The following is a 57671-nucleotide window of genomic DNA, read 5'->3' on the forward strand; positions in this document are numbered from 1 at the left end:
ACATTTTTGCTTAATCCATGATAAATCGCCAGCTTTGCCTGAATCTTCGGGATCTCAATACTTCCCATCAGGCCATCGCCATTCGGATCAAGAACTTCATCGTAAGGATGCGTCGGTTCGTAATCTTCCTCTTCATTAAACGCATCTACAATACTGTTCACGGGATGTTCCGCATTATATTCTTCTGCTTCTTTCCAGAGCTTTTCATAGTTGTCATCAGAAAGATCTGTAACCGCCTGATCGTAAGTACTGATCAGCTGTGCATTTCTGTACTGATTCCACATATCACTGACCGTCGGATAAAGAAAAATTCCCGCTCCCACCAGAAAAGCCGCTGCGATAAAGATATTAAGGACAATACTGCCCTTTTTCTTCTTTTTCTTTTTAGCCATACATCATTATTTCCTGCGTCGTTTTTTGTTCTGAACAAAATTGACAGCTGCTACGAGCACAGCTGCGATCACAATACCGATCACAACACAAAGTATCAGCATCGGAAGTGTCGGATTGGAAATTCCAGTCGCCTTCTTCTCTGACTTCTGAACCGTCTTTGCAGCCTTAACAGTCGTTCTGTGCCCTCTGACCAGAATCCTGTGTGTGTTTACTGCATACGGTGTACAGGTAACAAGTGTCACATAATCCTTACCTTCTGTGATTGCCAGCGAATCGGTCTCCTCCGGAAGAACCGTCTGGATCTGATCCACTTCATAGGCAAGTGTCTTCCCCAGAATATGCAGGTAAAAAACATCTCCCTTTTCCACAAGGTTCAGATCTGTAAAAAGCTTGGCACTTGGAAGTCCTCTGTGTGCGGAAAGGATTGCATGTGTACTCTCACCACCAACCGGAAGACTGCTGCCAAACAGATGTCCTGCACCTTTCTCCAGTGACTCATCTGTGGTGTAATGATAGATTGGAATCTGTACATCGATCACCGGGATCTCCACATATCCCATCATTCCATCACCGTTCAGATTCAGAAGGGACTCATATGTACTGTCCGTTTCCCCATCCCTTACGGAAAAAGCATCCGGTACACTTTCCTGTTTGATCTGTTCGTTATATTCCTCTGCTGCCTTCCACATGCTGTCGATCTTCTCCGAATTATCCTCCGAAGAAACACTGCTGCTATATTTGCTGATCAGTAAATTGTCCCTGTGCTTATTCCAGGCATCACTGATCATCGGATACAGCAGTATGGACAATCCTATCAGAAACAGCAACCCAAGTCCAATATAATTTTTCTTCTTATTCTTACTCATAGGTTTCTCCATACTGTTGTATTACCACTCCCGGCCTCCGAAGAGGCCGGGCGGTAACTGATTTACTTAATTATTACTTTGGTTCTGTTGTTTATAAATATTTAGAAAAATCTGACCAAATGATCTGTCTGGATTACTCCTCAGATCCTTTTCTGCGGCTCATGAAGAATGCGCCAGCAGCACCAGCCATAACTACAACACCGATGATAGTGAAGAGATATGTTCCCATTCCACCTGTGGATGGAAGCTCACCAAGTTTGGTATCTTTTACTGGTAATGTTACATTACGAGTTTCTGCTGAATCTTTTGTAAGTGTTACAGTAGGAATATTTGGATTAATCTGATATCCCTGAGGTGCTTTAGTCTCTACGATTGTGTATGTTCCTGCACCAAGACCTTTTACTTTAACGCTTCCATCTGTTGCCTCTACGTCTGTTGTAGCAGCTGTTTTCTGCGCTTCTGTCATATCATCTGTAAGCAGTGTATAAACGCCATCACTTTCTTTTACGAACTTAAGAACGTTGTCATCCTTATCTTTAATCTGGAAGATTGCACCCTTCAGTGCATTACCATCAAGATCTGTTTTGTTAATTGTGATTGATCCAGACCAACCTTCTACTTTAGGTTTGTCACTAGAATTATTAGTGGATGCCTCATTAGTGTATTTTTCATCATTTGTAATAGTAGCTGTTACTTCTACTCTTACACTCTGTCCAGCATGAATATTTTTATCTCCAATATATTCATCAGTAAATTTTACAGTTAAAGCATCACTTGTTGGTAACTCTTTATCCAATGTATACGCTTCATTAAGAGTTACTTCTGTTCCATTTACCAGTACTTTTATACCTGTAATTTTCATTCCTGTTGATTTATCTGTAATCGTAAATGTTTTGTTTTCTGTTCCCTTCTCATAACTTGGGAATGTAGTATCAATATTGAATTTTACTTCCTCACCATTTTTTACAAATGACTGATTTTCATCATTTAATGTTTTTGTAATCTTATAATTAGATGCTTTTGCATTAATTTCTTTGTTAGCCGGAATAATTAAATGATTGACTCCATCATATCCGTAAGTACCCTCACCCATAACATTGTATGTTGTTGTTTTTCCAGCTGCAATGATCATATATGCACCAATTTCAAGGTTCTTGAAAGTATATGATGCTGTATCAACAGTAACTTCTTCTACTAATGCACTATCAGGAACTATTGTAGCTAATGTTTCCCAATCAATTGTAGCTACATTATCAACAACTGACGCATGATCTTTGGCCCACTCTTCGATAGTCCAATTACTCTGCTCCTCACTAAATCCAACTACTTTGTACAGTTTTAAAACTGTTTTATCATTCTCAGTTAAACCATTTACTGTAATACTTCCTGTTGCTGCCGGTGTAGCTGATGCATCAGCTGCAAATACTGTTGCGCACATAGACAGAACCATGATCGCTGCCATTAATAATGCGCTGACTTTCTTAAATAAATTCTTCATAAATTAAGCTCCTTTCTTTCTCTGCTTTTTTTCTTTTTCATTTCCCCTCGTATTGCCATATTTACAATTAATGATTGTTACGCCTTCTTTGCTTCTTCCTCCCTTCGTTTATTATTTATAAACAACAGGAGTGCAGTTGCAAGAATCGCTACACCACTGATTGTAAATCCATAGATTCCGGGGCCACCGGCACTTGGTAAGGAATAAAGTTTCGCATTTTTAATTGTTAAAACTTTATTTTCCAATGTCCACATCTCACCATCCTGTGCCGGATTACCATTTTCTTCGTTAACAAGTGTTACATTTCCTAATTCAACTTTGAAGTAAATACTGCTGCCTAATATCGAATATCCTTTTGGAGAAGTAATCTCTGTCAGTTTATAAATACCTGACTCCAGATTATTGAGTTCAATCTCTGAAGAATCATTCTTTACTTCTACTTCATTCTCAATCTGTATCCAGCTGTCACCCTCTTTCCGTTCTAATCTGAATTTAGAACCAGTTAAGAAATGACCTTCCGTATCTGTTTTCTGCAGATCCAGATTGGTTCGTGCCTCGTTCGTGTAGGAAGCAACCCCCTTTACACCACCAGCTGTATACGTGTACTCTCCTGTAATAACATTCTTTTTGTTTACGTCATTACCAAGTACAAAAGTAAGTGATTTACTTTCATTTGAAACATCGGATTTAGAATTTTCACAATCTGTTTCCGTACCAACCTCGAATGCACTAATTGTATAACCCGGCGTATTTGCTTCTGTTACAGTATAGCTTCCTCTTGAAAGGTCTGCCAATGTAACATTTCCGCTTGTTTCACCAGCCTTAACTGTCACAATTACCGGACTATTGGAAACATCATTACCATCCTTATCTTTTACATTAAATGCAAAGGTTCTGTTTTCACTAGATGCTTCTGTTACATTCTTTATGATCTGAAGCTGGCCCTTAATAACATGAATTTTATAAGTGCCATAAAGATTTCTGTTATTCGGATTGTAAGCTTTCTCATCTCCTACGAAATGCTGCATTCCATCACTTGTGGTGGTATTCTTCTTACTATCATCGGTTGATGTCGTATTCGGCTTATATGTTACCTCCAGATAATACTCTGTATCACCATCAGGTGTGGTTGCCATATCCTCTTCCTGGATATTGATTCTGTTTCCCTTCTCATCTTTCTTGAACCATTGCTTAATAATATGTCCGTTCGCATCTGCAGCACCTATTGTACCCTTTAAATACGATGTCTCTGATTCGCTAAACAGCTGATTCAAAATTGTATCATTTGTTGGTACTGTATCACCTTTGTAGATCCAAACTTCTTTGTCCTTGACTACTAAATTCACTTTAACATTAATTGTCGGCTGTGGCAACTCAACATCGCCATATCCTGTAGAAATCTTGGAGCCCGGTGATACGTTGGTTGTAACATTGGTTCCACCAACGAAGCTGTCTTTGGCTTTTACTTTGACTGTTTTATTCCATTCGCCATTTTTCTTCTTGTTTGGTATCGTCTGATCTGTCCACTCGATCTTATAACATCCATCGACCAGAGATACCGTACCACCATTTACTTTAACACCATTATTCAAGTCATCCTGTGTATATAACGTTCCATCATCTTTCAGAAGATCAAACCTCGAATCAATTATATCCGTAACTGTTGCTCCGGTAATTGCAATGTCCTGTGTGATCGTATTCTGAATGTCTCTGAAAATCTCGCCCAGTTTTGTTGCGTCATTCGCAGTAAATGCACAATTTGGAGAAGCTATTCCCGGATAATTCGTGCTTCCATCACCTGCTAGGAATTTTGCTTCATTGCTGTTATCATCGAATCCATAACCAATAGTATAGACCGTGTATCTAGCCTCTTTCAATGCATTGGCTGCTGTCTCTGCATTTGTCTTCGCATCAGAATCCCACTCATCATCCGTTCTGTTTCCTGTTGGAGCTCCATCTGTAAACAGAATCACATATTTCGGATTCCCATCATTAGCTACTGCATCTAATAACTCTTTGGCCTTGTTTAGTCCAATCGCTGGTGTTGTACCACCATAAGCCTTTAAGTTATTTGCAAATGATATTAATATATCCTTATTCTTCTCCTCTCCTGTATTCTTTCCTGCTGGAAGCAACCCCTGCGTTGCACCATTACTGCTATGATCTTGGTCGTAATCGCTGCTGAATGCTGTAATTCCAATCTTGCTTTCCGGTGACTTCGATGCAGTATCTGTTATAAACTGGTCTACGGAATCCTGTAATGCCTGAAGTCTTGTTTTAGTTTCTCTTGTATAAATTTTATAATCAGTGTAGTAATTCGAAGCTTCATACCTGCCAATATACCACTCACTATACCGCTTACTATACTTCATTTCTTTATAAGAACCATCTTTTTCTACATAATAAGTAGTCTTTTTATCAAGCTTCTCTCTTCCTTCCGGCGTATTATCAGCAATATAAGTATAATTGTTTATTTTTTTATCCATCGAACCGGACACATCCAATACCAGCATAATATCCGCAACCGCTTTTGTTGTAGTCGTCACGGAACTGGTACTGGTCGATGCTGCCTTGATATTAATATCGTAGGTTCTGTCATTCCAGCTATCAACTTTTGCGGTCTTACTATACTCCATACTGGATTTAATGATTTCTTCCGGTGTCTCATTCACGATCTCGTTGTCTGTTACCTCATTACCTGAACTGTCTTTGAGTGTTGTAGTAACCAGTGTATCGCTCGTCTTTGTTACTTCGACCGTCCATACCGCATCAGATTTCACATAACCAGCCGGTGCCTGGAGTTCCTTCAGGTAATAGATACCTGCACGAAGCCTGTCAAATGTTACGGTTCCGTCTTTTCCGGATGTCACTGTTTCAAGCTGTGTAGTACAATCCTCATCTGTATAAAGAGCAAAACTTGCTCCGCTCAGTCCGGTACCGTCTTTATTCACCTTGTTAAATGTCAGTGTTCCAAGCGCGTCTGTTGTGACCTGTGAAATTCTGGCATTTGGAATGGTGAAGTTCATATAACAGTTGGAAGCACCTGCACCTCGCTCCATATAAAGGATCGTTAAGGTATGCTCTGCCTTTTTCTGTTCATCTGTCAGCTGGGTTTTGTCCTGATTTGTATTTAACAAATACTTCCACAGATCTACAGTAGAAGTAGCTGCGTTATGGATTCCGCCAAGATCAATAACTACTTGTTTTCCATCCAGAACGACCCACATATCATCATCACCGGTAAAACTATAACTTAATGGTCCTATATAATCACCAAGTTTGAATTTAATATCATAGCGCATACCAAAATAGTAATTGTGGATTTTATTATCCTCTGTAAGTTGACTATCTACCTTTCTGGTATAAGCTTTTTCATAACTTGATCGAACAGAATCCAACGGGAAGAAATCCGCTCCGGATTTACCATTTTTATCTAAATTATACTGTTCCGTTACATTTTTACCATTTCCGTCTGTTACGCCGGTTAATGTATAAGTATCTCCGCTTCTGTCAAAATTCAGCGTATAATCCCTGTAGACTTTTCTCAAATAATTATCCGTTGAATTTCCGGCCAATAGATCGGAATTTGTGAAAAAGCCCGGATCCGGATAATTAAATTCAACATTTCCGTCTGCATCCAGACCTTTCAGCAGTCCTTTAATGACAGCGTCACTTCCTGTCCATGTGTTAACGCTAAGACCGTCTTTCGTCCAATTATATCCGTAATTCTGGTAGTTTTGTTTTGCCTCACCCATGGTCAGCTTATTCTTGCTGTCTTTGTTCTTACCGTAATTACTTTGTTGGTTGATGGAATAGTCCGATCCGGCTTTTACCGTATAATCATAAAATGTCGGCGCACCGGCGAAATTTACAGTTACAGGTGTATAATATACTTTAACAGTAGCATCCTGTGCCACATTAAACTCACCCGGCTGAACTGTAGATGTTCCGTTAACAGTAACTACTTCTACCTTTGAAATATCCCAGTTCTCCGCTTTCTTACAATCTACCTTCTGACCAATCGTAAGTTCCCGGACATCATCCGCATAAATCTTGCTTGCCGGATTCGTCGTTCCGTCATAATGCTCTATTGTAACATTAATCTTACCATTACGCTTGTTATCTACGATTACATAAGTAGAAAAATGTGTAGTCTCAAACTCAACATTTCCATTCTTATCAACGTTTCCATCCATGTTTTCAATATTGTTCTCATCGTCTACATGGTATACGTCTGCGTCGTTGATCTTTTTCTCATTGTTGAGTGTTACCGCTACCTTCACCGTATTACCTGGCTGAACTTCTTCTCCATCTACCAGGAATTTGATATCGTACGAATAAAGCTTTTCAATGGCTTTCTGTTCTTTGATGGCTTTTTCTGTGATCTGGGCTTCCGCTTCCTGTGTAAGTTCTACCGGTGTTACGGAAAGCTCTGCATTATCCGGAAGATCTGCCGGATCCGTAAGTGTGACTTTAACATTCACTTCGTCACTCTTGTAATCGTATCTGGTAATCTCAGGCTGAGGCTCCTCTTCCTGAATGTCCTCCGCAGGCTCCTGCTCACTGTCATCAACCACCTGCGCCATGTCACTTCTTATGTAGCCTTCCACATCTTCATAGGAAACCTTGTACCAGGTTGTTCCATCTTCTGCGGTAACCGTTTCCAGAACGGTAAGTCTTGTTCCTGCCGGTATGGTTGTTGCTACATCTGCTTCTGTGGATGGGCTTACCCGAAGATTAACATCTTCTCCAATCACTTCCACGATCACCGGCTGTGCTGCCGGTTCCGGTGTGATCGTCGCATCTGTATTTCCGTCATCCGGATCTGTAAGGTCATCTGCCGGTGCTTCCGTAACAGTAGGATCTGCTGCCGGAGTCTCGGTCGGTGTTACTTCCGGATCAGAAGTTCCATCACCATCTGTGAAATCTCCATCCGCTGCAGGCTCCTCAGCCTCAACAGAAATCTCATCCTCAGCATCCTGCACTTCCGGAGCATCCCACATCACTGCAAAAACTGCTGCATTGGAAGTCTGCACCTGAAGAGTCTGAAGCTGTTTGCTCTCATTCACATTCAGAACCTTTAATTCTTCATTTGGCTGTAAGGTAGTAACCTCTGTTTCACCTGTGTTGCTGTTATAATGAAGCTTCTCTGCCGTTACGCTGGTGCTGGCTGCATCGGTAAGTTCCGGTGCTGCCGGTGTCTTGTACTCAATCGTAACATTAACTCTGCCATTCGGCTCAACTCTGTTTCCGTCAGCATCTGCAAAATACACATCATACGCAACAAAACCCTTCAGGCTGCTGCCCTTATCTTCTGCTGCTTTCGCAAGTTTCTGAGATACCGTATCATAAGAAACGGAAGAATTCTCATTCACACTTTCAGCTCTTAATGTTGTATTCTGTGGAAGAGCTCCCTCTTCCTGCGCTTCTGCTGTTACTTTCACAGAATCGTTTTCATATGTAAGCGTAGATTGTTGCTGCGCCTGTTCTCCCTGGTCTGCGCTGCTTACATCCGGTGTCGCTTCTTCGGCCGCTGATCCGGAGACAGATTCACCATCTGTAAAATCCTCCGTTCCATCTCCAAATGTCTCACTTGCGGAGATCGTGTACGCACTTGGCACACAAGATACCATCAACGCCAAAGCCACCATAAATGCCAGGATTTTTTTGATCTTATCTTTCTTCAATCTTTTCATACCTTTCCCGCTTTCCTATGTGTGCATTAACGTGTACTATAATTTTTATTATCTTATTTTTGTTTATATTCCTCTTTTAAAAAGCTTCAAGTTTTTTAACTGGTAATGAAAGCAGTTTAGCCTTACCAACATTTTATATATATGCGTTTCAAGTGTCAATATGAAAACCATTTTTGGCACTCATATGTACATTTTTAGTATCCAAACGTACATTTTAGGCACTCAGAAAAAAAACTTCTTTGCTTCTTCCCCTTTCTTATATAGTTATTTTTGTCTTTTGTTGATAATTTTCAATCAATATATATGTATTTGTGTTATTTATTATACAGCATAGACAGTTACCATGTAAGGCCCATTCCAACGCAAAAAAGTGCCCCATAATACTATTTCAGCATATAATTCTTCAGTTCATCCCGCTTCTTTACATTCAATTTACTGAAAATATCCGTAAGATAATGCTTTACTGTATTTACAGAAATTCCAAGATGTGCAGAAATCTCTTTATTCGTCCATCCCTCACCTGCAAGCATGGCAATGGAAAATTCCATCGTCGAAAGTTCATTCGTTACTTTCTTTTTCGTTTCATTATTATGTATCACCATCCAGCCTCTGCTGAAAAAAAGGACTCCATCTGTAATCTTCCGGTATCCATCCGGATCATTCTTCCGGATACACGCCTCAACCAGCCCGCGCAAAAGACCATGGTGTTCAATAAAAGGCTCAATGAAATTATCCATTTTGGCAAGATTCCATCCCTTCATAAATTCAGACTGCGATTCCTGCATATCCTTCCTGTTGATCCGACACATCGCCATCATACACCGGATGTAGATCATACTGATCGGATAAACGTCATTCGTCATAAGCAATGCAGCCTTACACATTCCATAAGCACTCCAGTACTCCCCGTTCAGATACATCTGATGCGCCATCACATAAACCGCAAACAACCGCAACCCCTCCGGAAGCATCCCGCAATACCCCTCCAGAGACGGAATCCTCTCTGTAGGAAGATGCAAAAGAACAACACCAGCATACCCGGCCAAAACACAAACCGCCTGAACCTCCTTCGAAGCCCCTTCACGTTTCACCAGCTTCATACACTTCTGAATCCCCTCCAGACCACGCCGCGCCGCAGCCGAATTACCAAGAGAAAGATTCGAATAGCCATAAAGTATACACGCAGAAAGCCGCAGCTCTATCGCCTCATCCTCAAGATAAGACTCCGCAATCTCACAACATTCCTTCGCCCTGCCCGAAAAATAAAAAAGCTCAGCCCTGGCAATATTCCTGAAATCGCTATCTTCAAACCGCTCCACAACCTCCACAGCCGTCCCAGGTTTAAAAGCAGAATTCAAAAGTGGCAACACCGTATATTCACTCATACCTCAATCATCTCCTGTGATCAAATCATTACACCCTTGCAAACTCAGAATCCATATCCTCAAGTCCAGTTCAAAGCCCCAAATTCATCCTGTATTTACATAAATTATAATCCAAAACCCCACAAAAATAAATTCAAACTTTTCGCAAAAAATCCCCAGCCCATGCCGACAACATCCACAACTCAGTACCACCCTAAACCCTCAAAACACCAATACCCACACAAACTCCAAGCCGACAGCGCAGCGCCTCGGCCCACCACCCTACCGTCAGACACCAACAAACTCAGCCCTTGCGGCCATCCAGCGCAGCGCTGATGGCTCACCACCTACCATCCAGCCACTCTACCGCCATGAACAACCAGGACGGCAGGCGAAGCGACCGCCCCCGGCACGTACATGCAGCTGCCCCGTCAGCCGTCCGTCCCTCCCACCACCCACAAAAAAAAGAGCCCCCAGGCACACACCCGGGGAACTCTCTCAATCATTCAAATTCAATCATCCAACACGCAGCCGAAACTTCTGAATCTCCTTCTCACTGGAAACCCTCTCGATCTCCGCTCCAAGACTCCTCAGCTTCTCTTCAAAGTTCTCATATCCACGCTGAATATAAACAATATCATCGACAACCGTAACACCCTCTGCAGCAAGCCCCGCAATAACAAGCGCAGCACCCGCACGAAGATCCGGCGCACTCACACGCGCACCCGTAAGCTTCTTCACACCATCAATAATAGCAGAGTTCCCCTCCACCTTAATGTTGGCACCCATACGGGAAAGCTCATCCGCATACTTAAACCGGTTCTCAAAAATACTCTCCGTAACAATACTCGTACCCTCAGCCAAAGCCAGAGTAACCGCGATCTGCGGCTGCATATCCGTCGGATAACCAGGATAAGGCAAAGTCTTTACATGAGTACGATGAAGTTTATGCGGCGCACGAACACGAACCGCATCATCAAACTCCTCAACCTCACAGCCGATCTCCTCAAGCTTGGCAGTAGTAGCTTCCAGATGCTTCGGAATAACATTACGGACAGTAACATCACCACCCGTAGCCGCAGCAGCAAACATAAAAGTACCTGCCTCAATCTGATCCGGAATAATAGAATACTCTGTACGGTGAAGCTTCTCAACACCACGGATACGGATCACATCCGTACCAGCACCCTTGATATTCGCACCCATGCTGTTCAGGAAGTTCGCCACATCAACAACATGCGGCTCCCTTGCAGCATTCTCAATGATCGTACGACCAGCCGCCATAGAAGCAGCCATCATAATATTAATCGTAGCACCAACAGAAACCACATCCAGGAAAATGTGGCTGCCATGAAGATTCTCAGCCTTGGCAACAATAGCACCATGACGGATATCAACCTCCGCACCAAGAGCACGGAATCCCTTCAGATGCTGATCGATCGGTCTGCTGCCGATATTGCATCCGCCAGGAAGCGGAACTTCCGCATGCTTGTACTTGCCAAGCAAAGCACCAAGAAGATAATAAGAAGCACGGATCTTCTTGATATATTCATAATCAACACTGAGATTGCCGATGGTAGAACCGTTGATCTTTACAGTAGATTTATCGACACGCTCAACCTGAGCACCTATCTCTGAAATAGCCTCAAGCAGAACATTGATGTCCCTTACATCTGGCAGATTCTCGATTAATATTGTTTCATCAGTCATAATGGCTGCTGATAATATTGCAAGAGCAGCATTCTTCGCACCTGCAATATCCACTTCTCCAACCAGAGGATTGCCGCCTTTAATCACATACTGTTCCATAACACACCTCTATTATTTTACTCCTCTATGAGCAAGAAACTTTCTCTGAATTTACGACGGAAACATACGTTCCGCAACACCGTTTTTTAGGTCAGTTGTATATTATAACACATATTTCGGATTTGTAAACTATTTCTCTCCCCGTTTCAGTGCATCAAGCACGATCTGAAGGCTTCCCTCCAGATCTTTGTCTTCTTCGTCTACAATAATATCCGCATATTTCTCATACAGCACTGTCCGTTCCTCATAAAGACTCTCCAGTGTCTGCCCTTCTTTCAGAACAACTCCACGGTCTTTCAGATTGCCAAGACGCTTGGACAGCAGCTTCAGAGAAATCTTCAGATATACCACAACTCCTTCTGATTTCAGATGCTGCATTGCCTCATCACAATACACGACACTGCCACCTGTGGCAATGACCGTATTCTCAACCTGGATAGACGCATTCACACGATTCTCCACCGCCTTGAATCCGTCAATTCCATCCTGCTCAATGATCTCACTTAAAGTTCTCTTTTCTTCCTTCTGGATCAGCAGGTCTGAGTCAATAAACTGGTAACCAAGCACTTTCGCAAGTACAACACCGATGCTGCTTTTTCCCGCACCAGGCATCCCTATCAGTGTAATATTATTCATACTGTGTCCTTTCATTTTAACATAGCTGTAACAAAATCTCAACAATCGTTCCTGTGCCGTGTTATTCTCAGCGTTTCTTCTTACCGTTTTTCTTCTTCACGCTGTAGCCAAAAGTTCCCACCTTCCGGCCACCAGCCAGATATTCCCCATGGGAATAAACCAGAAGTCCCGCATCATTGAGATGGAACTTGTTGTTTTTGTCCATATATGCTTCATCCGCATGAACCGCAAGTACATCTGCAAGAAACATATCATGCGATCCCAGTTCCTTCACCTCTCGTACTCTGCACTCGATGGAAACCGGTGCTTCCCCGATCATCGGAGCAGAAACATACTGTGCTTTCTCTTTTGTAAGATTCAGTTTTTCGAATTTGTCAACATCCCGGCCGGACCGGACTCCGCAGAAATCCGTCGCAAAAGCCAGTTTTTCTGTTGTAAGGTTAATAACAAACTCTCCCGTTTTTTTCAGCATTCCATAAGAATAACGGGATGGTCGGACTGAAATATAAGCCATCGCCGGATTCGTACAGACCGTTCCTGTCCACGCAACGGTAATAATATTGTCGTTGCCCTCTCCGTCCGTGACACTGACCATCACTGCCGGCAGCGGATAGATCATATTTCCCGGTTTCCAAATCTGTTTTGCCATTGATCCGGCCTCCTTATGCGTAATCGCTGTTCATCAGCTGAGCAGCCTCCATCATCGCCGGAATCAGCTGTTTCTTTCTGGAAACCACACCTGGCAGACAGAACGCATCTCCGTCCGGCTTCTTCTCAAAAGCGATCTCAGCCATCTGCTGGCTGCCCTCACCATAAAACAGAAGCTCTGTAGATTCCTCCAGAATATTCGTCAGCATAAAGTAAACTCTCGTGATATCGTGACGTCCACACTCGCTGACCATAAACGGCATCAGCTTCTCCTTGATTTCTTTCAGCTCTTCGCTGTCCATGGAACTGATCTGGCCCACACCAAAGGAAACATTGCCCTCGCCAATAAACTTCTTGTAATCCTGGTAAAAAATCTCCTCCGGGGATTTATCTTTCAGATTACTTCCTGCTGAGAACATCTCTCTGGCAAAATCCTCTATCTTAATTCCCGCGATCAGGGCAAGGGCGCTGGCAGCGATCTTATCCGTCTGTGTACAGGTCGGTGAACGGAACATCAGCGTATCTGAAATAATGGCCGCGCAGAGAAGTCCCGCAATTTTTTCCGGAATCTCCAGACGCTGCTCTCCGTAAATCTCATAAAGGATTGTACCCGTACATCCCACAGGCTCATTACGGAACGCTACTGGTGTCATGGTCTGCAATGTTCCAAGCTTATGATGGTCAATAATCTCAAGAATCTCCGCCTTCTCAATATTATCAACAGCCTGATCCACCTCATTGTGATCTACAAGAACAACTTTTTTCTTGTGCATGTCCAGGAAATTACGTCTGGAAATCGTTCCGATACACTTTCCATGAGGATTGATAACCGGGAACGCTCTGTGGCGGTTTTTGACCATAACATCCTGGATATCATCTGTAAAATCCTCGGTATTAAACGTAACCATGTTATCCCGTTTCATAACATAGCTGACCGGAATACTCTGATTGATCAGACGGGCGATGTTAAAGGTATCATAAGGTGACCGGATGATCACGATATTTTTTTCGTGGGCCAGCTTCACAACCTTCTCGGAAACCACAATGTTCAGCCCTACAATAATACAGCTTACATTCTGGCTGATGGCCTGAAGATGATCCTCCTCACGGTCTCCCATGATGATCATATCATTCTCCTCAATATAGCTTTCCATCATCTTCGGGTTGGCTGTTCCAACCAGAACACGTCCCTTGACAAAATATCCGTGGCCATTTCCTTCCACCACTTCTCCGCCAACCGTCTCCGCAATCCTCTGATACTGTGTCCGCGCATTGGAAAGCAGATAACTGTCTGTGGTATCCATATAAGTCTTGGCAATATCTCCGATGGTCACAAGACCTTCCAGGCATCCCTCCTTATCACGGATCGGAAGGGATACGATTCCGTTCTCCTGCATCAGATCCCAGGTATTTTTCAGTGACATGTTTTTGTCTGCCTGGGGACTGAGACGGATATCCATATCCTTGACCTGTGTTCCGATATTTCCCAGATAAGCCGGCGGCTGTACACCAAAACGGTTCAGCACATATCTGGTCTCCTCATTGATCTGACCAGCTCTCTTCGGAATATATCTCTTACTCTGTGTAGTCCTGTTTTTAATATCCGCATAAGCGATCGCCGAACAGATGGAATCCGTATCCGGATTCTTATGTCCGATTACAAATATTCTCTCCTGTTTCTTCATTCACATCCATCCTTTTTCATCCAAAAATATAACAATTAATCAAGTTTGATGTTCGCAAAAAGTGAACCAAGAGATGTGGTTGCCTCTTCTCCTGACTCCGGCAGTTCAAAAGTCTCTTCCTCAACTTCCTTCGCCATCAGATCCGATGCCTCTTTGATGCTCAGGCTCAGCTTGCCATCCTTGATCGCAATTACTTTCACCTTAACCTTGTCTCCCACACTTATCGCCTCTGATGGCTTCTTAATTCTTTTTTCGCAGATCTGGGAAATATGAACCAGACCGGAAATTCCGTTTCCAAGATCAACAAACGCACCATAAGGCTGCAGGCTCTCAACCGTTCCCTCTGTCACGAAACCAACCTCAATATTGGAAATCTTGTTTCTGCGCTCCTTCTCTGCTTTCTCACGGAGAAGTTCCTTTGCAGAAAGTACCAGTCTCTTTTTCTCTTTATCTACATCAATTACCTGAACCTGAAGCGGCTTGTTCAGGTACTCTTCTGTATCCTCTACATAATTCAGCGCAAGTTTGGATGCCGGGATAAAACCTCGAACACCTTCCACATAAGCAATGGCTCCGCCGTTTACGATTCCCTTTACAACAACATCCAGTGCTTCCCCGGATTCCTGAAGCTCCTTCAGTTTATCCCATGCAAGTACATCTGCTGCCTCTGCTCTGGAAAGAAGAATATTTCCCTGTCCGTCATCTTTCCTAAGAACGGTTGCCTGGATCTCTTCTCCCGGCTGAACTGCCTCTTTAATATTAAATCCCGGCTCTCTGGAAAATTCCTCTGCCGGAATAAATCCCTCAGCATAATATTTAAGATCAAGAACAACTCCTGTCTCATCCACACTGACCACTGTCCCGGCGATGATATCACCTTCCTCAATTTTCTTAAAAGAAGCCTCCAGCTCCTGCTCAAAATCTTTCATAGACTCCGCCATTTCCTGACCTCCGTTCACGCTTCATCTTTTCATCATTTACTTCCGGCCTTTTTCTTATTCTTTCTGCCGGATTTTCATTTTAATCTTAATTATTATAGCATGGGCAAACCACCGACGCTATTATTTTTTGAATGCAAAACAGCCTCTTTATACAAAAAAAACTCCGCACATTGGCAGAGGCTACATTTTCTGATATTTTTCCCCATAAAACGAGGAGTGCCCCGGTAGTGGCTTACCGGGGCGATTATTATGAAAAAAATTGTATGTGTAATGATACAGATACACACCATTACAGCGTCTTTCGTAGTGTTCTTTCGAACTGTTATTATAGTATCAGATAAATATGAACAATTTATGAACAGCTCGTGAACTTTTAGCGTATTTGCACAATTTCTTTTCTGTTTTTCCTCTTTTTTTATAAAAACGCCACATTTGCTTTATTGACAAGCGTTCTAAATATTGTACATTTTGTACATTTCCAGTAAACTTAAGAATAATAATCCCAATAAAAGTGCCATTCTGAACACCTTCCTCCTACTGACGGGAAAGCATACCCTTAATAAACTCGATCGCTTTCTCAAAAATATTCTTTACATCAGACTTTGTAACACCCATATCTTTCAGAGTACTGTATGCATCGCTTACATAACCTTTAATCTGGTCATCACTGATGTCGATTCCTCTGAATTTGCTGATAATATTCACGAGAGAATTCTTATCATCCTCAGAAAGTGTCACACCATAATGATCTGCTGCCTCATCAATTCCCTGTGAAATCTCATCATCAGAAATCTGATTGGAATCAAAAAGCCCTTTTACATAAACAATAATATCGCCAACTTTATCCGGGTCAGACGCAAGAGACTCAATCTCGTTATCTTTAAGAATCTCCTCTGCCTGGCTCATAACAGAGCTGGAATCTGATGCCATAACCATCATTGGTGAAGTACATGAGATAATTCCCGCAACGACCAGTGCTGTGATCCTGTTCATTTTTTTCATAATAAATCCCTCCAAAAGAGCCTTGGCTCATTATACGTAATCTGCAACTGTTTCCAGTTCCATAATTTTCAGTTCCCTTTTAACGCCACTCAGTATAACACACCACCCTCCCCTTCTGTAAACTGGAATTTTCCCTTTTTTCAATATTTCTGGTCAGACTTTATGTATATCCCGGAAAATATATTCACAATCTTTTCATATTTTCAACAAACTTTCCTAACATCTCCTTTATAGAATAAATATTGTAAATTTTTCATTACTTACTTATGTCTGACACCTCAGACATAACCTCCTTTCTATGACAAGTTATATAGATCCGGGTGGGATACCTCTCCAATTGTCCCGTCCGGAAACGCAAAAAGAACCCGGAACAGCTGCCCGGGTTCTTTTTGTGTAATGTTTTATTTATTATTCTTTTCTTCAGAGATACAGTTGGCAAGCATTGCAAACTGCTCCAGTGTCAGCGCCTCTCCTCTGATATTCAGCGGAAGCCCGCACTTCTCGAATATATTCTCGATCTCTTCTTTTCCAAGGGAAAAATCTCCGGAATTTTTGATGCCGTTTACAAGGGTCTTTCTTCTCTGGTTAAATGACGCACGGATCAGCCTGAACATGAGGCGTTCATCCTGCACCTCAACCGGCGGTTTCTCATAACGTGTCAGTTTGATCACCGCACTTCCTACCTTCGGCCGTGGCATGAAACAGTTCGGCGGCACGTTTGCAACAATCTCCGGCTTCGCATAATACTGGACAGCCAGGGAAAGTGCGCCGTAATCCTTGGTTCCAGGTCCTACCTGCATACGGTCTGCAACCTCTTTCTGTACCATAACCGTAATGGAATCCACAGGAACATTCTTCTCAAAAAGTCCCATAATGATCGGTGTCGTAATATAATACGGCAGGTTCGCAACCACCTTTACAGGCTTTCCGCCATTTTTTTCATTGGCGATCTTTTTGATATCTGTTTTCAGGATATCGTTATTGATCACCGTTACATTATCCCATTCTTTCAGAGTATCCTTAAGAATCGGGATCAGGGAACTGTCGATCTCCACAGCAGCCACTTCTCTGGCCGCTTCCGCAAGATACTGTGTCATGGTTCCGATTCCGGGACCAATCTCCAGTATAAAATCATCCTTCGTAATTCCGGAAGAATCAATGATCTTTTCCAGAACATGTTCATCGATCAGAAAATTCTGACCAAACCTTTTCTGGAAAACAAAATGATACTTTTGAAGGACTTCAATGGTATATTTCGGGTTACCAAGATAAGGTCTGGCCATATTTTTTACCTCTGCTTTTCTGTTTATTTTCAGCTGAAATCCTTTTCAAGAAGTACGGTGAATCCATCACGGTCCACACGCTTCTTGGAGCGTTTGAATAATCCGCCCTGTGCTTTTGCCATGGCATTATCCAGCATGGTCTTCACAGTTCCGATGCACATCGGCTGATCTTCCTTCTGGTTGATTCCGATCAGATTATACAATGCAAGCATGCCCATCTGATCAATGCGGAATCCATTTTCCATGGTATAAACCTTGGCAAAATTAACAAGTTCATCATTTGTAAATACAGGAATATTGATCATGGATGTAAATTTCTTCGCAAGTTTCGGATATCTTGCGATCAGCTTACGCATGCCGATCTTTTCATCCTCAAGGATCACGATCATACTCTTTGTATTTCCATTCATTACTTCATCAAGCTCATCTGCTGTTTCCTGGGAAAGCTGGTTTGCGTTCTCAATAACGAGGAAACCTCCTGCAAGCTTGGATGCAATCTCTGCAATATTTTTTCCGTTAAGGTCTTCCGCAAATATGTAGGCAACCTTGGATGCCTCAATATTCAGCTCTCTGCAGATTGCCGGGATAAGGCTTGAGATCAGTCTTGTCTTTCCTGTTTCTCTGCCGCCCATAACGATCACATTTCCAGTCTGGGAAGTTTTGTCAGCCGCACCTTTCTGTACATCGCAGAGTACATCCACCAGCTGCTCTTTCATTCCCGGAACTGCTACAAAATATGTGAACAGCTGCTTCTCTTCATCTGTAAGCTGTCTCTTTCTGGAAATAATAGTGTTCGAATCGATCTCCGGCTGCATATCCTCGATAAAGCGCTCCAGCTGTTCTTCCTCGCTGAGTTCTTCTTCCTCATCGTCTTCTTCCATATCTTCTGTAAGACTTGAGATAAAATCATCCTCTTCATCGTCTTCCGGCTCATCTTTGAATCCGAAATCATCGTCACTGAATTCTTCTTCCTCATCAAGAGGTGTCTCATCTTCGACAGGTATCACAACATCGTCTGTCAGTTTATCCGCTCTGCGATCGTCACTTTCATCCTCAAGGGAAAGATCCTCCGGCATTTCCTTAAGTTGTTCCTCTTCTTCCAGATCATCAAAACCGTCGAATTCGTCCTTGGTATCAGGCTTCTGCACGCCTGTGGGACCATTCAGGAATTCTGCTTCCGCAGCCTGCATATCTTCTTCTGTAACCGGCTCTTCATCTTCATCCAGAACCAGATCCGGAATTCTCCTGTGCGCCGACTCACTTACATCTTCTGCCTGCTGTGCGGAAATCTGTGCCATGATATCCTCAATATCCGCTGCATCCGGCTCCTCCGGAACAAATTCATCTGCCGCGATATCCAGATCTTCTTCGTCTTCTGTTTCCTCGGTTACTTCTGACTGCTGTACATCCGGAGATTTCTCTTCCTCCGGAATATTGATTCCCTGCTCGCTTGCAGCTGCAAGAATGGTATCTTCCAGATTGAATTCCTGCTCTTTCTCAGGTTCCTCGTCTGCTTTTTTATCCTTGGCAACTTCCGCCGCGATCTCATCAATGCTTCCAAAAATTCCGGATGCGTCCGGAATACCGGCAGCGCTGCTTGCATTTTCCGGATCTACATTGATCATAGACTTCGGGATCTTAAGCTCCGGCATACGGATCGTTGCTGAAAAATCAGGCTTGCCGTCTTCATTAAGGGGAACTCCTGAAGTTTCCTTCGGTTCCTCCACGGAATCTTCCTCAACGGTCTCAGAAACACTTTCAGCTAATTCCTTTTCCGTCGCCTTCTCTGCTTCCGCCTCTTCCGCTTCCTGATAAGCTTCTTCCTCTTCGTCCTGCGGTTCCTGTGTCCGGGCATTTAACTGTACGGTTCCGGCAGACAGATTATCAATACCGGATGCCAGAAGTTCCTCACCATCTCCAGCCTCAGCAGTTTCTGCCGCCTCTTCTTCAGAAGCGTCTTCTTCGGACTTTTCTTCTGTGGCAGCAGTCTCAGCTTCCGGAGTTTCCTCCTCACCAGACTCCTGATCTGCAGAATCCTTGGCAGCTTCAACAGCTTCTGTCTCAGAAGTTTCTTCTGTGTCATCCTGCTGTTCTTCTTCCACGTCCTCAGTTTCTTCCGCAGCCTTCTTATGACCACCGAAGATATCACGGATTCCCTTGGAAATCTTCTCCTGGAAAGTCTCTGCACTGTTCAGATCACGCTCGTCATCTACCTGGATCGTATCTGTAACCGGTCTGGACTCCTCATATTCAGTTTCTGTAACAGCTTCTGTTTCCTTGCTCTCCCTGATCTCCTGAGCCTTTTCCGGCGGAATCAGTTTCGGGATAAAACGCTGTTCGTATTTCTCTTTTTCTTCTCCTGTGAGAACTCCCATACGCTGTTTCAGGTCAAGGGCTTTCATCACATAAGTTCCGTCATTGAACCAGAGAATCATCTCATTGCAGAGATCCAGGCACTTCTGCTTGTCTCCTGCCTTATAGTAGAGTTTAGCCAGTTCATAGGACCAGCGCTCTGTAAACTCTTTCTCCTTATATTCCTCAAGGATACGGATCTGTTCATTCAGAGATGCATTCTTCGCTCTGGCAATTTTATATCGCAGTATATACTGGCTGTTATCACTACCTGCCACCTCTCTGTACTCGTCAAAGAATTCTGTGGCTTCACTGATCTGTCCCATTTTCAGGGAAACTTCGATCAGACGGTAAAGTATGTTCTTGCCGATCGTCGCTCTGTGATAAGCAAGAAGAAAAATTTCCTTGCTCTCTTCATAGCGCTTGTTAGCTGCGTAGATCTCGCCCACAACACAAAGCGTACGGACATTCTTTACGCGACGCCAGTCAATGCTGTCTACGATCTGCATGGCGCCTTTGTAATCCTGGGCTTCAACCAGCTTGTTGATTTGTCCCAATTTGACGCGAAACTCCTCTTTATCCAAAATATTCACCAACTTTCCATAATCAGAATCAGTTTACCATATGCATACGGGCTTGTCAAAACCCTTTAGGCATATAAACATACCCCTTTATCACCTGAAAAACCCTGTTTATCTCAAACTGATGACTGACAAAATCATCCAGTCCTGTACAGGTGATCAAAGTCTGAATATCATGTATACTTTCCAGAAGATAAGTCTGCCGGTTACTGTCCAGTTCCGAAAGTACATCATCCAGAAGAAGCACCGGAGTATCCTTGATCTTCTTTTTTACAAGATAGATCTCAGAAAGTTTCAGAGAAAGAGCTGCTGTCCTCTGCTGCCCCTGGGAACCGTATTTCCGGATATCGATCCCGTTTACCTTTACACAGAAATCATCTCTGTGCGGTCCCACAGATGTCAGCTTCATCCGAAGATCCCTGTCCCGGTTCTGCGCCAGTTTCTGTTCAAACTCTGCTGCAGTTACACTTGGTTCATACAGGATCTCCAGTTCTTCCAGCCCACCGGTCAGACCTTTATGGAGGCCTTTTGCAAGTTCATTCAGTTCTTCCACAAACTCTTCTCTTTTTTCAATGATCTTTTTTCCGTAATCTGCCATCTGCATATCCCAGATATCCAACGTACTTTTTAATCCCGGGTTCATATAACAGTCTTTGAGAAGACGGTTTCTCTGGTTCACAATGTGATTATAGCTTGCCAGCTCCGTGATATAAACTCCATCCAGCTGACAAAGCTCTGAATCCAGAAAACGTCTTCTCTCGCCCGGTCCATTCTTGATAATATTAAGATCCTCCGGAGAAAAAAACACAAGATTTACCACACCGAGCAGCTCTCTTGCCTTGCGGATCGGCAGCCCGTTAATGGCAACTCCTTTTGCTTTGTTTTTCCGGAGGTGCATGTCTATTTTGTATGAAAGATCGCCCTTTTTTACCATCATTCGGATATGGGATTCCTCATTCTCGAAGCGGATCATTTCCCGGTCCTTGCTTCCTTTGTGGGATTTACTGGTTCCGGCCAGATAAACCGCCTCCAGAATATTGGTTTTTCCCTGGGCGTTGTCACCGTAGAGAATATTGGTTCCCTGATCAAAATTCATCTCCAGCAACTCATAATTTCTGAAATTATTCAATCTGATGGATTCAATGTACATTCCTTCACCCAATTACATAAATATCTTTTCCATCGTAGGAAATCGTATCTCCCGGATGGATCTTACGGCCACGGCGGTTCTCAACCTCACCGTTTACCAGAACAAGTCCGTCATTGATCGCATATTTTGCCTCAACGCCGTCCTCCACAACTCCTGCCAGCTTCAGAGCTTGGCCAAGTTTGATAAATTCGTCTTTAATTCTGATCTCCAATTTTTTTCCCTCTTAAATTTTCTTTCCTGGATTTGGTTAACACTTTCCAATATATTGCTCAGTGGTGGTAATTAAATACCCCCATTCCCGGCGTTTTCCAAAAGGTGGTATTTTAAATTACCTCCTTCTGGCAGTTTCCGGAGTTTATCCTTTAGTTATCTTGTTTTTGTAATGTGCGCGACCAGCGGACACGCGCCGCCGGCCACATGGTTTTTCAGCATATGGAGAAAAATCTCCTGCTGTCTTTTTGTCCATTATATTGTACAAACTATTATCTTGCCTGATTCTGGTTGATATTTACCGGAAGAATCAGATACGTGTAATTTTCTTCATCATCACGGATAAAGCAGGGAGCTTTCGGGTTCACAAGATAAATTGTTACCGTTTCATCATCAATAACACGAAGGGCATCGATCAGGAATTTCGGGTTAAAACCGATCATAATATCTTTACCCTCTTTTTCAATATCGATCTCTTCATTCATGGAACCCATTGCAGAATCGATCCGAAGTTCCATATCATCATCTGTGATATTAATGATAATTGGTTTCTTGTCAACTTCACGAACCAGCAGCGTTGCACGGTCGATACAATCCAGGAATTCTTTTTTGTTGATTTTGAGTTTCGTCTCGTAATCACTGGAAAGCATCTGATCAATTCTGAAATATTCTCCTTCAATCAGTCGAGAAACTACCATAGTCTGGTCAAATTCAAACAAAATATGGTTTTTTGTGAAGTAAATACTTACCTGATCGTCAACTTCACCGGAAAGAATCTTGCTTACCTCACTTAAAGTTTTTCCCGGAACTACCACCTTACGGTCAGAATATTCTCTCTTAAGGGGCATTTTTCGGATCGCAATTCGATGTCCATCCAGAGAAACTACCTTCAGACAGTTATTTTTAATCTCAAAAAGTTCACCTGTCATCAGTTTATTATTCTCATTAACAGCGATAGAAAAAATGGTTTGTCTGATCATTTCTTTCAGCGTGTACTGAGAAATTGTCAGCGGTTCATCTTTTTCGATCATTGGTAAATATGCAAAATCTTCTCCGGATTTGCCAGGAATATTGAATTTTGCTTTTTCACAGGTAATCGTTGCTGTATATTTTTCGTCTGTTTTGATGGTAATGTCGTTATCAGGAAGTCGTCGGATGATTTCATAGAATATTTTTGCATCAAGAGCAACCATTCCTTTTTCTTCAATAGTACCTTCAACAATTGTTTCAATTCCCAGTTCCATATCGTTGGTGGTAAATTTGATCTGGTTTGTTGTTGCATCCATGAGGATACATTCCAGTATTGGCATGGTGGTTTTTGATGGAACTGCTTTGAGTGCGATACTTACACTTTTTAACAGACTTGATTTGGAGCAGATAATTTTCATAATGTGTATAACTCCCTTTCTGGATAAATTGTGGTTTTTATAAATATATTTATAGAAAAAATCCGCCGTAACCGCCGTAGGGGGCCAGATTTTGTGAAAAACTCCCGCGAGGCCGGTGTTTTCAGGGTTTTTCGGGTGGGATAACTTTGTGTAAAAGTGGTAGTTTTGGATGTGAATAACCCGGGGATAAAATTACCGCCGTTTTTTCGCAAAAAAGTTGTACACATCTCTCCACATACAATCAACACGTTATACACCAGTAATGTGGAAAACTTCCCTAACCTTGTGGATTAATCTTCTTTTTCAATATATCAATGGTATTTTTTAAGTTATCGTCGGTCTGCAATTCGTTTTCAATCTTCTCGATACCGTGCATAACAGTAGTATGGTCACGGTTTCCAAGAGCTTTTCCGATATTTTTCAAAGGTGTGGAGATGATTTCGCGGCAGAGATACATAGAAACCTGGCGTGGCATGACGATTTTTGAGTTTCGTTTGTTTCCGCTTAGGTCCGCAGGTGTTACTCCATAATGTTCGGCAACAACGGAGATGATGTATTCTGGTGTGATCACCTTTTTTTCATCCGGAGAAATAATATCTTTCAGTGCCTGTTCTGCAAGTTCAAGTGTAACTTCTTTTTTCTCAAGCTTGGCTCCGGCCATGACCTTGTTGAAAGCACCTTCCAGCTCACGGATGTTGGATTTAATATTGGTAGCGATGTATTTGATAACATCTTCACTGATGCTGTAACCGTTCATTTCTTCATTTTTATGAAGGATCGCCATTCGAGTTTCATAATCTGGCAGCGTAATATCTGCGATCAGACCCCATTCGAACCGGGAACGGAAACGTTCTTCCAGGATTTCCATATCTTTCGGAGGTTTATCGGAAGATATGATGATCTGTTTTTTGGCACTGTGGAGACTGTTAAATGTATGGAAAAATTCTTCCTGTGTGGATTCTTTTCCTATAATAAACTGAATATCATCGACGAGAAGAACGTCAATATTCCTGTATTTTTCACGGAATTTGCTCATTGCCGTATTATTTCCGTTTCGGATGGTTTCGATCAGTTCATTTGTGAATTCCTCACTGGTTACATAGAGAACCCGGCTGTTTTTGTCGTGTTCCAGTATAAAATGAGCGATGGAATGCATAAGATGCGTTTTTCCGAGACCGGCTCCGCCGTAAATAAACAGAGGATTATAGGTATCTCCTGGTGATTCGGCAACTGCGAGTGCTGCTGCCTGGGCGAATTTGTTGTTGCTTCCTACTACGAAAGTATCGAAAGTATATTTTGGGTTTAAATGAGCTTCTTCGTAACGTGTATCATGATTCTGTTTATCATAGGAAGGTTTTTTTTCTTCTTCTTTCTCGAGGAGATCTTTTTTCAGAACAAATCGCACTTCACATTCTTCCATGCCTGTCAGTACACAGATTGTAACCTGAAGAGGTATTTTGTAGCGTTTACTGATGTAATTGACACCAATTGCCGCCTGTTCTGAAGGAACTGCCACTGTTATCAGACTTCCGTCAACCTCATAAACTTCCAGTGGCTTAAGCCAGGTATTAAAAGGGACATCATTCACCTCATATTCAGATTTGACAGTTTGCAGGATCTCCTCCCATTTTTCAATAACAGCGTTCATTTTTTCCTCCCATGAGTAATATAATAACCCCAGTCTGCGACTGGAGACAGATATCCTTTTATATATTACAATGAAAATGGGGTTTTAGCAATGGAAAACGTTGAGATTTTGGGGAAAACAATGTGGATAATTTGGGGAAATTACTGTGGATTAGGGTGGAAAATAGTGTATAACTGGGAAATCGGTTTCCATAAGTTAACGAGGTGTGGAAAATACGGAGAATTTATGTGTATAAAATTGTCCACTGTCAAAATACCGCAAATAAAGGGATTTTTTGAAGATGCTATAAAAAATCATCCTGAAAAAGTGGATAGTTTTACTGGTAATCCACTAGTTATCCACAAGTTATCCACATTTTGTGGATAATGTTACGTAAACCATAAGCGTAATCCATATAATGATAAAAAATAAAAACCACGAAGCAGGCGGTATTTTTCAAACCCCTGATTTTATCGGGTTTTTTGCAATTTTCCCTTGACGAAAAGGAGGTTTATTTATATAATTGAAACGATGTTCTGAATGATAAGTTATTTCATAACAATTATTAAAATAGATAAAGGAGGTGCTTTACCTATGAAGATGACATTTCAGCCAAAAAAGAGATCCAGAGCTAAAGTTCACGGCTTCAGAGCTCGCATGAGCACAAAGGGCGGACGTAAAGTATTAGCTGCAAGAAGATTAAAAGGAAGAAAACAGTTATCAGCATAAGCTGTAAGACCGCATTTATGTGGTCTTTTCTTCTATCCGGAGAAATATCCGCGCAGGCGGTATGATTAAGGAGGATCCGTTTGATCAGATCAGAGTCCTTAAAAAAGAATCAAGATTTTAAAGTTGTATATCAGAACGGAACATCATACGCGAATCGGCTTCTGGTGATGTACGTGCTGAAGAATCAGCACATGAAGAATCGTCTGGGAATATCAGTAAGCAAAAAAGTAGGGAATAGTGTGGTTCGCCACAGACTCACCAGACTGATCAGAGAAAGTTATCGTCTCAACGAAACAGATTTTGACAGTAACCTTGATATTGTAGTAGTAGCGAGAGCTTCAGCCAAGGGCAAAGGCTTTCACGAGATCGAGAGTGCTTTTATGCATCTTGCAAAAAAGCATCATATAACAGGGAATGAACATGATAAAGAAATTTCTGATTAAGATGATAAGACTCTATCAAAAATATATATCGCCGATGAAGAGAACGAAATGTCCTTATATTCCCACATGTTCTCAATATGGTTTGGAAGCAATCGAAAAATATGGCGCATTCAAGGGCAGTCTTCTTGCGGCATGGAGGATACTGCGATGCAATCCTTTTTCCCATGGAGGCTATGACCCTGTGCCATGAATTATTTTGTGACTGTTTGGCCTCTTTTTCCCGGGGCGAAATAGTTACCGGACTTTTACAATTGAATAAGAAGTCTAGGAGGAAATGAATTTGGAACTGTTTTTAGCAACAAAAACCGGAACTCCTATTATCGGACAGATCGCGTCTGTGATGGGATGGATCATGGATGGCATATATAAGATGCTTGACGGCCTGTTCGGAATCCAGAACATTGGTCTTTGTATCATTATCTTCAGTATTCTTATCTTTGCCTTTATGACACCGCTGCAGATCAAGCAGCAGAAATTCTCCAAGTTAAGTGCGATCATGCAGCCCGAGATCCAGAAGATCCAGAAGAAATATCAGGGTAAAAAGGATCAGGACTCCATGATGAAAATGAACGAAGAAACCCAGGCTGTTTATCAGAAATATGGTGTTTCTCCAACCGGTAGCTGTGTACAGTTAGCCATTCAGATGCCTATTCTGTTTGCTCTGTATCAGGTTATCTACCGGATTCCTGCTTACGTTGGAAGTGTAAAGAACATTTTTACTGGTGTAGTTGACAACCTGTTAGCTGTAAACGGATACACAGATATCCTGCAGCAGTTTATCACAGACCATTCCATGACACGAGTACGTCTCGTTATGGACAGTGCCGGAAATGCTACAAGTAACTCTATTGTTGATTTTCTGTATGCACTTTCTCCTTCCCAGTGGAAAGAGTTGGCACAGATGGATCAGTTTTCAGGATTTTCTGATGCGATCACAAAAGCATCCGGAAATATTTCCAAGATGCAGGGCTTCTGTGGCCTGAATATCGCAGATCAGCCGCTGTACTATATCATGGAGTTCTTCAAAAATCATGGTTCTCTGTTACTTGCGATCGTAGCACTTCTGATCCCGGTTCTTGCATGGGCAACTCAGATGCTGAACCTGAAGCTTATGCCACAGGCTGCAACACAGCCGGCAGACGGAAATGATCAGGCCAGCGCAATGGCAAACTCCATGAAAACCATGAACATGGTCATGCCTCTGATGTCTGCATTCTTCTGTTTCACATTCCCGGTTGGTCTTGGTATCTACTGGATCGCCAGTGCTGTCGTGCGAAGTGCCCAGCAGTTTGCCATCAACCGTCATCTTGATAAGATGAACATTGATGATCTGGTTAATGAGAATATGAAGAAGATCGAAGCAAAGCGTGCGAAGGAAGGACTTCCGCCGCAGAAGATCACCAATCAGGCTCATCAGTCCGCCAAGAATATCAATAAACCTGTGATCAATAAGGGTAACAGCGGAAACAACGGTGCTTCAGACAGAGCACAGAAGGTTGATACTGCTTATGAGAAGGCAAGAAATGCAAAACCAGGCAGCATCACAGCCAAAGCAAATCTCGTAAGAGACTTTGATGAGAGAAATAAGAAGAAATAATCAGGAACGGAGGGGTTCGTAATGGAGGATTACATTCAGTTTTCAGCAAAAACAAAGAATGAAGCTATCACAAAAGCGTGTCTTGAGCTTGGAACTTCCAGTGACCAGCTTGATATTCAGGTTATCAGTGAAGGCAGCTCCGGATTCTTCGGAATCGGCAGCAAACCTGCCGTGATCAAAGTTCGCAGAATCGAGCCAGTTTCTGATATGCAGGAGATCGATGAACTGGTAGAGTCCGTGAAACTGGACGCTATTAAAGAAGAGAAGAAATTAGACAAGCCTTTTACTCCAAATGTAAAGAAAGAATCTGCACCGAAGGCAGCTCCTGTAAAGGAGAAGAAACCGGTAAAAACAGAGTCTGTACAGGCGGAGAAAACATCTGAAGAGGCACCTTTGAAGGCTGCAGCACCGAAGGAAAGACCTGCAAGAGATTCCCAGGGTAAAGCAAAACCTGCACGTGAGAAACAGCCGAGAGCTCCGAAGGAGCGCCAGCCAAAGGAAACACGTGAAAAAGCACCGAAGCAGGGCAGACCGGTAGAGATCCTGACTGATCCGGAGAAGATCAAAGAGGTTGAGGAGAGAGCAGTAGTATTTCTTCGTGATGTATTCGGATCCATGGATCTTGGAGAAGTGGAGATCACATCGAAATACAACACAGCTGACGGTTCTCTGGATGTAGATTTTGAAGGTGAGGATATGGGTATCCTGATCGGAAAAAGAGGTCAGACACTGGATTCTCTTCAGTATCTGACAAGCCTTGTAGTAAACAAAGGCGAGTCTACTTACATTCGTGTAAAGCTTGATACAGAGGACTACAGACGCCGCCGTAAAGAAACTCTGGAAAACCTTGCAAGAGGAATCGCCTTCAAGGTAAAGAAAACCAGAAAACCGGTAGTTCTGGAGCCGATGAATCCATACGAGAGAAGAATCATCCATGCATCTCTGCAGGGCAACCGCTATGTAGAGACAGTCAGTGAGGGAGAAGAACCTTACAGACATGTAGTGGTAAAACTGAAACGTAATAATTACTGATTCAGTGGTAAGAATATAAGCCGTATCCCGGAGCGTTAAGCTTCGTGGATGCGGCTTTTTTTCATAAAACCGGAAAGTCAAGCGGATATTCGCAATGGAAGCAGGGGACTTACTTGATTTGGTTAAAAATTATCATTGCAATCTCCACAACAATTCTTTATAATCATTGAAGAGCAAATAATAAAAGATATTTCTGCAGCGGACATTCGGAATGCAGAGATCAGCTTTATAAATATGGAAACTGACAGAAGATGTTATTCTAGGTGAAAGCGTGAATAACACGTGTTTTTTGCGTGTAAAAAGCTTTTCCGGAGTAACATTTTTGCGTTTAACCGGATAAACTGTGCAGCAGTTATCTGATGCAGAATTACATAGCAGATGCGGATGTTTTTATCCGCCTGATAAAGGAGAGTGAAAAATGGAAGAGACAACGATTGCGGCGATTTCCACGGCCATGAGTGCATCGGGAATCGGAATCGTCAGGATCAGTGGCCCGGAGGCCTTCGAGATCGCATCCAGAGTATACCGTTCTAAAGGAGGGAAAAAATCTCTGAAAGACGTTCCAAGCCACACGATCCATTATGGATATATCTATGATAGTGAAGAAATGGTAGACGAAGTTCTGGTCATGGCCATGCGCGCACCAAGAACCTATACAGGGGAAGATACCATAGAAATCGACTGCCACGGCGGTGTTTTGGCTATGAAAAAAGTACTGGAAACTGTGCTGAAAAACGGAGCCATTATTGCCGAACCGGGAGAATTTACCAAGCGTGCATTCCTCAATGGAAGGATCGATCTTTCCCAGGCAGAAGCCGTTATGGACGTGATACAGTCCAAAAATGAGTACTCATTAAAGAATTCTGTAGGCCAATTAAAGGGTTCAGTCCGAAAAACCGTACAGCAGATCAGAGAAAAATTACTGTACCATATAGCGTACATTGAATCGGCATTAGACGACCCGGAGCACTATGATCTGACAGGATACTCAGAAGAATTAGAGCAGATCGTAGCAGAAGAAAAAGAAAAAATACAGAACCTGTTAAAAACATCCGGAGACGGAAAGATTATTCAGGAAGGCATCCGGACAGTAATCCTGGGCAAGCCAAACGCAGGAAAATCATCTCTGCTGAATCTGCTTCTGGGAGAAGACAGAGCCATCGTAACCGACATCGCAGGAACCACCAGAGATGTACTGGAAGAGTACATCAACCTGCACGGGATCACATTAAAGATCGCCGACACAGCCGGAATCCGCCAGACGGAAGATATCGTTGAGAAGATCGGCGTATCCAAAGCCAAAGAAATGGCAGCAGATGCGGATCTGATTCTCTATGTCGTAGATTCCTCCGTACCGCTGGATGAAAACGACGAAGAAATCATAAAAATTTTGCAAGAGAAAAAGACAATTGTCCTCTACAGCAAGACAGATCTTAAATCTGCTATAGATATAGAAGATTTGAAGTCCAGAATAAACCAGCCGGTAATTCCAATCTCTGCAAAAGAAGAAACAGGAATTACGGATCTGGAAGAAAAAATCCGGGAAATGTTCTTCAGTGGGGAGATAAACTTCAATGATGAAGTATATATCACGAATGAGCGCCACAGGCAGGAACTTCTGAAAGCGAAGGAGAGTCTTTCTCTGGTAGAGAACAGTATAGAGAGCGGAATGCCGGAGGATTTTTATTCTATAGATCTGACGGATGCGTATGAGAGTTTGGGAAGGATTCTGGGAGAATCACTTGGGGAAGACCTTGTTAATGAGATATTCTCTAAATTTTGTATGGGCAAGTAGTTCCCACGAGGGTTGCGTGAGTACGCAGGGACTTATGCATAGGTATAGGTTTCGGAAGCCCGCAGAGGTACTTCACATTGGAATGTGAGAAAACCGCAAAGGGGCACAAGGCCGCGCCCCTCTGCACACCCCTGGGCCTTTTTTACAAAGTGCGGCGATTGAGGAAGGCAGAAAGTTACTAACCTGTGCCTGTATGCTTCTGTACTGGCAATTCAACACTGAGCCGAAACGTGGCAAACAAAACTTTGTATACCCCCGCAGACGTGCACCGCACGTCGAGAGCCTCGTTGCAGCTACACTGCAACAATCGGCACAGCGTCCCATATTCAACACCGAAGAATACAGACAAAAGTCGATAAAGTCACACTTGCCACAATCGAAGCACTCAACCTCACATCGGCACAGCGTCACACAACCAACACCGAAGAATACAAAAATAAGCCAACAAGGCCACACATCCCCACAACCAGGAACTCTTAAAAAAAGCCCGAGGGGTGTGCAGAGGGGCCGTGGCTTTACGGCCCCTTTGCGGTTTTCCACAGCTTCCCAAAGCAAGAACCCCATGCCTCCTGCCAAGGAAAGCAAAACATACATCACACAATAAAAACAAAGATAAAAAATAGAAATAAAGGAGAAAAAGCATGAAAAATCTGGAACAGTCTTTCGACATCATAGTAGTAGGCGCCGGCCACGCAGGCTGCGAAGCCGCATTAGCAAGTGCCCGTCTGGGCCTGCAAACAGTCATGTTCACAGTCAGCGTAGACAGCATCGCCCTGATGCCCTGCAACCCCAACGTAGGCGGCAGTTCCAAAGGCCATCTCGTCCGCGAACTGGACGCCCTCGGTGGAGAAATGGGCAAAAATATAGACAAAACATTCATCCAGTCCAAAATGCTCAACCAGTCCAAAGGCCCTGCAGTCCATTCTCTCCGTGCCCAGGCCGACAAACAGGCTTACAGCACCGAGATGCGAAAAACTCTGGAAAACACAGAAAACTTAACTATCCGCCAGGGCGAAGTAACAGAACTTCTGGTAGAAGATAACCACATCACCGGTGTAAAAACCTTTTCAGGAGCCACCTACCACGCAAAAGCCGTAGTTCTCTGTACAGGAACCTACCTCAAGGCCCGCTGCATCTACGGCGATGTCAGCAACTACACAGGACCAAACGGCCTTCAGGCAGCCAACTATCTCACGGATTCTCTGAAAAAACTGGGAATCGAAATGTTCCGCTTCAAAACAGGAACCCCTGCCAGGATCGCCGGAAACACCATCGATTATTCCAAAATGGAAGAGCAGTTCGGAGACAAAAGAGTCGTACCGTTCTCCTTCTCCACAGACCCGGAATCCGTACAGATCGAGCAGAAATCCTGCTGGCTGACCTACACAAACGAAAAAACACACGAGATCATCCGCGCAAACCTGGACAGATCCCCTCTTTATTCCGGAATGATCGAAGGAACCGGTCCGCGTTATTGCCCGTCCATCGAAGATAAAGTCGTCCGTTTTGCAGACAAAAAACGCCATCAGGTATTCATTGAGCCAGAAGGCCTTTACACAAATGAAATGTACATCGGAGGAATGTCCAGCTCTCTTCCGGAAGATGTCCAGTACGAAATGTACCATTCCGTACCAGGCCTGGAGCACGCCAAGATCGTGAAAAATGCCTACGCCATTGAGTATGACTGCATCAATCCACGCCAGCTCTACCCGACACTGGAATTCAAAAAGATCAAGGGCCTTTTCAGCGGCGGACAGTTTAACGGAAGCTCAGGATACGAGGAAGCAGCCGCTCAGGGTCTGATCGCAGGAATCAACGCAGCCATGGAAGTAAAAGGAAAAGAACAGCTGATCCTGGATCGCTCCGAGGCATATATCGGCGTTCTCATCGATGATCTGGTAACAAAAGAAAACCATGAGCCGTACCGAATGATGACAAGCCGCGCCGAATACCGCCTGCTGCTCCGTCAGGACAATGCAGACCTCCGTCTCCGCAAAAAAGGCTGGGAGGTTGGCCTGATCGATGATGAGACATACCATAAACTGCAGGAAAAAGAACGAATGATCCATGAAGAGATCGAGAGAGTAGAACATACGACTGTAGGCGGTTCTGCAGAAGTACAGAGCCTTCTGGAATCTCAGGGAAGTACATTGCTGAAATCAGGAACCACCATTGCAGAGCTGATCCGCAGACCGGAACTTAACTATAAAGTGCTTGCACCGATTGATAAAGAAAGACCGGAACTTCCAGAAGATGTATGTGAGCAGGTAGAGATCAACATCAAATATGATGGCTATATCCGCCGCCAGATGAAACAGGTGGAGCAGTTCAAAAAACTGGAGCAGAAAAAAATTCCGGAAGACATTGATTATGAAGATGTAGGAAGCCTCCGCATTGAAGCACGTCAGAAACTGGAGGCTTACAGACCGGTATCCATCGGCCAGGCATCCCGAATCTCCGGCGTATCCCCGGCAGATATCTCTGTACTTCTTGTATACCTGGAAAGCAAAGCCGGACATAAACATTGATAACATTCTGAATAATGAAAACATAAAAAACAAAGAATAAGAGAGGAAACTGCATGTACAATTTAGAAATCCTGGAAAAAGGCTGCGAAGAACTTGGAATTACTCTTAATGACACGCAGAAAAATCAGTTTATCCAGTTCTACGAATTCCTTGTAGAAAAAAATAAAGTTATGAACCTTACCGGAATTACAGAATTCGATGAGGTTCTCGTGAAACATTTCCTGGACAGCCTTTGCTGTGTCAAAGCCGTAGATATGAGCAAGGTAAAAACGGTCATGGACATCGGAACCGGTGCCGGATTTCCGGGGGTTCCCCTGAAGATCGCTTTCCCGGAATTGGAAGCCTGCCTTCTGGATTCCCTGAACAAAAGAGTGAAATTCCTGGAAGAAACCTTTGCACTCCTTGGACTTGAGAACATCTCAGCCATCCACGGAAGAGCCGAAGAATATGCAAAAAACAAAGCCTACAGAGAAAAATATGACCTCTGTGTATCCAGAGCAGTATCCGGTCTTGCAACCCTGTCCGAATACTGTCTCCCATACGTAAAAGTCGGAGGACTTTTTGTCTCCTATAAATCCGGCTCAGTAAAGGAAGAAGCCGAAGCGGCGGAAAAAGCAGTAAAAATCCTCGGTGGAAAGATCCGAGACATTCAGTACTTCGATCTTCCGGGATCCGAGATCAGCCGTTCCCTGGTCATCATCGAAAAAGTAAAAAACACACCTGGAAAATACCCGAGAAAAGCAGGAACGCCGCTCAGAGAACCACTGGCATAACAGAATCTTGCTGCTCAGAAAATGTAATCTCCTGTCGAACAAAAGAAGAATTTGTGTGACAGGAGATTTTTCGCTGATTTGTTTCACAAAATTATCACAAATTTATCCTACTTTTATCACAAATTACTTTTACACTATAAAATGATAGAGATGCCCCTGGATTCCCCCATTCTCTGTTTCATCCAGGGGCATTTTCTATTGAAAAGACGCCAGAGTCAAAGGGCCTCTGTTTTACGACCTTTTGCCTCTGGCATCTTATAAGATGGGAAATCAAGAATTGAAAAAGTATTTCCCGGAGAATAAAAGGAGGAGAGTAAAGTGATCGAAGTAAGTAATCTGGTCAAAAAATACGGCGATCATACAGCCGTTGACCATCTTTCCTTTCAGATCGAAAAGGGGAAAATTTACGGATTCCTGGGCCCCAACGGTGCAGGAAAATCAACAACAATGAACATGATCACAGGATACATTGCTTCCACAGAGGGAAAAGTAATGATCGATGGTCATGACATTCTGGAAGAACCGGAGGCAGCCAAGAAATGTATCGGCTATCTGCCGGAAATGCCGCCACTCTATTTTGACATGACTGTTCTTGAGTACATGAAATTTGCGGCTGATCTGAAAAAAATCCCAAGAAACCAGAAAGACAAACAGATAAAAGAAGTCATGGATATGGTAAAGATCACAGACATGAAAGACCGTCTGATCAAAAACCTTTCCAAAGGTTACCGCCAGAGAGTTGGCCTTGCACAGGCGATCCTTGGATATCCGGAAGTGATCATCCTGGATGAGCCTACAGTAGGACTTGACCCGAAGCAGATCATCGAGATCCGTGACCTGATCAAAAGCCTGAAACAGAAACATACGGTTATCTTAAGTTCTCATATCCTTTCCGAGGTGAGAGCAGTATGTGATTACGTTCTGATCATTTCACACGGAAAACTGGTAGCCAGTGATACGCCGGACAATCTGGAACGTCTGGCAGCAGGTTCCAACAGTCTCCTTATGAAAGTAAAAGGTGAGAAAGATACCATCCGAAAAGATCTGGAAACGATCGAAGGCGTTACCGGTGTGGAAATGTCCTACGACAGCGACGAAGAACTGTGGAAAACAAAAGTTTCCATTCAGGAAAATGTGGATATCCGCGAAAAAGTTTTCTATGCTATGGCAAAAGCAAACTGCCCGATCTACGAGATGCAGGTTAAGAGAGTTTCTCTTGAGGATGTATTCCTTGAGCTTACCGAAGGAGAAAAAAAGAAATCCACCGGGAAACAGGAAAGATCACAGTGGAAACCGGTAGAAGATAAATCTTCGGAAACAGAAAAATCTGAGAAAACGGAGAAAGCTTCAGATAAAAAAGAGGGGGATCAGTCATGACAGCAATTTTTAAAAGAGAACTGAAAAGCTATCTGACCTCCATGGTTGGATATCTCTTCATATTTTTTGTCCTGGTGCTGACTGGAATTTATTTTTCCGCATATCAGCTCTCAGCAGGTTATTCAAAATTTGAATCTACATTAAGCGCACTGACCTTCGTGTTCCTGATCGGTGTGCCGATCCTTTCCATGCGTGTACTTGCAGAAGAACGTAAACAAAAAACAGATCAGCTGCTTCTGACAGCGCCGATATCTGTGTGGGATATCGTATTTGGAAAATACCTTGCACTGGTAGCCGTATTTGCCATTCCGGTTGTGATCATGTGCTTTTATCCACTGATCATGAGTAAATTTGGAACCATTTCCTATGCTTCCGCATATACAGGAATCCTGGGATTTTTCCTTCTTGGATGTGCGAATCTGGCAATTGGTGTATTTATGTCAGCACTTACGGAAAGCCAGGTAATTGCAGCAGTACTTACTTTTGTATTTCTGTTTGCTTTCTATATGATGAATGGAATTTCCTCATTTTTCTCACAGACTTCCATGTCAACGGCAGTGGCATTCGGACTTCTGATCGTGGCGATCGCAATTATCATTTATACCATGATCAAAAATGTTCTGATCTCTGTAGTGATCGGAGTTGTAGGAGAAGTTGCCCTTGTGATCGTATACGTTGTAAAATCAAGTATTTTCCAGGGTGGTATCCAGAAAGTACTGAATGTATTTAATCTGAGCGGACATTATGAGAACTTTACAAACGGTGTGTTTGACGTGACAGGAATCGTATATTTTATCTCTGTCGTTGCAATCTGTCTGTTTCTCACCATGCAGTCCATTCAGAAGAGACGCTGGAACTAGGGGGTGAATGGAAATGAAATTCAGTGAGAAATTCAAGAAAAATAAAAGTGAGGCAGTAGAGACAGAAACTGCGCAGGATTTCGGGAAAAAGAAACATAAACCAGATCCGAAAAAACTGGTAGGCACTATCAGTAAAAAGCATATTAAAAATGGTACTTACAGCATGGCTATGGCAGCGATCTTTATCGTGATCGTAGTTGTGATCAATATGATCGTAGGTGCAATCCCGTCTAAATATTCACAGCTGGATGTAAGTTCATCCAAGCTTTATACCATCGGTGATGAGACAAAGAAAGTGCTGAAAGCACTGGATAAAGATGTGACCATTTACCAGATCGCACCAAGCGGCTCTGAGGATGATACGATTTCCAACCTGCTGTCACGCTATAAAGATGAGTCCAAACATATTAAAGTTGAAGTAAAAGATCCGGTTGTAAATCCGAAATTTGCTTCTGAATATACAAGCGATGATCTTGCATCAAACAGCCTGATCGTAGTTTGCGGAGACAGAAACAAAGTTATCAATTACAACGATATGTATTCTACTTCTGTAGACTACAATACCTGGCAGCAGACCACGACCGGATTTGACGGTGAGGGACAGATCACAAGTGCTATCGGATATGTGACATCCGAGAACCTTCCGATCATGTACACGTTATCCGGACATGGCGAAAAAGATCTGGATTCCAGCTTTAAAGAGGATATCCAGAAAGCCAACATTGATATCAAGGATCTGAACCTTCTCACAGAAGGAAAAGTTCCGGACGATGCTGACTGCCTGATGATCGTATCTCCGACGAGCGATATTTCCGAGGAAGAAAAAACAGAGATCCTGGATTATCTGGAGGCAGGCGGAAAGGCCATGATCTTCTCTGATTATACACAGGATGATCTGCCGAACTTCGATGCTGTCCTTGAAAATTATGGCGTAAAACGTGCAGCAGGAATCGTATTTGAGGGCGACAGCCAGCATTATGGAATGCAGATGCCGTATTATCTGGTACCGACTGTTAACAGCACAGATGCAAGCTCTGAGACCGCTTCCGCAGGCTCTTATGTACTGGCTCCATATGCACAGGGTATTCAGAAAACAGATGATGTAAGAGATACCGTAACGATTGACAGTATCCTGACAACTTCTAACCAGGCTTACTCTAAGACAAACATGCAGAGCAGCAATATCGAGAAAGAAGACGGAGATGTAGACGGCCCGTTTGATCTTGGTGTTGCCATTACTGAGAAACTGGATGATGACAAGGAAACACAGATCGTTTACTACTCCACAGCAAATCTGATGGAGAGTCAGGTAAACCAGATGGTATCCGGCGGAAATGAAAAACTTCTTCTGGAGTCCTTAAACTGGATGACCAGCACAGATGACGGCAATTCCGTTTCCATCCCATCCAAGAGCCTTGAGTCTACAAGCCTGACCGTAACGGATTATGATGCAGCCTTCTGGAAGATCTGTACTATTGGTCTGATCCCGGGAGTGTTCCTTGTTGCAGGATTTTTAATCTGGCTTAAGAGGAGAAAAGCATAATGAAAAAATCAACAAAACTTGTTTCAGCTGTTGTTGTTCTGGCAGTTCTAGGTGGTACGTATGTGGGACTGAATACCTACGTATCCAAAGAGGAAAAGACAGAGAGCAGCAGTGAGGAGGAAAGCAAAACAGAAGTGTTTTCCGTGAAAACGGATGATATCAAATCTCTGGAATTTATCGTGGACAAGAAGGAAACTACCTTTGAGAAAAAAGATGATTCCTGGGTGAAAAAAGATGAGACTGCTTTCCCTGTAAATCAGACAACTCTGGATTCTGCAGCTTCCGCCATCGAAAAGGTGGAAGCTGACAGGGTTCTGAAAAAAGTAGACGATCTTACCGAATATGGACTGGATTCCCCGTCCAATACGGTGACCGTTGATACCAGTGATGGCACAACCAAGTTTAATATCGGAGATGAGAATACTTCCACGAATCAGTATTACATTTCCAAAGATGATGATGACAGTACTGTGTATGTAGTAGCGGCAGATACGGTCACTCCGTTTATGAAATCTCTTTACGATTATGCACAGGGAGAAGATTTCCCGACAATTGATTCTTCCACAGTAAAGAAAGTCCAGGTAAGCGAGGATAAAGATTCCTATGTTCTGGAAGAAAATTCTGATGGAGCTACCTGGGATGTTTCCAGCGATGGAAGCAGTGATAAAGAAACTGCGGATACTACAGCAGCAGGAAATGTAACCTCCGGACTTGGAAATTTTGCATATGATCAGTTTGTAAATTATAATGCAGAGGATCTTTCACAGTATGGCCTTGATAAGCCGTATGCGACGATTACAGTGGATTATCAGGAAGAGGTGAAGGATGACAGCTCAGACAGTACAGATTCTTCAGAAAAGGATTCTACAGCCTCTGAGAGTGATTCTGAGAGTGTCGACAGTACTGATGATAAAGCTTCAGCAGAAAACAGTTCGACAGATAGTTCTGACAGCACGGATGCTTCTGATGACAGCAGTTCTTCAGAGGATACCAAGACAACAACAGTAGATAAACAACTTGTTATCTACGTTGGCGATGAAGCAAGTGATGGCAGTCGATATGTAACTGTGGATAACAAACATATTTATACAATGTCCGCGGATACTCTGAGCGCAGTTATTGACAAAGCACCATCAGATCTCTGGTCACTGATCGTCAATTATCTGTCTGTAAAAAATCTGGATCAGCTTCAGGTTACTTACGGCGGCGCAACAAATACTGTAAATGTTTCACGTGAAACATCCAAAGATGATGACGGCAATGACAAAGAGACAACGACTTATCAGCTGGATGGTAAGGAGATAGAAAGTACAACCTTTACCACTTTCTATAACAAGCTGATAAATATGGCAGGCCAGAAGAGACTGACGGACGCTTATACACCGGCTACAGACCCGGAGATGACTGCTGTATTCACAGACTCTGATAAGAACCAGACAACCGTTACCTTCTACACATATGACACAAACTATTACGCAGCTGTCGTTGGAAACAAAGTATTCCTCGTAAACAAAATGACGGTAAAAGAAATGTTTAATGCATATGAGACACTGATAAACGGTGAATCAAAAACAGAAGCCACAGCAACACCAACTGCTGAGGCGGAAAAGTAAAAAATAAAACTAAGCCCCGGAATTCCATGGATCAGGAGTTCCGGGGCTTTCTATAATAAAAAAACCTGTACAGTGGTTTTTCAGTCCACCGTACAGGTTTTATTTTTTTTATATCCAACAGAAGGTTCGGGGGAGCTTCTGTCAGTTACATATTAGTTAAGCAAGACCTCTTTCTTCCAGCCAGTCGAAGAGAACGATTTTTTCTTCTTTCTTTCTCTTGGCCATGTGATTGAACTGAAGGATTGTCAGGATCGTGAAGATCACAAACAGTACAGCCAGTACAATTACAGAAGTAGTAATGCTTCTGCCACCACTGATCGTTGCACGGAATGCATCAACTGTGTAGGTGAATGGCAGGTATGCGTGAATCTTTGCAACAAATGCAGGAGAAATCTCGACCGGATAAGTACCGGCAGATCCTGCAAGCTGAACGACCATGAATACCAGCATCAGGAAACTTCCTACTTTACCAAGTGTAATGTTGAAGAAGTACATCATGGATGTAAAGGTCATTGCTGCGAGGCAGGCGAAGAGAACTGTCTTGCCCATCTCAGCAGGGGTGAATCCGTTAAATGCATGTAACAGAAGGATCAGACAGATTGCCTGAAGCATTGCTACCGGATAAAGTACGGAAGCTTTGCTTGCCCACCATGCAAAACCGGATTTCAGTTTGCCTTTATACTGAGCCAGAGGATACATCAGGCAGAATGCCAGTGCACCAACCCAGAGGCCTACAGACATCATATAAGGTGCCATTGCGTGTCCGTTATTCGGAACATCGGTAAGTTTTGTTTCATCGCTCACAACAGGTGTTGCGAACATTTTAATTGTTTCATCACTTGCTGAGTTATCTTTAACTGTTTTAGCTCCATCACTGAGGCTTGTGGTTAATGTCTTGGAACCATCTTTCAGTTCTTTCATACCACTTCCAAGTTTCTTGGAACCATCATACAGCTGAGAGGAACCACTCTGGATCTGAGCAGCACCATCTGCAAGCTGTTTCGCACCATTGTTCAGAGTGCTGTTGTTACTTACAAGTTTCTTGGTACCACTGAGAAGAGTTGAGGTACCGTTTGCTAATGTCTTAGTTCCGTTTGCAAGAGTAGTAGCACCGCTGGAAAGAGTTTTAGCTCCAGTGGAAAGCTGACTGGTACCGCTTGTAAGAGCAGAACTGTTAGCGGCCAGTTTAGCGACGCCATCTGTGTATGTCTTAATTCCTGTAGTCAGTGTTTCAGAACCATCGGCAAGCTGACCTGCACCGGATTTCACCTGCGGAAGTGCGCTTGTGATCTGTTTTCCTGCTTTTTTCAGACTTGTTGCGCCATCAGTAAGTTTCTTGTTGTTTGCGGTTAATTTATCAAATCCATCGTTCAGAGCTTTGATTCCGGCGGCTGCTTTCGGGAAAGCTGCGGTACCAGTCTCCAGTTTCTGAAGTCCGGCGGAAACAGTTTTTGTTCCGGTATTTACAGCTGTTGCACCCGCGTACAGCTGCTGTGTAACAGCGGAAAGCTGAGAGATCATATCTGTAGGAAGCTGACCTGCAACTGCGCCCATTGTAGTAGCGGCTGTGCCCATTTCTGTAGCACCGCTGCCCATTTCTGCTGCACCATTGCTCATTTCTGTAGCACCACTTGTCAGTCCGTCTGCAAGCTGGTTCAAAGTTGCTGCAGCACCTGTCAGAGTCTGTACACTGCTCTTAATATCCTCAGTTTTGCTGTTCAGCTGTGAAAGTGCATCTCCAAGTTCTCCCTGAACTGCATCAATTTCACCATTTACAACGCCCAACTGGGAAACCTGATCAGAATATCCGGCTGCAAAGGAAGTATCTACCTGAGAAGCGCTTCCGGCAGCACCGGACAGAGTATTGATCACATTGCTGAGGCTTTCAGCGGAAATTTTTCCATTTTCATCCTGTGCGCTCTGAATTGCCTGAAGTTCTGCAACAGCAGAGTTCATAGCCTGCTGTGCGGCATCAATTCTTCCGTTTGCGTCATTAAGTGTTGAAGTTGTTGTCTGTCCGTATGTATCCATTGCGGAGCTTACTGCACTGATCTGAGCTTTCATTCCACCAAATGCAGTACCAAGACCCTTTGCTTTGGAAGAAAGCATTGTACTTGCATCAGTAAGAGCACTTGCTGCACTGTTAAGACCAGGTACGATCTGACCGGTAACAGCTGACGCACCCTGAGTCATGGCTGCGGAAGCGGATTCCATACCAGTTTGAGCCTTAGTCATACCGGCGGAAGCAGATTCCATACCTTTCTGAGCCTTTGTAAGGCCACTGGAAAGCTGTTTGAAGGATTCTTCAGTAGTGCTTCCCTTCAGAGCAGAAACAGTGTCGTTAAGTTTTTTGGTTCCTGCTTCCAGAGCTGCAGTTCCGGATACCAGAGACTGAGAATCTTTAGTTCCTTTTGTAACGCCGGTATTTAACTGAGCGATACCATCAGAAACATCTCCAAGGCTTTCCAGAGCGGAGAGCTGTTTAGCGCCGTCTGCCAGTTCCTGTGCACCCTTTACATAAGCGGTTGTTCCATCAGCCAGAGTATCTGCACCGCTGACATACTTTGTAGCACCACTGGAAAGAGTATTGATACCTTCGCTTAAAGCTTTGGCACCGGATTCCAGGCTGCTTGCACCGCTTTTCAGTGCATCGGAGTTTTCATTCAACTGATCAACACCTGCGGTGTACTGTTTCACACCTTTATCCAGAGTGTCAACACCGGTTGTAAGCTCCGGTACCTTGTTGGTGAGAGTAGCGACACCACTGTCAAGCTGTTTTGCTCCATCATCCAGACTCTTGGCTCCGTCGTTAACCTGAGCTACACCATCGGTGTATGTCTTAAGTCCCTCTGTGAGACTGTCAGCACCGCTTACGAATGTAAGAGTACTTGTGGAAAGTTTTTTCAGGTTCTTGGTAATGGTTTTGTTACCATCAGCAGCTGTAGTCAGTCCGTCTTCAAGTTTTCCGGATCCGTCAGCAGCTTCCTGCATTCCGTCACCTGCTTCTGAGATAGAATCAAAAACGGTTTCTGTATAGGTTTCTGTAACCTGGGAGGCGATGTTGTCGCGAAGCTTCAGCATTGCTGTTTCACTGAGCTTGGAAGCGATGTAGTTGGTTCCCGGATTGGTCTGATATGTCAGCTCCATCTGCTTGGGGTTATCATCCATTACAGTAGCTGCATTTGCGGAGAAGTCTTCCGGAATTGTGATAACCATGTAGTAGGTTCCGTTTGCCAGACCGTCCTCTGCTGTTTTGCTGTCTACAATGTTGAATGCCATTGAGTCGTTGTCTTTTAGCTCATCCGCCATATCCTTACCTATACTTAGCGTCTTGCCATTATACTCAACTGGTTTGTCTTCGTTTACCACGGCCACCGGCAGGTTATCCACGCTTCCGTAAGGATCCCACATGGATTTCAGAAACAGGCCTGCATAGATGATCGGGATAACGATGATAGCGATTACAACGATAAGCATGAGCTTGTTACGAAGTAGGCTTTTCCATTCGTCTTTGATCATTTTACCTATCCCTTTCTTTATTTAGTTTTATATAAAGCTTAGTTGCTTAATCAAACTTTATTCCAGTAATGGCTTCAAAATCTATTAAACATACTAAATTCTATTAATAGCTCTCAAATCCATTATCAAACAAAGTGTTGATTTTCTTTACGTGATGTATTATACTAAACACAAAACATAGATACAACCATTAAATATTTACTGAATGTATATTAATGGACATAAATGCGAAAAATGTCTAATACAGAAAGATGATTTTTATGGCTGCAGACACGAACATGATATTATAGTAATTCCAGAAATACTATAGTTGAGAGAAAATGACCGAATCAAGGAAGCCTTCTCCGCGGGATTGCGAAAAGCAATAAGCAATAAGTAATGAGTGGGGACTTGCTTATATCAGGAGGAGTACAAACAAGTCCTGATAAACTGCGGAGCAGTTATTTGGTTATGAGCAAGTAGCGAAGCGGATTGCGAATATCCGCTTGACTATATGGTGATTTATGAACATGAAGTAGAGTAGAATGCGAATGTCCGCTTTACTTATTATAGCTTTACGGAATAACAGGGGGAAAAGAAAAATGGCCGAAAAAGTTGATAGAAGAGTACGGAAAACAAAAGCACAGCTTCGAGCAGGATTAGCACGTCTTATGCAGAAGAAGAGTATTAAAGAGATTACTGTGAAAGAACTGGTGGAAGAAGTAGATATCAACCGTTCCACGTTTTATCTTCATTATACAGATATTTACCAGATGTTAGAATCTATTGAGGCGGAACTGATGGATGAAGTTTCTCATTTAGTAGAAGATTATCCGCTTGATCCTCTTAACAATAAGGAGAGTTCTTATCCGTTTATTGAGCAGATTTTTACAATTTTGGATAATAATAAGGATATTTGTATTGCACTGCTCGGAAAAAATGGGGATATGGCGTTTGTCAGCCGAATCGAAAAGCTGATTGCGGATACAGTTCTGCATCGTCTGTCTATTCGTTTGCCTAAGAATAATCGGGATATTGAGTATGCGTACGCCTTTTGTCTGAATGGATGTGTAGGAATGATCAAGACATGGCTCTCTTCTGAAAACCAGGAATCTACACAGCATATGGCAGAGCTTACCCATAAGCTGATTGATAATACAACACATATGTATTTGGAACAGGCTTTAAGATAAAATAAGAGCTGATGTTTCACGTGAAACAATAATAAATAAAATACGAAAATGGGGTTGTCGCACTGACAATTGTTGCCTCCATATAGGACTTTTATATTTCATTGTCCTATATGAGGGTAGCATATCACAATGTGACAACCCCATTTTTTTATGCCATAGGTGATTACTCCGTAATGTTCCAATAACACAAAAAAATCTCCGGGCAGGATCACGCTGCGCCGGAGAGAAATTATGCCAATTATGCCGCTGAAGCAATCTGCCGCAGGAGGAGAATCCTGCAAGCAGGAGCTTTTTTGTTTACAGAAAAATTGATACCTGCTCCAGAAAATGCTCAGGATCTTCGATGTGAGGAAGATGTCTGGTATCAGGAATTGTTGCAGTTTCAATAGAAGAATTCAGTTTCTGATACTCTTCGGCAATGAGAGAACCAGAAGCCTCTTTTTTGCCGGAAATGATATAAATGCAGGCATCAGAAGATTCAACTGCGTTGTTGATGCTGATATTCAAATACTTGCCAATATAGCTGGAATAGAGATATTTGGCGTTGGAACCACCTTTATGCGCGGATTCATAATAAGTATCTACAAGTGTATCGGTCACGTGAAACGGATTATAAAATAACTGTTCCATAAACATGCTGCTGATAGCCTCACGTGCACATGCGATATGATAGATCAGTGTTCCGAAGACAGGAAGTTCGATTATGTGTTTGAATAATTTATTGTCTTCACATGGGGCCTGCTTCAGTGAACTGAGACTTGGTGGATTTACAAGCATGATCTTGCGAATATAGTCGGAATTATTACGATATGCCATGATTGCAAAAGAACCGGAAAAACCACTGGCAATAATATCTGTTTCTTCGTGAATTACATTCTTAACAAAGTCGCAGAGAAGCTGCACAAATACAAAATTTGTGTAGGTAATCTCTACCTTTTCAGAGCGTCCACAGCCCAAAAGATCAATCGTGTAAACGGTATGTTCTGTTGCCAGCTGATTTTCAACGGCATTCCATTCATAGCCAGATGCGCCTGGCATTATATCGTGAACGAGAAGCAGTGGAGAACCATGTCCCTGCTTTGTATAGTGGATTTTTCCAAAACGCCAGTCATATGTTTTACCATGTGGTTGCTCCAGCATATCTTTAAGCTGAGATGTGGCATCTATAAAACGATTTGTAATATGAATAACTCCTGTGGCTGTTCCTAATAAAGCAGCAAGAGTAAGTAGTTTATGTCCGTTTTTCTTCATTGAAAGCCTCCTGAAATTCGTATTAAATGATTTGGGAAAATACTGTTCGATGCACTAAAATTCACTGATCTGATGGTATTTTTCTGAATATTTTCTGGCTTTTATTATACGCTATTGGTGGAAAATTTACAATGCTTTTGTAGATTGGAGTAAGGAAGGTAACATGTGAAATAAGATAGAAAATGAGCGATATTTTTTATATCGAATCAGGAAAGTTCCCATCTCCTTGTGAAGCTACGAGAAACAAAATGTGGTGTGTGGAGGGATGAGGTTGTATCAGGAACACAAGCAGGTCCTGATACAACCGTGAAGCAGTTATTCGGTTATGAGTAAGTAATAAATGCGGATGAATTTATTTACTTGACTGTTTTACAGTGTATGTTTCACGTGAAACATATATTGCATGTAATACAGGCAAATAGTTCCTTTTTAACCAAATCAAGTAAGTCCCCTGCTTCAATTGCGAAAAGCAATAAGCAGGGGGATTGATTGTATCAGGAAGAGTGTAAGCAATTTCTGATAAACTGCGAAGTAGTTAATTATTCGGTTATGAGCAAGTAGTGAAGCAGATTGCGAATATCCGCTTCACTTAGTGAGAGGCAGGAGATTTTTTTTGACAAATGTAAAGCAATTATGCCATAGATGCTGTAGTTATTTACGGAGGTGCAGCTATCTACTGGACAAGCGGATATTTGCATCTCGCATTGCTCGTAGCTCTGCACCGAATAAATTGCACCACAGTTTATGAGTGAATAAATACTCTGCCGGTTTTCACTTGCCATAGCTGTGGTTGTGGATACAGAGAGTCAAATTATACAGGGTTTCCCAGAATAATATTGATTAAAGTTTTATTCAGCATAATAGTGCGGTTCCAGGGATTGATGATTACTCCTTCAATAGATGGTTCCTGGAGTGCTGCGTGAAAAATTTTGTCAATGTCTGCTGTGAAAGTAGACATGATCTGGCTGCTGCCTTTTAATTCTTCGTCAAAACTGGTAAAAGCAGCCCACCATTGTTTTCCATCACCGGTTTTTATAGCCTGGAGATTAATCTTTCCATCACCTTTTGGTGGTTCTACAGCTACGATCAGCTGAGCATACTCTTTCATTCTGCGACGAATTACCGTGAGAACGTGCGCCAGCATTTCTTCAGTGGCATCCTGCTGGAGAGCAGCGATTGCAGTTTCGATTTTGTCATTTCCCTGAAGCGTTTTATCTAATTGAGCCTTTGCCTGATCTTTGTTGGTTGGATTCATGATAGAAATATTCCTTTCGATATAGATAGATTGTTCGTGATTGTATTATAGCATTTCAGGAAATAGAGCGGCAAGATTAAGTTAAACGCAAACGTGCCTGCATCTGCGGGGGTATGGAGTAGGGACGGAGATTTTTATCGATAAATTATATGGCGATAGTGTAAAGAGATAAGCTGAGAATAAGAGAAGAAGAACAAGGGGGGAATTCATAAAGATTTTGAAAAGAAAAAAATGATATTTGACAAAAGGGATAGTAGTATGGAATGAGAAAAGAAAAAACATATGTCCAATATATCGGACTTTTCTGCGAAGGTGGGAAATGAAAAAAGAAATACGTCAAAATACGAAGGTTTAACGCTAAAAATGATATAAAAGTACGGTTTATAGTACCGCAATAATATATGTGTACGATTTATAGTACATATATAAAAATGCACAAAAACACCCAAACACCGTCATGTGCACCTGCACGCAGTCGAGCAGATATTCGCAATCCGCTTCGCTGCCTGCTCATAACCAAATAACTGCTCCGCAGTTTATCAGGAGAAACTTGCACTCCTCCTGATACAAGCAAATCCCCACCCACTGCTTATTGCTTTTCACAATTGAAGCAGGGGACTTACTTGATTTGGTTAAAAATACGATGAAAGATACGAAAAAAATAGAAAAAATAATGCTGTTTTTGCTGCAAATGCCTGCTTAACAATGATCTGGATGGCCTACATGCCTCCTGATAAGCTACGAAGTAGTTATTCGGCTATGGGCAGGCAGCGAAACGGATTACGAATATCCACTTGACGGCCCATATATAGAAAAAAGAGGCGTTTTAGGGCGCCTGAGAGCTGTTATTTTGCTGTGTTTCTGCTATGTTTGAGCTGGTTTTGACGAGGACAGGAGACAAATAATACATAATGGGATATTTCGGAAATAAAAAATATAAATACGCCGCTTCGCGGCGTATAACCAGGAAAAAGGAATAGCACAAAATGAAACTTGCTGGTTAAAATGAAAAAATAATACGCTTTTCCTGTACAATATAAATTCAACTATACTAGCGATAAAACTCTTGTAAAATAAGCGTTTTTAGTAACTTTTAGTTTCTATATATTATATAAAAATGATAAAAATGGCAAAAATCAGACATTCCTAAAATACGCCAAAAATCACTGTTTCATTTTGCTATATATCAAAATATGCCATTATATTTTCTAAAATGATACCAAAAAATCTTTTACAACATTTCGCTCTTCATCGTAGTATCAGTTGTTTTTGCTTTTATCCTGAAGGGAAATAGAGAGGCGTTTGAGTAATTCGATATATAGAAGCAAGACATAACTACATGACAAATGTAAATGATTTTATCTATCCAATCGAATTAAGTAAGTCTCCTGATTCTATTGCGAAAAGAAATAAGCAGAGGGTGGGGCCTTACTTGATTCAGGTCAAGCGGATATTCGCAATCCGCTTCGCTACGTAGCTCTACACCAAATAGCTGCTCCGCAGTTTATCAGGAGGAGCTTGCACTCCTCCTGATACAAGCAAGTCCCCCACCCACTGCTTATTGTTTTTCGCAACCCCGCAGGGGACTTACTTGATTTGGTTAAATGGTGACAAACTTGGGGGCATATACGCTGAAAAAGAGCAGCAATTGCTGATAATAAAATATGAAATAATTGCATTCATAAATGCATAACAGAACGTGCCAGGCAGTAAGAGCTGCATATTGTAAGAAATGTAAGAAACTGCCATGCAGGTACTGAAATACGCGCGGTCAGTTTTGCAGTAAGAACAGCAAGCATATTGTAAGGCAAAATCCGGTAAAAACGCTGGCGTTCAGTTCTGTGGCATTACAGTAAAAATACTGTGGGAGGGAGGTGGAATCATTACGGAGATTACGTATGGGACCGATCTTTTTGAGGCATTCCTGGAACTGCTATAGTACTGTAAGAGGGAAGTGGAATCATTGCCCTGAGAAGAATCATCTGTGGTTTTGCAATAAAACAGAGTATTGTAAGGGCAGTTTAAGAGCACTGTGGTTTGGGTATACTATACAATAAATAAAATAATTCAAAACCCATTTTCTATTGTTTCACGTGAAACATTATGTGGCGGTTTAAAAATAAAAGTGTTATAATGGTATCCAATGAGTAAAAATCCCTTAAAAAATACAAAAAAGGAGGGGTAAAATGGGACGAATCATTGCAGTTGCCAATCAGAAAGGCGGGGTTGGAAAATCAACAACGGCGATTAATTTATCGGCCTGCCTTGCTGAAAAAGGGAAAAAGGTTCTTGCCATTGACATAGATCCGCAGGGAAATACCACAAGTGGACTTGGCGCAGACAAGAATGCAGTAGAAAATACCCTTTACGAGCTGCTGCTTGGAGAAGCAGAGACCAAAGATACCATTATAAAAAACGTAGTAGATAATGTTGACCTGATACCATCGAATATGAATCTTTCCGGTGCTGAGATTGAGCTGGTAGATCTTGAGGATAAGGAATATATCCTGAAAAAGATTACTGACAAACTGCGTCGGAAATATGATTACATAATCATGGATTGTCCGCCGTCACTGAGCATGCTGACAATCAATGCCCTGACGGCGGCAACTTCTGTTCTGGTGCCGATTCAGTGTGAATATTACGCACTGGAAGGTCTGTCACAGCTGATACATACCATCGAACTGGTGAGAGACAGATTGAATAAACGTCTGAAAATCGAAGGCGTGGTCTTCACCATGTATGATGCCAGAACAAATCTGTCACTCCAGGTTGTAGAGAATGTAAAAGAAAACCTGGATCAGAATATATACAAAACGATCATTCCGAGAAATGTACGACTTGCAGAGGCTCCAAGCTATGGAAAACCGATCAATCTGTACGACTCAAGATCTACAGGAGCAGAAAGCTATCGTCTTCTGGCAGAAGAAGTTATCAGCAGGGAGGGCGAATAATGGCTGCAAGAAAAACAGGAGGCCTTGGAAGAGGTCTGGATGCACTGATTCCTAATAAAGCCGGTGGAACGTCAAAGGAAACTGTAAAAAGGACAAGATCTACGGGAAAGAAAGAAAAAACGGAAGCACAGGAAAAACCTGCGGCAGAACGTCTTGTAAAAATTTCCAGTGTGGAACCGAATCTGAATCAGCCGAGAAGGCATTTTGATGAGGACGCACTGATGGAACTTTCTGAGTCTATCAAACAGTATGGCGTTCTTCAGCCGCTGCTGGTATCAGATAAGAAGGATTATTTTGAGATCATAGCAGGAGAGCGTCGCTGGAGAGCAGCCAAGATGGCTGGTCTTAAGGAAGTTCCGGTTGTGGTAAAAGAGTTTACGGACCAGGAGATCGTGGAGATTTCTCTGATTGAGAATATTCAGCGGGAAGATCTGAACCCTATAGAGGAAGCAATGGCCTACAAACGTCTGATGGAAGAGTTTCACCTGAAACAGGATGAAATCGCAGACAGAGTTGCCAAGAGCAGAACAGCGGTAACCAATTCCATGCGTCTTCTGAAGCTTACTTCAAAAGTGCAGGAAATGGTGATTGCAGATATGATTTCTGCAGGCCATGCAAGAGCACTTCTGGGAATTTCCGATGAAACCCTTCAGGAAAATACAGCCATGAAGGTTTTTGACGAGAAACTCAGTGTCCGTGAGACGGAAAAACTTGTAAAAAATCTGGTTTCTCCGGCAAAAAAAGAGAAAACAGAGAGAAATACCGCAGAGGATGCCATTTATGAAAGCCTGGAAGAAAAAATGAAAGGCATTATGGGAACAAAGGTATCCATTCAGCGAAAGAAAAACAACAAAGGTAAAATTGAAATTGAATATTATTCCAGGGATGAACTGGAGAGGATCATTGATCTGTTCGAATCTATCAGATAGGAGGCAGAATGAGCGGAATTTTTGAAAGCATAGGAATTGATTCCGGGATTGTGATCATTATTTTGCTGATCCTTACCATCATTCTTCTGATTAATGTGGTGAGCAGCAATATGCGTCTGAGCCGCCTGGAACGGAAATATAAGCTGTTTATGAGAGGCGGAGATGCACAGTCACTGGAAAAAGTTTTTGTAAGAAAATTTGCACAGATCGACCGGCTGTATGAGGCAAAGGAAGATCATGATCATGACATCAGCTTTATCAAAAAAAATCTGAATGTAATGTTCAGCAAATATGGTGTTGAGAAGTATGATGCCTTTGATGATGTAGGCGGAAAACTTAGTTTTGCGCTGGCGCTTCTTGATAAGAATAACACAGGTCTGATCCTGAATGCGGTTCACAGCCGTGACAACTGTTTTCTTTATTTAAAGGAGATTGTAAAAGGTGAGTCCTATGTTGTCCTCAGCCAGGAAGAAGTGGAAGCTCTGAGAAAAGCTGTAAACTTCGGACTTGGTGAGATTGAGAAGGAACAAAAATAAGAATATTTTTAATACAGGAGGAATATCATGTTAGACATTAAGTTTGTGAGAGAGAATCCGGAGGTTGTAAAACAGAATATCCGCAACAAGTTCCAGGACAGCAAACTGGAGCTGGTTGACAAGGTTCTCGAACTTGATAAAGAGAACAGAGAGATTAAGCAGGAGGTTGAGGCTCTCCGTGCTGAGAGAAACAAGATCTCCAAACAGATCGGTGCTCTTATGGGACAGGGAAAAAGAGAAGAGGCAGAAGAGGTTAAAAAACAGGTTGCTGCATCCGGAACACGTATCGAGGAACTTTCCCAGAGAGAGAAAGAGGTTGAGGAAGAGCTTCTGAAAGACATGATGGTAATCCCGAACATCATCGATCCTTCGGTACCGATCGGTAAAGATGACAGCCAGAACGTAGAGATCGAGAAATTCGGTGAGCCGGTTGTTCCGGATTTCGAAGTTCCATATCATACAGATATCATGGAGAGCTTTGACGGAATCGATCTTGACAGCGCAAGACGTGTTGCAGGTAACGGATTCTATTATCTGATGGGAGACATCGCACGTCTTCATTCCGCAGTAATTTCCTACGCAAGAGATTTCATGATCAATCGTGGATTTACTTACTGTGTACCGCCTTTCATGATCAGAAGCAACGTTGTTACAGGTGTTATGAGCTTTGCTGAGATGGACGCTATGATGTACAAGATCGAGGGTGAGGATCTTTACCTGATCGGTACAAGTGAGCATTCCATGATCGGTAAATTCATTGACCAGATCATTCCGGAGGAAGAGCTTCCGAAAACACTTACAAGCTATTCTCCATGCTTCCGTAAAGAGAAAGGTGCTCACGGACTTGAGGAGAGAGGTGTTTACCGTATCCATCAGTTCGAGAAACAGGAGATGATCGTTGTCTGCAAGCCAGAGGAGAGCAAAATGTGGTTCGACAAACTGTGGCAGAATACAGTAGATCTGTTCCGTTCTCTTGATATTCCGGTTCGTACACTTGAGTGCTGCTCCGGTGACCTCGCTGACCTTAAGGTGAAATCTCTTGATGTTGAGGCATGGTCCCCACGTCAGAAGAAATACTTCGAGGTAGGAAGCTGCTCCAACCTTGGTGATGCACAGGCACGTCGTCTGAAGATCCGTGTAAACGGAAAAGATGGTAAGAAATATCTTGCACATACATTAAATAACACAGTAGTAGCACCTCCGAGAATGCTCATCGCTTTCCTGGAGAATAACCTGAATGCAGACGGTTCTGTAAGCATTCCAAAAGCTCTGCAGCCATACATGGGCGGTATGACAAAGATTGAGAAAAAGACACGCGCGTAAGAGAAACGCAGGCTTTTTCAGGGAGGTGTTCTTGTGCATAGTTATTTAAAGGCCGTTGGCTTTTCACAGGTTACCAGAAGAAGTGAAGTAAAAGAGATCATCCGTGATGTGATCGCAAACTACGATGAAAAAGTTTGCGTGGAAAATCATCCGGAAGGTGTATTTGTACAGTTTTCTAAGAATTACGGCTGCGACTGTGGAATCAGCGTTTGTGGTCAGTACGATGAGAACGGTGAGTTTCACGTGGAATATTATTTCCCGTTTTTCAGAGGAACAGGAATCACATCCAGGGAAAAAGTAACTGTTGAACGTCATACAGAGAAAGAATCTTATGCAGGTGCATGTGATGATCTTCGTATTGGTGTGACGATGATCTTTTATCTGCAGAATCCGGCAGAATATATGCAGGAAAAATGCAGAGGCCTGAAAGATCCCGGAAACAGACCTGTAACAGTTTCCGGTCTTGCTTCAGAAGGAAAGATCCTTTTTCCGGTGCAGAAAGATAAAGAGGCTGTAAAGGTGGAACGTGAGCTTGCCAAAAACAGAACAAATCTTATCGAGGCTGCAAGAAATGGTGATGAGGAAGCAATGGAAAGCCTCACAATGGAAGACATGGATACGTATTCCATGATCTCCCAGAGGATTGTTACCGACGATATTTTAACCATTGTGGATTCCTATTTCATGCCATATGGAATTGAGTGTGACCAGTACAATGTACTTGGCGAGATTCTGGATATTATGAAATTTAAGAATATTCTGACTGGCGAAGAAATCTGCCAGATGACTATTGAGAGCAACGATATGCAGTTTGATGTCTGCATCAACAGCAAAGATCTTCTCGGTGAGCCGGCAGTTGGCCGCCGCTTTAAAGGAACGATCTGGCTGCAGGGACAGCTGCATTATTGAAAAAATCTCGGGGTCTGAGATGAATATTTTACTTTCGCTGCTTTGCCGGCAAAGTAACAGGAGTTTGCCAGACACGGAATTAATTCTTGTAATTTCAAAATAAATATAGTAAAATAATGGTTGTGAAACTTCCGGAAGCATCCGAAATGTTTCACAACCATATATGTCCTCGTAGCTCAGCTGGATAGAGCACTCGCCTCCTAAGAGAAAGCCGAGGCATTCCCCAAAGGGAAAAAATGAAAAACAACTTTCAGTTCGAATCTATTCTGAAAAATGCTAATGGTGACAACAAAGCATTCCCCAAATTGGGGAACGTTCTAATGTTACCAAATCGAAAAAATCTGTAGATTGACAACTCGAAAATGAGTTGATAATCTTATATATGGCCGAAGGGGAAAATCCCAGAAACCCAGTAAAATCAAGGGTTTGCGGCATGTGTCGTCATAGCTCAGCTGGATAGAGCACTCGCCTCCTAAGGTTGCGTTACAACGGCCACCTCAAAAAAAACTAAATAAGGGATTGCAGTTCGACTTTGATCGGGCTATAATCATATATCAGACACGTCCATATAGCTCAGCTGGATAGAGCACACGCCTCCTAAGCGTGGGGTCGGAGGTTCAAATCCTCTTATGGACGCCAGTGAACAACGCCGAAAGCCTTTGTTTTCAAGGGTTTTCGGCTTTTCTTATATAAAAAGCTACGAAAAAGCTCTTTCACTGTATGAGATAAAATTCTACTCCAAAATTTGATTTTTGACAACCCCTCCAGAATCGAACGGTTGTTATAAGACAAAATCGCCAGCTAATTTTTAGCAGAAAACGGGCTGTTCTTGCTAATGAAAATGCCCTTCCTGCTAATCAGCCCCAAAATCGTGCCAAAAATCCAGCTAATCAAAAAAGGCGGATGTTTTGAATACCATGCAGTTATAGCAGATAAAATTAAATATCGTTATGTACATAGAGCGTCTATTTGCCCCGCATTGGGGATGGATAGGCGCTCTTTTTTTATGCCCAAACCCATGGGCAAATACAAGAGATTGGAGGTGTTTTATTTGAGCAAGCCTGTTTATACCGCAGACAAGCCGAGCGACTGTCATTACTGCTACTTCTGGACGAATGGCAGAAAGGGCTGCCGTCTGGGTAGAAATAATTGCTACTACTTAATCTCTTTGCCGCCGAAACCCAAGTCGGAATGTGATGGCTGTCCCTATGGGCGAGATCACCCGTGCATTGGTTGGTGTACGAAGAAGGTTATGCGTGAAGTGGTGCTTCGTTGATATGGATGTGTATGAACAGGAATACCGCTTCTACTATTTTGCCCGATGTCCTTACGAAAAGACGGATACGACTTTCCGCAGCATTCCGCTGACAACAGAAAGTTTTCCGCAGAAAGAAGGTGGTGAAGCCGTGTGAGTTTTGATTATTTTTACGGTCAGCAATCCGATCTATTCACATTCTATCGAGTTCCGAAGGTGTTGTTCACGAACGAGAGGTTCTGGAATATTTCTGCCGATGCCAAGATGCTGTATGGCATTTTGCTTGACCGCATGAGCCTGTCTGCCAAGAATGGTTGGATAGATAAAAACGGTAGAGTGTATATCATTTTTACAATCGACGAAGCGAAGATGGCTCTGAACTGTGCTGAACAAAAGGCTATCAAGCTGCTCAGTGAACTTGAGAAGAAAGCAGGATTGATTGAACGTAAGCGCCAGGGTTTGGGAAAGCCCAACCTGATCTATGTGAAGAACTTTATCTCTGCTGTGGATTCACAACTCTTGAATTGTGAAAATCACAATTCTGGAACAATGGAAATCACAACTCAAGAACTTCCGAAATCACAATGTAATAATACTGATATTAAAAATACTGAATTTAGTGATACTGATTCTATCTTTCCTTCCGGAAATGGTGGAATGATGGACGAGAATGACCGGTATCAAGAATACTTTGATTATTTCTCGGATCAGCTCAGTATGGATTTGTTGAAGAAGGATTACCCTTACGATTCCGAAATGCTGGATAACATTCTGGAGTTGATCGTTGAAACAGTTTGCACGAAGCGACCGTTGATTCGCATTGGTGCAGAGGAGCGTCCGGCAGAAATTGTCCGCAGTCGGTTTATGAAACTGAATGCCGAACACATTCGATATGTTATGGACTGCTTCAAGGAGAACACCACAAAGATTAGAAATATCCGTCAGTATATGCTGACTACGATATACAATGCGCCGACGACAATAGACACCTACTACGATGCTCTTGTTCGGCACGATATGTCACACGGATATTTGGAAGGAGGATTTAAGAAATTGAAAATGAAGCGAGAGGAAGGAGAGTGACGATAAATGTCGAAAAAAGCAACCATCATTGCGGTGGTCAATCAGAAAGGAGGCACTGGAAAGACCACCACCACCGAGAATCTGGGCGTTGGCTTGGCTCTTGAAGGAAAAAAGGTGCTTCTGGTAGACACCGATCCCCAGGCTTCCCTGACGGTCAGTTTGGGCAATCCCTGCCCGGATGATCTGTCTCCGACACTTTCCGATCTGATGGGAAAGATTATGATGGAAAACCCTATTACTCCCGATGAAGGGATTCTTCATCATCCGGAGGGCGTTGATTTGGTGCCGTCCAACATCGAACTCTCAGGTATGGAGGTAGCACTGGTCAATGCCATGAGCCGGGAAACCATTCTCCGGCAATACCTGGATACAGTCAAACAGAATTATGATTACATTCTTCTTGACTGTATGCCGTCTTTGGGTATGCTGACCGTCAATGCGTTGGCAGCTGCCGACAATGTGCTGATACCGGTTCAGGCAGCATACCTTCCTGCAAAGGGTCTGGAACAGCTGCTTGGAACCATCAACAAGGTCAAGAGGCAAATCAACCCGAAACTGAGGATTGAAGGGATTCTTCTGACGATGGTGGACAGCCGCACCAACTACTCCAAAGACATCAGCAATCTGATTCGGGAGAGCTACGGCGGAAAGCTGAAGGTTTACAAGACCGACATTCCCCGCTCTGTCCGTGCAGAGGAAATCAGCGCAGAGGGAACCAGTATCTTCAAGCATGATCCCAAAGGCAAAGTTGCCGAAGCCTATAAAATTCTGACGAAGGAGGTGTTAAACAATGCAGAAAAAAGGCGCAAACATCAGCTTGAAGGGGTACGATGATATTTTCTCCACCGATCAATCCAGAGCTGAAGCCCAGCAGGAGCGTGTGCAGGAAATTCCGCTTTCTGAGCTACACCCCTTTGAGGGACACCCCTTCCGTGTGGTTGATGATGAAGAAATGATGAAAACGGCAGAGAGCGTCCGAGATTTCGGAGTTCTCACTCCTGCGATTGTCCGTCCTGACCCCGACGGTGGTTATGAAATCGTTTCTGGTCACAGGCGGCACCGGGCATCGGAGCTTGCGGGTAAGGAAACCATGCCTGCGATTGTTCGTGACCTGGACGATGATGCAGCCATTATTTTGATGGTTGATGCGAATTTGCAGAGGGAGAGTATCCTGCCGAGTGAAAGAGCATTTGCTTATAAGATGAAGCTGGATGCGATTAAACATCAAGGTCAACGCACCGATTTAACTTCATCCCAAGTTGGGATGAAGTTGCAGGCAATGGATATAGTCGGTCAGGAGGCAGGAGAAAGCAGAAATCAGGTACACCGTTATATCCGTCTGACCGAACTGATTCCGGAACTGCTGGATATGGTAGATACGGGTCAGATCAAATTCAATCCTGCGGTGGAGCTTTCCTATCTGGCAAGTGAAGAACAGAAGGATTTTCTTTCTGCAATGGATTATGCTCAAGCAGCTCCTTCCCTTTCGCAAGCACAGCGAATTAAAAAGCTCGCACAGGAGGGCGAGTGTACGCTGGATGCGATGTGCGAGATTATGAATGAAATCAAGAAGGGAGAGCTGGACAGAGTAACCTTCAAAACGGATTCGTTGCGAAAATACTTCCCGAAGTCCTATACCAACAAGCAGATGGAGGATAAAATCATTCAGCTTTTGGAGCAATGGCAGAAAAAAAGAGAAAAATCAATGGAAAGGTAAGGTAAAAAATGTTTACACCCAAAAACATTCAGGGCGCTTTGGAAGAACTCTACGACCTTTGCGATCCTGATTATATGGTAGATATGCTCGTAAACTACAGTGAGGAGTTCGATGATATTTCTCCTGCGCTTCTGGCAAAGTCGTTTCAGAAAAATGCCGAGATGATTAGCGAGTATCGAGTATTGTCCTCTGCTGGTGAGGGTATCGACTATCAGGGAAAGGTACTTCTGAACAGCAGAGCCGTGCGGCTTCTGTCCTATGTAGAAGATATGAGCGGCGATGAAAAAGTTCGCACGATTCAGAGCAAGGAGCTGTGGTTAGCAGAAGATATGACATTCTATGTGGTGTC

At 42.9% G+C, this 57671-nt stretch carries 44 protein-coding genes and 1 tRNA gene (2 of these 45 cut by a window edge); 25 read left to right on the forward strand and 20 right to left on the reverse strand.

Going from position 1 to position 57671, the window contains the following annotated elements; translation table 11 throughout:
• The 17 genes from GPK81_RS06315 to dnaA form a co-directional block, all read right to left on the reverse strand.
• On the reverse strand, positions 1-392 hold the 5' portion of the coding sequence (locus tag GPK81_RS06315) for a class C sortase (protein ID WP_215706730.1). The gene continues 517 nt to the left of window position 1, outside the view; the window shows 392 of its 909 coding nt (coding positions 1-392); the start codon lies at positions 390-392; the stop codon falls past the left edge of the window.
• Between the two features lie 6 nt (positions 393-398).
• Positions 399-1259: a class C sortase gene (locus GPK81_RS06320; protein WP_252196616.1), complete on the reverse strand. Its 861-nt coding sequence runs from the start codon at positions 1257-1259 to the stop codon at positions 399-401.
• A gap of 133 nt (positions 1260-1392) precedes the next feature.
• A complete protein-coding gene (locus GPK81_RS06325; protein WP_215706732.1) occupies positions 1393-2757 on the reverse strand; it encodes a SpaH/EbpB family LPXTG-anchored major pilin in 1365 nt (454 codons plus the stop codon).
• A gap of 77 nt (positions 2758-2834) precedes the next feature.
• Positions 2835-8453: a SpaA isopeptide-forming pilin-related protein gene (locus GPK81_RS06330; RefSeq protein WP_215706733.1), complete on the reverse strand. Its 5619-nt coding sequence runs from the start codon at positions 8451-8453 to the stop codon at positions 2835-2837.
• 383 nt (positions 8454-8836) lie between these two features.
• Positions 8837-9838 carry a helix-turn-helix domain-containing protein gene (locus tag GPK81_RS06335; RefSeq protein WP_215706734.1) on the reverse strand — a complete coding sequence of 334 codons (1002 nt, stop codon included), beginning with the start codon at positions 9836-9838 and terminating at the stop codon, positions 8837-8839.
• Between the two features lie 495 nt (positions 9839-10333).
• A complete protein-coding gene (locus GPK81_RS06340) occupies positions 10334-11626 on the reverse strand; it encodes a UDP-N-acetylglucosamine 1-carboxyvinyltransferase (protein WP_021975986.1) in 1293 nt (430 codons plus the stop codon).
• Positions 11627-11755: 129 nt separating this feature from the next.
• Entirely contained in the window at positions 11756-12262 is a 507-nt protein-coding gene (locus GPK81_RS06345) for a shikimate kinase (protein WP_021975985.1), read from the reverse strand.
• Positions 12263-12329: 67 nt separating this feature from the next.
• The gene (locus GPK81_RS06350) at positions 12330-12911 is read right to left on the reverse strand and encodes a flavin reductase family protein (protein ID WP_021975984.1); all 582 of its coding nucleotides are present in this window, start codon (positions 12909-12911) and stop codon (positions 12330-12332) included.
• Positions 12912-12924: 13 nt separating this feature from the next.
• A complete protein-coding gene (locus GPK81_RS06355) occupies positions 12925-14595 on the reverse strand; it encodes a putative manganese-dependent inorganic diphosphatase (protein ID WP_021975983.1) in 1671 nt (556 codons plus the stop codon).
• A 35-nt stretch (positions 14596-14630) separates the two neighbouring features.
• Entirely contained in the window at positions 14631-15536 is a 906-nt protein-coding gene (locus GPK81_RS06360) for a 30S ribosomal protein S1 (RefSeq protein ID WP_021975982.1), read from the reverse strand.
• A 534-nt stretch (positions 15537-16070) separates the two neighbouring features.
• Positions 16071-16538 carry a DUF1002 domain-containing protein gene (locus tag GPK81_RS06365; RefSeq protein WP_021975981.1) on the reverse strand — a complete coding sequence of 156 codons (468 nt, stop codon included), beginning with the start codon at positions 16536-16538 and terminating at the stop codon, positions 16071-16073.
• Positions 16539-16939: 401 nt separating this feature from the next.
• Positions 16940-17821 (reverse strand): 16S rRNA (adenine(1518)-N(6)/adenine(1519)-N(6))-dimethyltransferase RsmA, encoded by an 882-nt coding sequence (rsmA, locus tag GPK81_RS06370; RefSeq protein ID WP_021975980.1) that lies wholly within the window; start codon positions 17819-17821, stop codon positions 16940-16942.
• A gap of 29 nt (positions 17822-17850) precedes the next feature.
• Entirely contained in the window at positions 17851-20730 is a 2880-nt protein-coding gene (locus GPK81_RS06375) for a tetratricopeptide repeat protein (RefSeq protein WP_215706735.1), read from the reverse strand.
• Between the two features lie 82 nt (positions 20731-20812).
• The gene (gene recF, locus GPK81_RS06380) at positions 20813-21904 is read right to left on the reverse strand and encodes a DNA replication/repair protein RecF (RefSeq protein ID WP_215706745.1); all 1092 of its coding nucleotides are present in this window, start codon (positions 21902-21904) and stop codon (positions 20813-20815) included.
• Between the two features lie 4 nt (positions 21905-21908).
• Positions 21909-22115, reverse strand: coding sequence for an RNA-binding S4 domain-containing protein (locus tag GPK81_RS06385; protein ID WP_021650164.1), 207 nt, complete (start codon positions 22113-22115; stop codon positions 21909-21911).
• Positions 22116-22386: 271 nt separating this feature from the next.
• Complete coding sequence (gene dnaN, locus GPK81_RS06390; RefSeq protein ID WP_021975977.1) at positions 22387-23502, reverse strand: DNA polymerase III subunit beta; 1116 nt, start codon at positions 23500-23502, stop codon at positions 22387-22389.
• Between the two features lie 277 nt (positions 23503-23779).
• Complete coding sequence (dnaA, locus tag GPK81_RS06395) at positions 23780-25150, reverse strand: chromosomal replication initiator protein DnaA (RefSeq protein WP_118071869.1); 1371 nt, start codon at positions 25148-25150, stop codon at positions 23780-23782.
• Between the two features lie 90 nt (positions 25151-25240).
• Between dnaA and GPK81_RS06400 the strand changes: the two genes are divergently transcribed.
• From GPK81_RS06400 to GPK81_RS06460, 13 genes are all read left to right on the forward strand, one after another.
• Positions 25241-25516, forward strand: a complete 276-nt coding sequence (locus GPK81_RS06400) for a hypothetical protein (RefSeq protein WP_118071870.1) — start codon at positions 25241-25243, stop codon at positions 25514-25516.
• 207 nt (positions 25517-25723) lie between these two features.
• A complete protein-coding gene (gene rpmH / locus GPK81_RS06405; RefSeq protein ID WP_005423866.1) occupies positions 25724-25858 on the forward strand; it encodes a 50S ribosomal protein L34 in 135 nt (44 codons plus the stop codon).
• A gap of 80 nt (positions 25859-25938) precedes the next feature.
• A complete protein-coding gene (gene rnpA / locus GPK81_RS06410; protein ID WP_021975975.1) occupies positions 25939-26301 on the forward strand; it encodes a ribonuclease P protein component in 363 nt (120 codons plus the stop codon).
• Complete coding sequence (gene yidD / locus GPK81_RS06415; RefSeq protein WP_015526553.1) at positions 26279-26491, forward strand: membrane protein insertion efficiency factor YidD; 213 nt, start codon at positions 26279-26281, stop codon at positions 26489-26491. Before rnpA ends, yidD begins: the two co-directional genes overlap by 23 nt.
• A gap of 90 nt (positions 26492-26581) precedes the next feature.
• Positions 26582-27898 carry a membrane protein insertase YidC gene (gene yidC / locus GPK81_RS06420; RefSeq protein ID WP_021975974.1) on the forward strand — a complete coding sequence of 439 codons (1317 nt, stop codon included), beginning with the start codon at positions 26582-26584 and terminating at the stop codon, positions 27896-27898.
• A gap of 21 nt (positions 27899-27919) precedes the next feature.
• Complete coding sequence (gene jag, locus GPK81_RS06425) at positions 27920-28930, forward strand: RNA-binding cell elongation regulator Jag/EloR (RefSeq protein ID WP_021975973.1); 1011 nt, start codon at positions 27920-27922, stop codon at positions 28928-28930.
• A gap of 418 nt (positions 28931-29348) precedes the next feature.
• Entirely contained in the window at positions 29349-30725 is a 1377-nt protein-coding gene (mnmE, locus tag GPK81_RS06430) for a tRNA uridine-5-carboxymethylaminomethyl(34) synthesis GTPase MnmE (protein WP_021975972.1), read from the forward strand.
• A 641-nt stretch (positions 30726-31366) separates the two neighbouring features.
• On the forward strand, positions 31367-33253 hold the full coding sequence (gene mnmG / locus GPK81_RS06435) for a tRNA uridine-5-carboxymethylaminomethyl(34) synthesis enzyme MnmG (protein WP_118063685.1): 1887 nt from the start codon (positions 31367-31369) through the stop codon (positions 33251-33253).
• 53 nt (positions 33254-33306) lie between these two features.
• The gene (gene rsmG / locus GPK81_RS06440) at positions 33307-34026 is read left to right on the forward strand and encodes a 16S rRNA (guanine(527)-N(7))-methyltransferase RsmG (protein ID WP_021976018.1); all 720 of its coding nucleotides are present in this window, start codon (positions 33307-33309) and stop codon (positions 34024-34026) included.
• 318 nt (positions 34027-34344) lie between these two features.
• Positions 34345-35403 carry an ABC transporter ATP-binding protein gene (locus tag GPK81_RS06445; protein ID WP_118063689.1) on the forward strand — a complete coding sequence of 353 codons (1059 nt, stop codon included), beginning with the start codon at positions 34345-34347 and terminating at the stop codon, positions 35401-35403.
• Positions 35400-36263: an ABC transporter permease subunit gene (locus GPK81_RS06450; RefSeq protein WP_215706736.1), complete on the forward strand. Its 864-nt coding sequence runs from the start codon at positions 35400-35402 to the stop codon at positions 36261-36263. Before GPK81_RS06445 ends, GPK81_RS06450 begins: the two co-directional genes overlap by 4 nt.
• A gap of 13 nt (positions 36264-36276) precedes the next feature.
• Complete coding sequence (locus GPK81_RS06455; RefSeq protein ID WP_215706737.1) at positions 36277-37806, forward strand: GldG family protein; 1530 nt, start codon at positions 36277-36279, stop codon at positions 37804-37806.
• A complete protein-coding gene (locus GPK81_RS06460; protein ID WP_215706738.1) occupies positions 37806-39419 on the forward strand; it encodes a DUF4340 domain-containing protein in 1614 nt (537 codons plus the stop codon). The genes GPK81_RS06455 and GPK81_RS06460 overlap by 1 nt, the downstream gene beginning before the upstream one ends.
• A gap of 156 nt (positions 39420-39575) precedes the next feature.
• On the opposite strand, the gene GPK81_RS06465 is transcribed toward GPK81_RS06460, so the two are convergent.
• Complete coding sequence (locus GPK81_RS06465; protein WP_215706739.1) at positions 39576-42938, reverse strand: YhgE/Pip domain-containing protein; 3363 nt, start codon at positions 42936-42938, stop codon at positions 39576-39578.
• Positions 42939-43519: 581 nt separating this feature from the next.
• Here GPK81_RS06465 and GPK81_RS06470 point away from each other — a divergent pair.
• Positions 43520-44110, forward strand: a complete 591-nt coding sequence (locus GPK81_RS06470) for a TetR-like C-terminal domain-containing protein (protein WP_118071876.1) — start codon at positions 43520-43522, stop codon at positions 44108-44110.
• Between the two features lie 297 nt (positions 44111-44407).
• Here the strand turns inward: GPK81_RS06470 and GPK81_RS06475 are convergent, their stop codons facing one another.
• Both GPK81_RS06475 and GPK81_RS06480 read right to left on the reverse strand, forming a co-directional pair.
• On the reverse strand, positions 44408-45361 hold the full coding sequence (locus GPK81_RS06475) for an alpha/beta fold hydrolase (protein ID WP_021976918.1): 954 nt from the start codon (positions 45359-45361) through the stop codon (positions 44408-44410).
• A gap of 811 nt (positions 45362-46172) precedes the next feature.
• Complete coding sequence (locus tag GPK81_RS06480; protein ID WP_021977461.1) at positions 46173-46616, reverse strand: SseB family protein; 444 nt, start codon at positions 46614-46616, stop codon at positions 46173-46175.
• A 2186-nt stretch (positions 46617-48802) separates the two neighbouring features.
• Here GPK81_RS06480 and GPK81_RS06485 point away from each other — a divergent pair.
• The 11 genes from GPK81_RS06485 to GPK81_RS06535 form a co-directional block, all read left to right on the forward strand.
• Positions 48803-49570 (forward strand): ParA family protein, encoded by a 768-nt coding sequence (locus tag GPK81_RS06485; RefSeq protein ID WP_118063702.1) that lies wholly within the window; start codon positions 48803-48805, stop codon positions 49568-49570.
• Positions 49570-50499, forward strand: coding sequence for a ParB/RepB/Spo0J family partition protein (locus GPK81_RS06490; RefSeq protein ID WP_118063704.1), 930 nt, complete (start codon positions 49570-49572; stop codon positions 50497-50499). The genes GPK81_RS06485 and GPK81_RS06490 overlap by 1 nt, the downstream gene beginning before the upstream one ends.
• A gap of 8 nt (positions 50500-50507) precedes the next feature.
• A complete protein-coding gene (locus tag GPK81_RS06495) occupies positions 50508-51035 on the forward strand; it encodes a DUF4446 family protein (protein WP_021976385.1) in 528 nt (175 codons plus the stop codon).
• A 27-nt stretch (positions 51036-51062) separates the two neighbouring features.
• Positions 51063-52358, forward strand: a complete 1296-nt coding sequence (serS, locus tag GPK81_RS06500; protein ID WP_021976386.1) for a serine--tRNA ligase — start codon at positions 51063-51065, stop codon at positions 52356-52358.
• Positions 52359-52391: 33 nt separating this feature from the next.
• A complete protein-coding gene (locus GPK81_RS06505) occupies positions 52392-53267 on the forward strand; it encodes a DUF3881 family protein (protein ID WP_021976387.1) in 876 nt (291 codons plus the stop codon).
• A 562-nt stretch (positions 53268-53829) separates the two neighbouring features.
• A tRNA-Arg gene (locus GPK81_RS06510) sits at positions 53830-53906 on the forward strand.
• A gap of 569 nt (positions 53907-54475) precedes the next feature.
• On the forward strand, positions 54476-54679 hold the full coding sequence (locus tag GPK81_RS06515; RefSeq protein ID WP_252191841.1) for a hypothetical protein: 204 nt from the start codon (positions 54476-54478) through the stop codon (positions 54677-54679).
• Complete coding sequence (locus tag GPK81_RS06520; RefSeq protein ID WP_002304312.1) at positions 54676-55605, forward strand: DUF6017 domain-containing protein; 930 nt, start codon at positions 54676-54678, stop codon at positions 55603-55605. The genes GPK81_RS06515 and GPK81_RS06520 overlap by 4 nt, the downstream gene beginning before the upstream one ends.
• 6 nt (positions 55606-55611) lie before the next feature.
• Entirely contained in the window at positions 55612-56439 is an 828-nt protein-coding gene (locus GPK81_RS06525; protein ID WP_002304313.1) for a ParA family protein, read from the forward strand.
• Complete coding sequence (locus GPK81_RS06530) at positions 56396-57322, forward strand: ParB/RepB/Spo0J family partition protein (protein ID WP_002304314.1); 927 nt, start codon at positions 56396-56398, stop codon at positions 57320-57322. Before GPK81_RS06525 ends, GPK81_RS06530 begins: the two co-directional genes overlap by 44 nt.
• A 74-nt stretch (positions 57323-57396) precedes the next feature.
• Positions 57397-57671 carry the 5' portion of a hypothetical protein gene (locus tag GPK81_RS06535; protein WP_243008861.1) on the forward strand. The gene runs 187 nt beyond the window's last position, so 275 of the gene's 462 nt are visible here — the first part of the coding sequence; it begins with the start codon at positions 57397-57399; its stop codon lies beyond the right edge, outside the window.

This window comes from Blautia sp. MCC283, assembly GCF_018785565.1.
Lineage (GTDB): Bacteria > Bacillota > Clostridia > Lachnospirales > Lachnospiraceae > Blautia_A.

What these genes read in the sequence shown, in the direction of transcription:
- GPK81_RS06320 (WP_252196616.1), bottom strand. Translation starts at nt 1,259, where the DNA reads ATGAGTAAGAATAAGAAGAAAAATTATATTGGACTTGGGTTGCTGTTT.
- GPK81_RS06325 (WP_215706732.1), bottom strand. Translation starts at nt 2,757, where the DNA reads ATGAAGAATTTATTTAAGAAAGTCAGCGCATTATTAATGGCAGCGATC.
- GPK81_RS06330 (WP_215706733.1), bottom strand. Translation starts at nt 8,453, where the DNA reads ATGAAAAGATTGAAGAAAGATAAGATCAAAAAAATCCTGGCATTTATG.
- GPK81_RS06335 (WP_215706734.1), bottom strand. Translation starts at nt 9,838, where the DNA reads ATGAGTGAATATACGGTGTTGCCACTTTTGAATTCTGCTTTTAAACCT.
- GPK81_RS06340 (WP_021975986.1), bottom strand. Translation starts at nt 11,626, where the DNA reads ATGGAACAGTATGTGATTAAAGGCGGCAATCCTCTGGTTGGAGAAGTG.
- GPK81_RS06345 (WP_021975985.1), bottom strand. Translation starts at nt 12,262, where the DNA reads ATGAATAATATTACACTGATAGGGATGCCTGGTGCGGGAAAAAGCAGC.
- GPK81_RS06350 (WP_021975984.1), bottom strand. Translation starts at nt 12,911, where the DNA reads ATGGCAAAACAGATTTGGAAACCGGGAAATATGATCTATCCGCTGCCG.
- GPK81_RS06355 (WP_021975983.1), bottom strand. Translation starts at nt 14,595, where the DNA reads ATGAAGAAACAGGAGAGAATATTTGTAATCGGACATAAGAATCCGGAT.
- GPK81_RS06360 (WP_021975982.1), bottom strand. Translation starts at nt 15,536, where the DNA reads ATGGCGGAGTCTATGAAAGATTTTGAGCAGGAGCTGGAGGCTTCTTTT.
- GPK81_RS06365 (WP_021975981.1), bottom strand. Translation starts at nt 16,538, where the DNA reads ATGAAAAAAATGAACAGGATCACAGCACTGGTCGTTGCGGGAATTATC.
- rsmA (WP_021975980.1), bottom strand. Translation starts at nt 17,821, where the DNA reads ATGGCCAGACCTTATCTTGGTAACCCGAAATATACCATTGAAGTCCTT.
- recF (WP_215706745.1), bottom strand. Translation starts at nt 21,904, where the DNA reads ATGTACATTGAATCCATCAGATTGAATAATTTCAGAAATTATGAGTTG.
- dnaN (WP_021975977.1), bottom strand. Translation starts at nt 23,502, where the DNA reads ATGAAAATTATCTGCTCCAAATCAAGTCTGTTAAAAAGTGTAAGTATC.
- dnaA (WP_118071869.1), bottom strand. Translation starts at nt 25,150, where the DNA reads ATGAACGCTGTTATTGAAAAATGGGAGGAGATCCTGCAAACTGTCAAA.
- GPK81_RS06400 (WP_118071870.1), top strand. Translation starts at nt 25,241, where the DNA reads ATGGAAAACGTTGAGATTTTGGGGAAAACAATGTGGATAATTTGGGGA.
- rpmH (WP_005423866.1), top strand. Translation starts at nt 25,724, where the DNA reads ATGAAGATGACATTTCAGCCAAAAAAGAGATCCAGAGCTAAAGTTCAC.
- yidD (WP_015526553.1), top strand. Translation starts at nt 26,279, where the DNA reads ATGATAAAGAAATTTCTGATTAAGATGATAAGACTCTATCAAAAATAT.
- jag (WP_021975973.1), top strand. Translation starts at nt 27,920, where the DNA reads ATGGAGGATTACATTCAGTTTTCAGCAAAAACAAAGAATGAAGCTATC.
- mnmE (WP_021975972.1), top strand. Translation starts at nt 29,349, where the DNA reads ATGGAAGAGACAACGATTGCGGCGATTTCCACGGCCATGAGTGCATCG.
- mnmG (WP_118063685.1), top strand. Translation starts at nt 31,367, where the DNA reads ATGAAAAATCTGGAACAGTCTTTCGACATCATAGTAGTAGGCGCCGGC.
- rsmG (WP_021976018.1), top strand. Translation starts at nt 33,307, where the DNA reads ATGTACAATTTAGAAATCCTGGAAAAAGGCTGCGAAGAACTTGGAATT.
- GPK81_RS06450 (WP_215706736.1), top strand. Translation starts at nt 35,400, where the DNA reads ATGACAGCAATTTTTAAAAGAGAACTGAAAAGCTATCTGACCTCCATG.
- GPK81_RS06455 (WP_215706737.1), top strand. Translation starts at nt 36,277, where the DNA reads ATGAAATTCAGTGAGAAATTCAAGAAAAATAAAAGTGAGGCAGTAGAG.
- GPK81_RS06460 (WP_215706738.1), top strand. Translation starts at nt 37,806, where the DNA reads ATGAAAAAATCAACAAAACTTGTTTCAGCTGTTGTTGTTCTGGCAGTT.
- GPK81_RS06465 (WP_215706739.1), bottom strand. Translation starts at nt 42,938, where the DNA reads ATGATCAAAGACGAATGGAAAAGCCTACTTCGTAACAAGCTCATGCTT.
- GPK81_RS06470 (WP_118071876.1), top strand. Translation starts at nt 43,520, where the DNA reads ATGGCCGAAAAAGTTGATAGAAGAGTACGGAAAACAAAAGCACAGCTT.
- GPK81_RS06475 (WP_021976918.1), bottom strand. Translation starts at nt 45,361, where the DNA reads ATGAAGAAAAACGGACATAAACTACTTACTCTTGCTGCTTTATTAGGA.
- GPK81_RS06480 (WP_021977461.1), bottom strand. Translation starts at nt 46,616, where the DNA reads ATGAATCCAACCAACAAAGATCAGGCAAAGGCTCAATTAGATAAAACG.
- GPK81_RS06485 (WP_118063702.1), top strand. Translation starts at nt 48,803, where the DNA reads ATGGGACGAATCATTGCAGTTGCCAATCAGAAAGGCGGGGTTGGAAAA.
- GPK81_RS06490 (WP_118063704.1), top strand. Translation starts at nt 49,570, where the DNA reads ATGGCTGCAAGAAAAACAGGAGGCCTTGGAAGAGGTCTGGATGCACTG.
- GPK81_RS06495 (WP_021976385.1), top strand. Translation starts at nt 50,508, where the DNA reads ATGAGCGGAATTTTTGAAAGCATAGGAATTGATTCCGGGATTGTGATC.
- serS (WP_021976386.1), top strand. Translation starts at nt 51,063, where the DNA reads ATGTTAGACATTAAGTTTGTGAGAGAGAATCCGGAGGTTGTAAAACAG.
- GPK81_RS06515 (WP_252191841.1), top strand. Translation starts at nt 54,476, where the DNA reads ATGGGCGAGATCACCCGTGCATTGGTTGGTGTACGAAGAAGGTTATGC.
- GPK81_RS06525 (WP_002304313.1), top strand. Translation starts at nt 55,612, where the DNA reads ATGTCGAAAAAAGCAACCATCATTGCGGTGGTCAATCAGAAAGGAGGC.
- GPK81_RS06530 (WP_002304314.1), top strand. Translation starts at nt 56,396, where the DNA reads ATGCAGAAAAAAGGCGCAAACATCAGCTTGAAGGGGTACGATGATATT.